Source organism: Acinetobacter sp. LUNF3, from assembly GCF_022699605.1.
GTDB classification, from domain to species: domain Bacteria; phylum Pseudomonadota; class Gammaproteobacteria; order Pseudomonadales; family Moraxellaceae; genus Acinetobacter; species Acinetobacter johnsonii.
Window position 1 is genome coordinate 115,344 of sequence record NZ_CP093968.1, and the last position, 57,139, is coordinate 172,482.

Genomic DNA, 57,139 nt, shown 5'->3' on the forward strand with positions numbered 1-57,139 from the left:
TCAAGCTCAGTTCAGCAGACCTTGAGCTTCGCAAGCAACGTACTCAAAAGGTGATTAAGCACAGTTTTAAAGGTTTCACCGAAATGATGGTGAAACTGGGCATTATGACCTATACGGTTGAAGGTTTAGACAAACTACAGCACAGTCGGCAGGAGTTGGTGATTGCCAATCATCCGACACTGATTGACGTAGTGGTTTTAATTGGTTTAATGGAACAAGCAAACTGCGTGGTCAAGCAGGCACTGTGGTCGAATCCATTTACCAAAGGCCCTGTGCAAAGTGCGGGTTATATTTTAAATGCAGGTTCTGAACAGTTTATTCAGGACTGTGTACACAAATTACAGCAGGATCATGCAGCGTCCTTGTTGATCTTTCCTGAAGGGACGCGAACAGCAAAAGGTGAGCAACTGAATGACTTTCAGCGTGGTGCGGCCAATATTGCCCTGCGTGCAGGTGTGCCGATTCGCCCCGTGCTGATTAGCTGCACGCCATCGACCCTGACTAAAAATGAAAAGTGGTATCACATTCCAGAACAGCCTTTTCATATCCATGTGAAAGTGTTGGATGCGATCCGAGTGGAAGACGTATTGGATGATGTAACGGTCAATCCCAAAAATGTGCGTCAGTTAAATCAACAATTACAATGGTTTTTTAACCAAGAGTTATCCGTAAATGAGCAATCTTGCTGATGAATTAAAGCAAATGATTATTGATGTCCTCGCCCTTGAAGACATCCGTATTGAAGACATTGATACAGACGCGCCTTTGTTTGGCGATGGTCTGGGTTTGGACTCGATTGATGCCCTTGAATTAGGCTTAGCATTGAAAAAACGTTATGGCATTCATTTGAATGCAGAGTCTGCAGAAACCAAAGAACATTTTAAATCAATTCAAAGCTTAGTGGCTTTGGTTGAAGCACAGAAAACAGCATAAGAGGTTGCTATGCTTGCACAAGAAACCGTGTTAGAAAAATTACGTGAATGGATGGAAGAGCTGTTTGAAATTGCGCCTGAAGATGTGCAATTAGAGTCAAACCTAGCTTCAGACCTTGATGTTGACAGTATTGATGCCATTGATTTGGTGGTAAAAATTAAAGAGTTGACAGGCAAACAAGTCAACCCTGAAGACTTTAAAAATGTGCGCACCGTAGAAGATGTGGTGGTCGTCATTCAGAATATGTCAGTTGCATGAACAACATCTTAAAAGGGGTAGCAGGGATCGGATTGATCCTCTATCCTTTTTTTGTGGCTTATGCATTGGCGCATGGCCAGTATGTCTGGGTCAGTGCTGTTCTCATTGCACTGGGTCTTCTACGTCTATTGAGTAAGGGTAATGCTTTACTGTGGCCATTGACGGGTTTTGCTATTTTATGTGGCGGGCTGAGTTTGATTTTAAAAGATCATGCGTGGCTTAAACTCTATCCTGTCTTTATGAGCCTCGGGGCATTGTTTATTTTTGCCAGCACCTTGATTCGACCGCCTTCGATGATTGAACGTTTTGCACGTTTGGCAGAGCCTAATTTGCCCGAAGAAGGGGTAGAATGGACCCGTCAAGTCACCAAAGTTTGGTGTGGGTTTTTCTGCATCAATGCGGTCATTGCCCTGATCACCGTTTTTTTCGCACCAATGAAGATTTGGGTGCTGTATAACGGTTTGATCTCTTATGTCTTGATGGGTGGGTTGTTGCTGGGTGAATTTATCTTGCGCAAACGTCAGCAGCGACTGCATCAAGTTCAGAAATAACAGCATCTCCGTCAGGTTAACTTAAAACAGTGGTCTCGAACTATAGCGATTAGAAATACGGTTTTAAAAACAAATTATATGTCTTGTCATTTTCAACACCATCTCCATTCATCGCGTCCCTTGTGTATTCAGGCGGACTCAAGTTTCGTTTCCTTTCACACTTTTTGGTTGGATGTGGCTGAACAGGCTGCGCAAATTCAGCCGTTGGAACAGCCTGTATGGGCGCTTTGGCAAGAAGACAGTTATGAGTTTTTAGTATTGTTGTTTGCGGCCTTGCAAGCAGGTAAGCAAGTGCTGTTGCCGCCGCATCGGGTCAGCGACTTAGAAAAAGAATTGGCTGAACAGCAGATTTATTTTTTAAAACGTTTGCCGTCGTCAACAGTAACGCCAAACTTCGAGCTTCAATTTGATGCAGTCTTTCTCAATCAGGCACAGCTGTATTTTTATACTTCGGGTTCAACTGGGCAGCCGAAAAAGATTCCGCGCACCTTACAGCAGTTGTTCAATGAAGTCTACGGTTTAGAAGCCAGTTTTGATTTGCCTGAGCAGGCCGTTGCGATTGCTACGGTGAGCCATCAGCATATTTATGGTTTATTGTTTAAGTTGTTGTGGCCCTTAGCCAGTGGGCGCAGTTTCTACCAAAAACAACTGGCTTTCCCTGAAGATGTGGTTGATCTTCAAAAGAAAATTGCCCATCTGCAACTGCCCAATTATGTGATTTCTAGTCCTGCATTGCTGAAGCGCTGGACCACAGATGTGGTGTTAAATGACTGCCATCGGGTCTATTCCTCTGGCGGAAAGTTGGATGCCGGCGTGCGTCCCTTGCTGAACCGCCCGATTACCGAAGTGTTTGGCAGTTCTGAAACAGGCGGGATCGCCCACCGTCAGGCGGATGATGCGCTATGGACACCCTTTGCCAATGTCGAAATTAACTGTGCCGATCAGCAAGAGTTAGCCGTCAAAACCAACCATGCCTTTAGCGCGGATTGGATTTTGACCGGAGATAAAGTGCAGGTCGTAGATGCAGACAATCCCAAAAGTTCGTTTCAGTTGTTGGGGCGTTTGGACCGCATTGTCAAACTCGAAGAAAAGCGGTTAAGTCTCGATGCGATTGAAGCAAAAATCGCTGAGTTAGCTGAAATACAGCAGTGCCATGTTCTAATTCATGAAAAAGAACATCGTCAGATTTTGGCGGTGGTAGCGGTGCTGACGGATCAAGCCCGAAACTTGCTCAGCGAAAAGGGCAAAGCTGCCTTTACCGCACAACTGAAAAAACAATTGCAACAGAAGCTGGAAAGTATCGCGATTCCGCGGCAGTGGCGGTTTTTAACGCAAATGCCACAAAATGCACAATCGAAGTTGAATCAACAGTATTTAAAATTACTCTTTCAACCGATGACCTTGCCTGTGGTATTGACGCAGCAATCTCAGGATACGCAGATCAGTTATGCTTTGGAATTTATTCCTGAGCTGGAGTGCTTTAAAGGACATTTCCCGAACTTTCCGATTTATCCAGGCGTAGGGCAAATAGGATTTATTCAGCATTTTGCCAAACAAAACTGGGCGGATTTACTGTGGTGCAATGGTTTTGAGCAGTTAAAATTTCAAGGACTGATCCAGCCTTATCAAACGGTGGAACTGGTGCTTAACCGTAAAGCGCATAAGGTCAGTTTTGAGCTGAAAAATCATGACAAAATATTGGCATCAGGACGTTTGCTGCTTGCTGTCCCTTCAGACGCTTAAGCCGAGAGAGAAAAATGAAACACTGCTTTGTGATTCCTGTGTATAACCATCCGCATTATTTGGCTGCGTTATTGTCACATTTAAGCGCTTTCGAGTTACCGATTATTATGGTGAATGATGGCAGTGATACTGATTGTACCGCACTGTTACATCAGCTCGCGTATGACCATCCATTAGTCGATTTGGTTGAACATACACACAATCAGGGGAAGGGGCAGGCAGTGACCACTGGGCTAAAGCATGCTTATCAATGCGGTTATAGCCATGCCTTGCAATTAGATGCCGATGGACAACATGACTGGCAGGATGTGCAACGCTTTTTAGACACCTCTATCCAACATCCTGAAGCCATGATTATTGGTCAGCCGATTTTTGATGCGACTGTTCCAAAAAAACGTCTCTATGGCCGTTATGCAACGCACATTTGGGTGTGGATTAACAGTCTGTCTTTTGAGATTAAAGACAGCATGTGTGGCTTTCGTGTCTATCCTCTAGCGCAGACAGTGAACATTCTAAACACTGCCAAGTTTCAACCGCGGATGGGTTTTGACTCGGAAATTTTAGTGCGTTTGAAATGGGACAATGTTCCGTTTATCAATCTGCCTACGCATGTGATTTACCCTGAAGATGGTATTTCACACTTTGATGTTTGGCGGGACAATTTGGGCATGGCGCGTGCGCATAGTCGTTTGTTGGGGGGCATGCTGCTGCGGTTCCCCAAACTGATTTATCAGAAAGTGAAAGGCTAATGCGGTCAGAGAAGCATATGCAGAAATGGAGCGCCGTGAAAGAGCGGGGCGGGATGTTACCACTGATGCTGATGCTCGGTTTCTACCGCTTGGGTGGGCGTTGGTTATGCAGAGTTATATTGTACTTTATAATTTTATGGTACTGGCTTTTTTCCAATACCGCGCGTCAGGCTTCGCTGTTGTACTTAAAAAAACTGCATCATTTTGCAGGTGCGCAGTCGCCGTTTCAGGCTGAGCCGCAGCTGTGGTACAGCTATACGCATTTGATGCATTTTGGCGAATGTATTTTAGATAAAATTGAGGGATGGCTTGGGCATATTCCTGAGCAGAACGTAAAGCTGCATGGTCATGCACACTTTCGTTCGCACTATCAAAAAGGTGCGGTGATTGTGGTGTCGCACTTTGGCAATATTGAATTGCTTCGTGCCATCAAATCAGAGCATCCACAAAAAATTAATGTACTGGTCTATCAAAAACATGCGACTAAGTTCAATGAATTTTTAAAAAAATTGAATGAACAGGCAGATGTTAATTTAATTTCGGTAGATGAGTTGGGGATTGAAACAGCACTGATTTTACAGGATAAGTTGGATCAAGGTGAATGGGTGATTGTAGCGGCAGACCGCGTACCCGTGCAGTCGGATCGGGTACAATCAGTTGCTTTTTTAGGCGAGCAAGCGCTGTGGCCCCAAGGTGCGTGGATTTTGGCCAGTTTGCTGAAAGCTCCTGTGCTGGCGGTGTTTTGCTATCGAGTCGATACACATTTTGAAGTGCATATTCACCCCGTGGCGGAGCAGTTAAATTGGCCACGGAAAGAGCGTTTACAGGCCATGCAACAAACCACACGACAGTACGTTGAACTGTTGGAACAGCATTGCATACGTGCGCCTTATCAATGGTTTAATTTTTATAATTTTTGGAATAAAGGATAAGTCTTGTGTTAATTGTTGGGGAAACTCCGCTCAGTATTGAAGATGTTGTGGCTGTAGCGCGTAAAGAAAAACAGGTGGCATTGCCTACCTCTGCTGAATGGACAGCATTAATTCAACGCGGCGCAGATTTCCTTGATCAGCTGTTGCAAGACGAAGGCGTCATTTATGGCGTGACCACGGGCTATGGAGACTCGTGCTTAGTCGAAATTCCAGCCCATCAAGTGCATGAGCTACCATTACATTTGTCGCGTTTTCATGGCTGCGGTATGGGACAAAACTTAGACTTAATTACCGCACGTGCTGTCGTGGTGGTGCGTTTATGTTCTTTGGCGCGTGGTTATTCGGGTGTTTCACATGCCTTGTTACAGCGTTTGGTCTGGATGCTGAATGAAGATGTAATTCCTGTGATTCCCTCAGAAGGTTCGGTGGGCGCCAGTGGTGACTTGACACCTTTGTCTTATATCGCTGGGGCTTTGGTCGGTGAGCGTGATGTGTACTATCAAGGCCAGATTGTACCGATTACACAAGTGTATGCTGAAAAAGGTGTGCAGCCGTTGGTGATGCGTCCTAAAGAAGGTTTGGCCCTGATGAATGGTACAGCGGTTATGACCGCGATTGCCTGCCTGAATTATAAAAAAGCCGAACAGATTTCTTTTGCCAGTACTTTGATTACCGCACTGAATGTATTGGCTTTAGAAGGGAATCCAAGCCATTTTGATGAAGTGCTGTTTGCGCAAAAACCACATCTGGGACAGCAACATATTGCAGCCCAATTACGTGACTGGTTAAACAGTGAAGTACAAACTGAACACCAAAGTTCACGCCTGCAAGACCGTTATTCATTGCGCTGTGCACCGCATGTGATTGGGGTATTTGAGGACTCTAAACTGTGGCTGCGTCAGTTTATTGAAAATGAGCTAAATTCAAGCAATGACAACCCATTGATTGACCCTGTGAACCTGCGGGTACTGCATGGTGGACATTTTTATGGCGGACATATTGCCCAAGCCATGGACAGCCTGAAAATTATGATCGCGAATATTGCTGACTTGATGGATCGTCAGTTGGCACAGTTGGTGGACTATAAAATGAACAATGGTTTACCACGCAATTTAACGGGTTCTAGTCCTGAGCGCTTGCCCTTGAATCATGGCTTTAAAGCGGTGCAAATCGGGGTTTCGGCATGGACGGCAGAAGCCTTAAAACAGACGCTCGCTGCGTCGATTTTCTCACGTTCAACCGAATGTCATAATCAAGACAAAGTCAGCATGGGCACCATTGCTGCGCGTGATGCCAGTCGTGTCATTACTCTGACCGAACAAGTGATTGCGGCACTGAGCTGTGCAGCAGTTCAGGCGGTTAAACTCAAAGGTGTAGATACAGAACTCAGCCCTGTTTTAACAGCATTTCAACACTGGGTGCTTCAGAGCTTCACCTATGTAGAGGAAGATCGTCCTTTGCAACAAGAGCTTCAAGCATTGGTTAATCGCTTTGAGCAGTTAGAACTGTTAGACAGCATTGCTGTTCAATATTCATAGGAAATGAGCATGCATGCTGATGTAATCATTGAAGTGCCCTTTCATGATGTCGACACCATGAATGTGGTGTGGCACGGGCATTATTTAAAATATTTTGAAATTGCGCGCTGCAAACTGCTGGATCAATTTCACTATAACTATAACCAAATGCGCGACTCGGGTTATGCATGGCCGGTGATTGAAAGTCATGTCCGCTATGTACAAGGCATTGAGTTTGAGCAAAAAATTCGCGTGCGCGCCATTTTAAAAGAATGGGAAAATCGCTTAAAAATTGAATATCTGATTTTCGATGCGGTTTCGGGCAGAAAGCTGACCAAGGGCTATACCTCGCAAGTGGCGGTACACATTGAAAAACGTGAAATGTGCTTCCAGTCGCCACAGGAGTTGTTGGACTGTTTAAAGGCATGGCCTGAGTTTAAGGCGGAGTAATGCAAGCATGATTCGATACAAATTTTCTAAGCCGATTGTCGTTGCGTGTGCAGCCATTGTGATGACTTTGCTTGCTCCAGCAGTGAATGCACAAAATACTGAATTGAAGCAGGTGTTTTCCCAGCTCGGTGCAACGCCTGTGGTGCGTGCCCAATTTGAGCAGCAGAAAAAACTGACAGCTTTGAATAAAACCTATGTGTCCAAAGGCACGGTGCTGTTCAGCAAAAACCAAGGTGTGCTGTGGCAAATTCAAAGTCCAGTTAAAGCCGATTTGGTGGTGACACCGCGTAAGTTGGTACAAAAGACGCAGCGAACGTCCAGTCAAATCGAAGTCGATAAGACCCCCTATGGCTCTGTAGCGACGATGTTTTTACAGTTAATGTCGGGCAACGAAGCGGCACTCGCTAAAAACTTTAATGTGGTGTCTGCCAATTACAGTCCGACGCAGTGGAATGTCAGCTTAACGCCTAAAAGCAGTCTATTTAAAAAGCTTTTTGTTCAAGTCGATGCGCAAGGTCAGCGTTATGTGGACCGTATCACGATTTTGGAACAAGCCAATAACCGCACCATCATTCGTTTTAGCCAGCAAACGGCTCAACCTCAAACTTTAACGGCTGCGGAAAATGCACTTTTCCAATTGGCAAAATAAATTTAGCGCCCTTTGGCTGTTAGTGCTGTGTGTCATTGCTTTGGCACTGGGCGTGGCTTGGCTGAATAAAGGTATTAAGATTGAGACCAATATTTTTGCTTTGCTGCCTGAGGCACATCAGGATGTTCATCTGGAACAAGCACAGCAATATGTGAGTCAGCAGTTAAATGACAAAGTTTTTGTGGTATTGGATGCCAAAACGGATCAGCAACTCGAACAGGCAACGCAAGCACTCAAAACCCAGGCCGACCAAAGTCAGCTGTTTTTACCTGTTCGGCCGCAGTTTGATCCTGATCAATTTGCCCAAGCGCTGTATCAACACAAAGCAGGGCTATTATCTAAGACCGATCAGCAGATGGTGCAGGAGCAGGATGATGCCGCACTGACAGAGCAAAGCTTATTACAACTGATGAGTCCCGGCATGCCGATCACGGCTGAAATGCTCAAGCAAGATCCCTTGCTGCTGTTCCCGCGTTATGCAGTGGGTTTAAGCACTTTACAAAGCAATGCCAATATCAATTTAGAGCAGGGCTTTGCTACGATTCGTGATGAGCAAGGTATCTCGCGCCTGATGGTGCTTCAGCTTAATAACAGCCCTTATAATATTGCCTACCAAGAGCAGACCGCTGCGTTTATCCAAAATATCAATCAGCAACTCAACCAGTTGCAGGTCAAGCCGCATTGGACAGGTACGCTGTTGTTTGCACAGTTCGGAACCAACTCTGCCAAAGAGGAAATTTCCACCATTGGCGTGGGTTCGACCATCGGGATTTTGCTTTTGGTCTGGTTTGGCTTCCGTTCAATACGACCGATGTTGACGGAAATGGTTGCAGTCGGCACAGGCAGCTTAGTGGCCTTTGCTGTGACCTATTGGGTTTTCGGCGAAATTCACCTGATGACACTGGTTTTTGGTGCCAGTTTGATTGGGGTCTGTGTCGATTTTTCATTTTACTTCATGGCCATGCAGTCTCAGCACCGACAGATCGATGGATTTACTGTTTTAAAACCATTATTGCCGAGTTTATTTGTGGGGCTAATGACCACGCTGTTGGCCTATGTGGTGCTGAGTTTTACCCCATTTCCGGGCTTTAAACAGATTGCAGTCTTTTCTATGGTTGGACTGAGTGCCGCATGGGTGACCAGTATTTTACTGCTGCCACGTTTGCCTGCGTTGAATGCGGAACCTGCGATACGTGCACTGGGCTTTATTGGCAAAGCACGTAGTTATGTGCAGAGCCACAACACGCTACGTTATGGCATGATTACACTGATTCTACTGGTGACGGGTAGTAGTCTCGTCCTTCTGAAAAGCAATGATGACATCCGCAATTTGCAAAGTATGGATGCCACCTTAAAGCAGGAAGATCAATATATTCGTTCGCGTTTTATGCAACAGCAAAGCAGCGAATATTTTGTGGTACAGGGCAGAACCCCAGCAGAGTTAGAACAGCATGAACAGCAACTGTTGGCAGAGCTTACGCCCTTGCAGCAGGCTGGCAAGTTGGATACTGTGCAGGCTTTAGGGCAGTGGATTCCCTCGCTTGAGCAGCAAAAACACAATATTGCGATGTTACAGGCGATTCCTCAGCCCGCTTTAGTCGAATATGCGCAAGCGTTACAGCTCAATACAGCCGATGTTTTAAACTGGCAAGCACGATTAAAAGACCAACCATTGCTGACCGAAGCAGTCTTTAAAGATCATCCTCTACATTTTCTGCAGATGAGCCCGACACAACGTTTGGTGATGCTGCAAAATGTGCATGATGTACACGCTGTGCAACAGCTTGAGAATGCTGATGTACAGCTGTTACGTCCCGTTCATCAACTGTCTGAATTGTTTAAACAGCACCGTGAGCAGGCACAGTGGCTATTACTCAGCGCTTTGGTGATTTTAGCTATTGGCTTAGGGGCACTTTATGGCAAAAAATCAATTCTGCCTTTGGTGTTGCCTGTCAGTATGGCTCTAATGACCACGTTTGCGATTCAAACCTGGCTCGGTGTCGAGATTAATTTATTCAGCATTATGGGCACCTTCCTGATTATTGGGATTGGGGTGGATTATGCGATTTTCTACCGCCACGGACATGATCACCCGCAGGTGGTGGGTATGGCTTTGTTCCTGTGCATGATGTCGACGTTTTTTAGTTTTGGTTTGCTGTCTTTTAGTCATACTTATGCCATTCACAGTTTTGGCTTAACAGTGTTGCTGGGCGTTATTTTTTCATTTATTTATGCCACACTTTTTACATCCTCCGATGCAAAACATGTGGTGGTTCAACAATATCAGCCAAAGAGCTGAGACAAAGGGTACAGTGCAATGAGCACCATGCAACAGACAGATGTTTTAATTATTGGGGCGGGGCCATCAGGTAGCTCGGCCGCAGCTTTGCTGCGCCAAAAAGGCCATCAAGTCACGGTGATTGAAAAGCAGTTTTTTCCGCGTTTTTCCATCGGTGAGTCTTTATTGCCGCAGTGTATGGTGTTTTTAGAAGAAGCGGGTTTATTGGAAACGGTGCGTGCGCATGCTGATGCATCTGCCTTTCAGTTTAAAAATGGCGCAGCTTTTTTAAGAGGCACACAGCGCAGTTTTTATGACTTTACCCAAAAGTTTAGTGAAGGCCCAGGCACCACGTGGCAGGTACGACGTGCCAACTTTGACCAGCTTTTGGCACAGCAAGCTGAAAAAATGGGCGCAGATATCCGTTTTGGTCATGAAGTCTTGGCGGTCGATGTCGCATCCACACAGCCGATTTTGACGGTGAAAGATGCGCAAGGCAACAACTACCAAATTCAAGGCAAATTCCTCTTAGATGCCAGTGGTTTTGGTCGAATTTTGCCAAAGTTTCTCGACTTAGAAAGCCCGTCGGACTTTCCAGTGCGCCGTGCAGTCTTTACCCATATTGAAGATGGGTTGTTGGATGATCCTGAGTTTGACCGTGAGAAAATCTTAATTACCGTACATGAAAAAGACCATCGTGCGTGGTATTGGTTGATTCCCTTTGCTGATGGACGCTCTTCATTTGGTATCGTGGCGGAGCAAGATTTCTTTGAAAAATACGGTTATGACGGCAGTGCGGATTATGACTTAGAAGCTTTGCAGAAACGTATTTTGGCGGATGATGCCAGCTTGTCGTATGTGTTACGTCATGCCAAACATGATACTCCTGTACGTACTTTGGTGGGCTACTCTGCCGATGTGAAACACTTGGCATCTGAAAACTATGCACTACTGGGCAATGCGGGTGAGTTCCTCGATCCTGTCTTTTCTTCAGGGGTCACCATTGCCTTAAAATCTTCCAGTCTAGCAGTGCCATTGGTCGAGCAAGTGTTGCAAGGTCAGACGGTAGACTGGATGGAGCAATATGAAAAGCCGCTACGTAAAGGCATTCAAGTGTTCCGTGCCTATGTCGAATCATGGTATTCAGGTGAGTTTCAGGATGTGGTATTTTCGACTCAGCAGGATGAAAAAATTCGCCGTATGATTGCATCTTTACTGGCAGGTTATGCATGGGATACGAGCAACCCGATTCATCGTAATGCCAAGCAACGTTTGAGCACTTTGGCCGAATATTGCCGAGAAGAACAACCTAAAAAAGAGTCGCTGACCGATGAAACTTAAGCTGCGTTTAAAGACCGCCAGTTGGGTTTTAGCCAGTGCTCTGCTTTGTAGTGCCTGCCAAAGTTGGATCCCCAAGGCGCAGGGACTCGCGACTCCGCAGTGGGCTGCGCAAAATTATCAACGTCAAGACCAAATCGAAGTACAGTGGAAAACCCAGAGTTTCAGCTTTTTACTGTACCAACAGCAGAGGGGACAGTCGCTTGACATGTTGGCACTGAGCCTCACCGGACAGCAGTTGTTTAAGCTGAGTTTTGATGGTCAAAAGGTTAAAGTCGAACAGCGTATTGAGTCCATGAAGTTGTTACCATTTGATTATGTGGTGCGCGATATTTTGTATGCGACCTATCCAAATTTTGCTAGGTTACATGCTGCTCAAAATGCGGTCGTACAGAAAGACGATACCATTTATATGCAGCAGCAACCCGTGTTGAAAATTCAGCAAAATGAGGGGGCAATTGAGCTAGATAATCTGCAAGTGCCTTATCAGATGGTGATCAGCGCGGTGAGCAATACGTTGGAAGATGATCAAGGTGACCATCATGACTAAAAATCTACAGCATGTTTCAGCCGTGGGTATTCAGTTCAGTGCTGCGCTGTCGGCTTTGGGACACAATGCCGCTGAGCTTCAACATGCCTTAACAAGCACTGAAAATACCTTATCGCAACGAGAGGATCTGATCGCGGGGCGTACAGTATGGGTAGGTGCATCTGATCAAGCCTTGATTCAAGCAGTCCCTGAAAACTTGAGCGGTGCAGACTCACGAAATCTACGTTTTGCCCTGACGGCTTTGGCACACATTGAAACTGAAATTCATGCTTATACTGCACAGTTTCCTAAACAGCGTCTTGCTGTGATTATTGGTACTTCAACCTCAGGCATCGCGGATACTGAACCTACTTTAAAAGTGCAGTTTCAACAGCCAGCACCGCAGTCTGTACAGCACCAAAAACAAGAAATGGGCAGTTTAGCGAAAGCCTTACAACAGTATTTGGGCTGGGAAGGGCCTGCCTATACCATTTCTACCGCTTGCTCCTCGGCAGCTAAAGCGCTGGCGGCGGGGCAACGTCTGCTGAATGCCGATTTGGCTGATGCAGTCTTAGTGGGTGGAGTCGACACCCTATGCAAGCTGACCTTAAATGGTTTTGATAGTTTAGAAAGCTTATCGAACGGAATTTGTCAGCCCTGTGGTGCCAAGCGTGATGGCATTAATATTGGTGAAGCTGCAGGACTGTTTTTACTCTCCAAAGCGCCTGCAGCTGTGATGCTACTGTCGAGTGGCGAGTCAATGGATGCATGGCATATTTCAGCACCGCATCCAGAAGGACGGGGGGCTGCGGAGGCGATGCAAAAAGCATTAGACGCTGCACAGCTTCAAGCAAGCGATATTGATTATTTAAATTTGCATGGCACTTCCACACCGCAAAATGATGCGATGGAAATTAGGGCGGTACAGACCGTTTTCTCAGATGCGGCTGTGGCCTTGAGCAGCACCAAACATAAAACGGGACATTGTCTAGGGGCAGCGGGTGCAATTGAAGCCTTTATTTGCCAGCAGGTTTTATTGAATCAATCTTGGTTGCCGCTGCATCATGCAGATGAATTGGATGATGCTTTGGCTGGGCAAAATTATGTGCTTACACCGCATTTGAATACACCGATTCGCTATGCGATGAGTAATTCTTTTGCTTTTGGCGGCAGCAATATTAGTTTAATTTTCGGGACGGCTTTGCCATGATGGATGCAGTACAGTTTATTCCGCATGAAAAACCTATGGTTTTCGTGAGTCATCTGATTGAAGCCAATGATACGTTTGCGATTGCAGAACTTCACATCACACCTGATTTGATGTTTTGTGAGCCAGAAGGCTTGCCGACATGGAGTAGTATTGAGCTGATGGCGCAGACCATTAGTGTTTATGCCGGTTATAAAGGGCAAACCAAGAGTTTGCCACCGAAAATTGGCTTTTTATTGGGAACGCGTAAAATGCAGTTGCCTTGCGCCTATTTTAGTTTGGGCACAACCGTGCAGATTCGGGTCGAACAAAGTTATCTGCACGAAGGTTTGGGGCAGTTTAATTGTGAAATTGAATATCAAGAACATCGGTTCAGCGCCATGTTGAGCGTATTTGAGCCTGAAAATATGAATGAAATCATTGGAAAATTAGTGTGAGCAGAAGAATTTTAGTTACGGGTTCGAGTCGTGGAATAGGTAAAGCGATTGCTTTGGAGTTGGCAAAGGCAGGCTTTGATGTCACGGTACATGCCCGTTCAAGACAGTCTGAGGCTGAAGCAGTAGCGAAGGAGATTCAAGCGCTTGGGCAGGCGAGCCATGTATTGATGTTCGATGTGAATGAGCGTGAAAAGATTGCCGCCATTTTAGAGCAAGATATGGCACAGCATGGCGCTTTTTATGGTGCGGTGTTGAATGCAGGGCTGACCCGTGATGGTGCTTTCCCCGCACTGACTGATGAAGATTGGGATGAAGTGGTTTCAACCTCTCTGAACGGTTTTTATAATGTGCTGAAACCCTTGATGATGCCGATGATCCGCTTAAAAAAGGGCGGACGTATTGTGACCTTGTCTTCAGTGTCAGGAATCATGGGGAATCGTGGTCAGGTGAACTATAGTGCTGCCAAAGCAGGCTTAATTGGTGCGACCAAAGCATTGGCACTGGAGTTGGCCAAACGCAAAATTACGGTGAACTGTGTGGCTCCGGGTTTGATTGAAACTGAAATGGTCAGCGAAGAAGTTAAAGAACATGCTTTGAAAATGATCCCAATGCAGCGCATGGGACAGGTAGAAGAAGTCGCAAAAGCCGTGAAGTTTTTATGTAGTGATGATGCCAGTTATATCACCCGCCAAGTGATTTCAGTCAATGGAGGCTTGATCTAATGAAACGTGTTGTTGTGACAGGCATGTCTGGGATTACCTCTTTGGGTGAAACTGCAGAACAAATTTTTGAGCAATTCGCACAAGGTAAAAGCGGCATTCGCTATATGCCGGACTGGGAAATTTATTCTGATTTACGCAGTAAATTGGCGGGCCCTGTGGAATCCTTTACTGTACCGAAGCATTTTAACCGTAAGGTGACCCGTGGCATGGGCCGCGTTGCTTTAATGTCTGCCGTATGTGCTGAAAAAGCATTGGAAGATGCAGGTTTACTGCATGCGGATATCTTAAAAAGTGGCGATGCAGGCGTGGCTTTTGGTTCCTCTGCGGGCAGTGTGGATGCGGTGCGTGAGTTTGGTGCCATGTTGATTGAGCACAATATGAGTCAACTCAATGCCACGACCTACATTCGTATGATGTCGCATACCAGTGCGGTCAATATGACGGTGTATTTCGGTCTAAAAGGTTTAACGCTGCCGACCTCAAGTGCCTGTACTTCAGGTTCCATGGCCATTGGTCAGGCTTATGAAGCGATCAAATATGGCAAGCAAACTGTGATGATTGCAGGTGGGGCAGAAGAACTCAGTGCCGCGGGTTCAGCCGTGTTCGATGTGTTGTTAGCGACCAGTGTGCAAAATGATCGACCTGAGACAACGCCACGCCCGTTTGATGCAAAGCGTGATGGTTTAGTGGTGGGTGAAGGGGCAGGCTGTTTAATTTTAGAAGAATATGAACATGCGCAAGCGCGTGGTGCCACCATTTATGCCGAGATTGTCGGTTATGGCAGCAATACTGATGGTCAGCATGTGACTCGACCTGATTCCGAAATGATGGGACGTTGTATGCAGTTGGCATTGAAAGATGCACAGCTTACTGCCGCGGATATTGATTATGTTAATGCGCATGGTACTTCGACCGATCAGGGGGATATTGCTGAATCACAAGCGACTGCACGTATCTTGGGTAAAAAACCGATCAGCTCATTAAAAAGTTATTTTGGGCATACGCTGGGGGCGTGCGGCGCCATTGAGGCATGGCTGAGTATTGAAATGATGCGACGTAATCAGTTGGTACCTACGCTGAATTTAGATCAGATTGACAGCGCTTGTGGTGATCTGGATTATATTGTTTCAGACATGCGTTCAGCAGAAACGCAAATGATGATGAGCAACAATTTTGCTTTTGGGGGGATTAATACCTCCCTGATTTTTAAACGTGTCTAATAAAATAAGGGTAGAACTATGTTATTCAAAAAAATCTGTGCAGTCGCTGTGTTGTCTTTAGGTGCGATTGCATCGGCTCAAGCGGCTGACAAAATGTATGATTTTAAATTTCAAGAAGCTGTAAACCGTGCTGTTGCAGATGGAGCACTGGATGGTTCAGTGAAGTTTTATTTGGCGGGCACTAAGTCGGGTGGCAAGGTGATTGAAAAGGGTTTGGTGACCAATAAAAAGACCAATGGTTTTGCCAAATCTGCGGAAAGTTCATGTGACCATGTACTTCGTTCAGCACTGATTCAATTTCAAAATACAGCTAAAGCCAATGGCGCAAATGCTGTGACCAATCTAGTGAGTTTCTATAAGTCGAACGAAACACGTAGTACGACGACTTACCAATGCGCCAAAGGTACCGCTATGGCGGGTGTGGCACTGAAAGGGGATTTGGTGAAGTTTTAATGTGTTTGAATGCGTGAGATGAGTTCCCAAATAAGAACAATCTAATTCCAAGTTCGTTGCACAGCAATAGTATTAGGATGGATGCTTACAACGAGGGATGCTCTATTTTTAGACACCCCTTGTTGGTTTGATGTCTCCATTTGGTATTTTTGATTGTCGGAGTTAGTATTGGTAATTTGAGTAATATTCAGAAATGTATAAAAAAGCCCCCATCTTTCGATGAGGGCTTTTTTGAATTTGGAGCGGGAAACGAGACTCGAACTCGCGACCCCAACCTTGGCAAGGTTGTGCTCTACCAACTGAGCTATTCCCGCGTATTGAGCAGTTTTTGCTAAAACTTACACTGAAAAAAATTTGGAGCGGGAAACGAGACTCGAACTCGCGACCCCAACCTTGGCAAGGTTGTGCTCTACCAACTGAGCTATTCCCGCGTATTGAGCAGTTTTTGCTAAAACTTACACTGAAAAAAATTTGGAGCGGGAAACGAGACTCGAACTCGCGACCCCAACCTTGGCAAGGTTGTGCTCTACCAACTGAGCTATTCCCGCATAGCGCTGTATGATACAGCAAGCAAGTTCAGGGTCAATAGCTTTATGAAAAAGCTGAGTTTAATTGCATAAAATAAAGCCAGTTTTAGACGATGCCTTGAGATTTTTTTAACTTTTACTCGCGAAAAGTTGTACCTCATGCTGTCTGAAAGGGTTTTACCCATTCAACATCCTGAAGGAACAGGTATACTCTGAACGAATCATCATTTTTTGGAGACAGGTATGAGCTTGGAGCAGCAACTGATTGAACGCTTACAACAGCTTTCCCCATCGCATTTAGAAGTCGTGAATGAATCTTCTGGTCATGGCGGCTATTTCCCGGGTAAAGAATCACATTTTAAAGTGATCGTGGTGAGTGATATTTTTGCGGGATTACGTTTAGTTCAGCGTCATCAAAAAATTTATGCAGTAGCAGGAGACTTACTCAGTCCTGGTAAAATTCATGCTTTAGCTATACATGCCTTGTTACCCGCAGAATGGCAAGGACAAGACACTTCTAGTCCAAATTGCGCACATGCCCCGAAAAGCTAAGCAGAGATTCAGTCATGGAAACGCAATTATTGATTAAGATCGTGCATATGAGTGCGGTCAGCTTGGCATGTGTCGTGATTTTGGCGCGTGCCATGACGCTATTTAAAGGCATCCAAGGCAATCAGCCCAATCCAGCGGGTCGAACGGCTTTTGTTGCTCTTCAGCACTTAAGTATGCTGGTGATTGTACTGACCGGGATTGCCCTTTTAGTGATGAAAAACTTTGATGTGCAAACATGGTTTTATGCCAAAGTGGTTTTATTTTTAGTGATGTTGTCCTCTTTATCGAAAGCGTATAAAAAAGAAGACAGCATTTTACTTGCACAGCGCCGAGCGGGTTTATTCTTGGCCGTGGTTGCGATGATATCCATTTTAGGTTTAGTCATGATTAAACCAAACTTTGGCTAATTGTTAGACATAATCATCGGCACAGCGATTGTTCTGCGCTACACTGCTATCTATAGCGGAAAAATAACAAGAGGGAGGGGATTTCATGCATACACGTGTGGTATTTAATCAAAAAGGTGGTGTCGGTAAATCCAGTATTGCAGTGAATTTGGCGGCAATTAGTGCACATCAAGGCTTAAAAACCTTACTGATTGATCTCGATCCGCAAGCGAATTCGAGTCAGTATGTGCTGGGCGATGACGCAACGTATTCGGCAGACAAACCAGCTTTAGAACCCAATATTGAAAACTATTTTGAAGAAGTGCTTGGAACGACTCAAAATAAAAGTCTATTGGGCAGTGCCATTGGTTCGATCCTCAAAGGACGAGCTAAAGGCTTAGAAAGTTATGTACACCAATCCCCTTTTAAAAATTTGGATGTGATTCCAGCCAGCCCAAGCCTCGGGGCATTGGCTTATGCTTTAGAGTCAAAACATAAAATTTATAAACTGCGTGATGCGTTACAACAGCTTGCCGGAAAATATGATCGTGTCTATATCGATACACCGCCAGCCTTTAACTTCTTTACTTTGTCGGCACTGATTGCAGCCAATAAAGTCCTGATTCCGTTTGATTGCGATGTCTTTTCTAAACGTGCACTGCAAACTTTGATCGAAAATGTACTCGAAACTCAAGACGATCATAATGATCATTTGGAAATTGAAGGCATTGTGGTGAATCAGTTCCAAGCGCAAGCCAAACTTCCGCGTGAAGTGGTGCAACAGCTGAAGGATGAAGGTCTTCCTGTATTAGAGAGTATGTTGCCTCCATCAGTGCTGATGAAAGAATCGCACCACAAAAATTTACCCTTGATTCATTTGGCACACGATCATAAATTGACGCAGGCCTATCAATCATTGTTCAATGAAATTGAGAATAATAAATTGCGAGATTCAGCATGAAAAACATCACAGTTGCTTTTTTAGTGGGCAGTACGCTGTTATTGAGCGCCTGCGCCACAACGGTTAAACCGACTTATGTCTCTCCTACACAGTATCAAGCTTTGAACTGCCAACAGTTACAAGCAGAATATAATCGGATTCAGCAACATTTAGATGAAGGTGTACCTACTGCGAAACGCACGGGTGTTGGCGTAGGTCTAGGTCTGGGTGGTGGATGGAGTCATGGTGGCGGTTGGGGCTTTGGTCCAAGCGTTTCAGTGAATATGGGACAATCATCGAATACCCAAAAAACTGAAATTTCACGACTTTTGGGTCAGCAAGAGGCGATTGTACAGGCTGCAAAATTTAAAGGCTGTGCGATTACCGTGCAAAATAAGACGAATTAATGCCGCATTTATTCATCCTGCTGAAGGGTTCATCCTTTCAGCAGCCATTAAAATTTTAGCAAAATGTTTCGAAAATAATTTTAATAAAACAATGGACTATCGTTTTACCATGCACTTTTCTACCCTATGGGTTCAGTGTTTTTTTCGGCTTTGACTTGAGGAAACTGCTCTTTTTCGGCTAAATTGCGCATCTTTAATGCTGTTGTTGGATGTCTATGATTGAGAGTTGGCTGTTTGTATTGGCAATGATTGCTGTCTTGATGATTCCGGGACCAACCAATGCTTTACTCGCAAGCTCTGCACATCAGCAAGGTCTGGCGAAGACCAGCTTACTTGTACCCGCAGAACTGTTTGGGTATTTCTATGCCATCAATTTATGGGCACTCCTGATTCATCTTAGCACCCCGACTTGGCCTTATCTGATAGACCTTTTACATGCACTCAGTGCAGTCTATGTGTTCTGGCTGGCTTTTCATTTGTGGAAAAGCTCACACTTAGAAAAACATAATCAACGTTTTACCTCGATTCGACCTAAACAATTATTTTTTTCTACTTTGAAAAATCCGAAAGCCGTCTTATTTGCTGCGGGTATTTTTCCCTATGAAGCCTGGGATAATCCAACCAATTTCTTTTTGGTCTTTGCGGTGTTTAGTCTGGTGTTATTGCCAACGGCACTGTTCTGGATGTCTTTTGGCCGTGCCATTTTATCGGGTGAGTCCAAACAAATAAAAGCCGATCTCTTATATAAAGGATCGGCCATGTTGTTGGTGGTGTGTATGTTTCCCGTGATTCTACGCTTTTTTGCTTAAGCTTCAGTGGTTGATTTTTTCTTTAATTTGGCACGAATAAAACCAATAATCCCCGGCAAGACACTAATAATAATAATGCCGAAAATCAGATGCGTGAAATTGTCTTTGACCACAGGCACATTACCAAAAATATAGCCTAAAGTAATGAATGATCCAATCCAGCAGAATGCTCCAATCAAGTTATAAGACAGGAAAAATTTGTAGTCCATTTTTCCTGCACCTGCTACAAAAGGTGCAAAAGTCCGCGCAAAAGGAATAAAACGCGCAAAAATAATAGTTTTACCACCATGTTTTTCAAAGAATTTTTGTGTATTTATCAGGTGTTGTTTATTAATAAAACGTGACTCGATTTCAAAAACGCGCGGTCCAATATAACGACCAATGTGATAATTCAGCGTATCGCCCAGTACGGCCGCGATAAAAAGTAAAACACCAAGAGTCCACGGATTCATTGCACCTGTGGATGCTGCTAAGGCACCTGCGGCAAACAATAAGCTGTCGCCGGGTAGGAACGGCATGACCACCAAACCTGTTTCCACAAAGATGATGAGAAACAAAATTGCATAAATCCAAACCCCATAGTTGGTGATAAACTCAAGCAGATGGTCATCGACATGTAATATAAAATCAATCAGTTCCATGGGGCACAAATAAGCAAAAGAGTGCGGAAATCCTAGCAGTCTCGTTATCAGAAGTCAGTATTAAAACGTAAATAAATTTAGCTATCAGTGTTCTTATCTTAAAACGATGTGTGATGAAAATTGATATTTATTCTAAAAATAGAGAACATTAAGATAGCTACAACTTCAAATAAAACGTATTTAAAGGTGTAAAAATATTTAATCGAAATGTTGTGGCCAAAAATATTGTCAATCAACCCAATACAGATGTAGTTTTAGCTTTAATTCCCCGTGTACTGATGGCTTATATTCTCTTGTTGCAAGCTAGGGAAAAATTTCAGCTTATAGCGTAACTTTAGGGTATATGGGGGCTTGGAGCGCTATTACCTTTAACCATTTTAGTTGAGTTTGGTAGTGGCTTAGCGCTGTTATTTGGTTTTCAAGCCCACTTTCCTGCGTTTGGCTTAGACCTATTTAGTGTTATTACCGCGTTTATTTTTCACGATGGCGCACAAGCCAGCATTAATTTTATGAAAAATTTTGCCATGGCAGGTGGTCTATTGTTTCTAATGCTGCATGGTGCAGGAAAAATGAGTCTAGATCATTTGATTGAAAAATAATTCAAAATGAAAAGCAGCATGCAGGATGCTGCTTTTTTATTTACAAAAAAGTACGGTGTGGACGTTATTTTTTTTGATCAAGATCAATAAAACATGAGGAAAATAAGATGAAAAAATCTTTTTAAAATAGGGTTATGTATTACAAGTTTAAGTCTTGCCGCTGGCGCATGGGCCAAAGATGATCATATCATTTTACAAGAAGCTGCAAAGAACCATGTCTCTGTGTCAGCCATTGCAAAGCTCAAAGATGAAACTGCGGTCACCTTAAAAGGCACGCTGCTGAAACATCTCAATGAAGACCACTACGAGTTCAGCGATGGTACAGGGGTTATTTTGCTGGATATTGATGACCATTTATGGAAAGCATCCAATATTAAAGCAGGCGATAAAGTACAGGTGGTCGGTGAGGTGGATACACATCGTTATAAACCGACTGATATTGAAGTCGTTAAAATAGAAAAAGTTTTGAAATAAACATCAGGCACGCGAAAGCGTGCTTTTTGATATAAAAACCATTGGGTTTTAAGCGTTGTATAAAGCTTGTCCGAATTATGTGCGTTATGCGCGGAAAAATGCTAGAATACGGCGCTTATATTCGTTTGCCTTTCATAGTTGTTTGTCATGACTACCAATACTCAAATTACTGAAGATCGTATCCTTATTTTGGATTTCGGTTCTCAATATAGCCAGCTTATTGCACGCCGCGTACGTGAAGCTGGTGTATATTCTGAAATGTATGCCTATGACATGTCTGAAGAAGACATTCGTGCATTTAATCCAAACGGTATCATCTTATCAGGTGGTCCTGAGAGCGTACACGAAGAAGGCAGCCCACGTGCGCCAGAAGTTGTGTTCAACTTAGGTGTACCAGTTTTGGGTATTTGCTATGGCTTACAAACCATGTCTGCACAGCTTGGCGGTAAAGTTGAGCCGGGTACTGTACATGAGTTCGGTTATGCCGAAGTAAACATCCAAGTTCGTGACAAGTTGATTGGTGATCTTGAAGACACCAAAGACCAACTTAAAGTCTGGATGAGCCATGGTGACAAAGTGACAGCGATTCCTGAAGGTTTCCAAATCACTGCAAGCACACCAAGCTGTCCAGTGGCGATGGTTTCTGATGAAACACGTCGCTTCTACGGTATTCAGTTCCACCCAGAAGTAACACACACTGCAAAAGGTGCAGAGTTATTATCGAACTTTGTACACAGCATTTGTGGCTGTCGTAGCTTGTGGAACTCTGAAAACATTATCGACCTGCGTGTTGAACAATTACGTCAACAAATTGGCGATCAAAAAGTTCTGTTAGGTCTTTCTGGTGGTGTGGATTCTTCGGTTGTTGCTGCGCTTTTACACCGTGCGATTGGTGATCAATTGACTTGTGTATTTGTAGACAACGGTCTGCTTCGTTTGAACGAAGGTGAGCAAGTGATGGACATGTTTGCGAAAAACATGGGTATCCGTGTGATTCGTGCCGATGCGGAAGAGCGTTTCTTGACTGCACTTGCGGGTGAAGTTGATCCTGAGAAAAAACGTAAAATCATTGGTCGTGAGTTCATTGAAGTTTTTGCTGAAGAAGCGCGTAAGCTTGATGGCGTAAACTTCCTTGCTCAAGGGACGATTTACCCAGACGTGATCGAATCTGCGGCAACTAAAAATGGTAAAGCACATGTGATTAAATCTCACCACAATGTGGGCGGTTTACCAGATGACTTGGCTTTTGAATTGGTTGAGCCAATCCGTGATTTGTTTAAAGATGAAGTACGTCGTTTAGGTACAACTTTAGGCTTACCGCATGAAATGCTATATCGTCATCCATTCCCAGGCCCAGGTTTGGGCGTGCGTATTTTGGGTGAAGTGAAGAAAGAGTATGCAGACATTTTACGTCTTGCAGATGACATCTTTATGCAAGAGCTTCGTGCAAGCGGTTGGTATGATAAAACTGCGCAAGCATTTGCGGTATTCCAACCGGTGAAATCTGTTGGTGTCGTCGGTGATGGTCGTCGTTATGCATGGGTGATTGCACTTCGTGCTGTTGAAACGGTTGACTTTATGACAGCGCGTTTCGCACATCTTCCTTATGATCTTGTAGATAAAATTTCGACTCGTATCATGAATGAAATTAAAGATGTTTCTCGTGTTGTGTATGATGTGTCATCTAAGCCACCAGCAACGATTGAGTGGGAATAAAGCAAGTGCAACAGTTGCAGTTTTTCGATCAAATGCAACAAATTCGCTTTATTGACTTGTTCGCAGGGATAGGTGGTTTCCATCTAGCCCTTGCGCGACAAGGTGCACAATGTGTTTTTGCGTCTGAAATTAATGAAAAGGCTAAGAAAACATATTTAGCCAATCATAGTTTGGATAAAGATGCTTGGCATGGTGATATTACATTAATTGAACCACAACAGATTCCTGATCATGAGATCTTGTGTGCGGGCTTTCCATGTCAGCCGTTTAGTCAAGCAGGACAAAAAAAAGGTTTCGATGATGTCAGAGGAACTTTATTTTTTAATATTTTGCAAATTTTAGAAGAAAAAAGACCAGAAGCCTATTTTTTGGAAAATGTACGCGGATTGCTTAAGCACGATAATGGGCGTACTTTTTCAGTTATTCAAGAAAAACTTGAGGCACTTGGTTATAGCTTTCAAAGTTTTGTTGTAAAATCAAGCGACTATGGTTTACCACAGCATCGGCCTCGTCTTTTTATGATTGGTTTTCGAGATGGTGTAACAAAAATAGAGCTACCAGAAAAGCTTCCATTGAAATATACAATGAGTGATATTTTTTCAGGCAATTGTGAAAAAGAAGTTGGCTTTACACTACGAGTTGGTGGGCGTGGATCAGTTTATGGTGATCGACGAAATTGGGAATTTTATAAAGTTGATGGTGAGATTCGACGTTTAACTTCTAAACAAGGTCTTTTGATGCAAGGGTTTCCTTCGGATTTCATTTTTCCTGTATCTGAAATAGAGGCAATGAAACAGTTAGGAAATTCTGTATCAGTTGATGCCATAGAAGCATTCTATAAAAAAATTAAGGAAAAACTAAGTGCAGAACAATTCACACTTATTAAATAAATATAACATTGTAAAGAAAGGGGCTGTATATGAGGCTTTTAAACTGGTTCTTGAAAAGAGTTTAGATATTCAAAATTTAAAACCGCATGAACAACTACAAGTTCTATGGAAAGCATATAAAGACAATTGTCCAAACAATAACAATATTAATGGTAAAGTATTTGAGGTAATTATTGCGACAGTAATGCTTGAGAGCGGAATCGGGCCAATTTTTTCTCAAGCAAATGTTGTTTTTGTACCAAATGTTAACTTTGATCTGATTGTTTATAGTAAAGAATTTGGTCCAATATCAATTTCGGCTAAGACATCCTTAAGAGAGAGATATAAGCAGGCCGATTTAGAAGCTGTATCATTAAAATATGTACACCGTAAGGCTAGGTGTTACTTAGTTACTATGGATAAACCTGAAGCCATGAGATTAGAAAAAAAGTTAAAAGAGGGAGACCTTTTAGGAATTGATGACATTGTATTAGGGGATGAAATCTCATTTGATGAAATGATAGAGTTCCTCTCATCTATCAATTTGGAAAAACCTAAAGCGGTAGAAATTATTACGTCTTCTCAGATTTATGAAATAGTCAAAAATTAGTAAATAATAAGCTTACATTGTTTCGATAAAGAAAACTTTTGATTCTTCCTAAGCGATGGCTTTCCATCACTTCTAAAATACTTTTGCAGAGCAAAAACACACCTTATAAAGATGTAACAACATTTTTACATCCACTCATTGCCTTGAACTTAGGTTTTGAAAACACAAGGTATTGTCCCATGTTTAAGAATCAGCATTCTATTTTTAGGGATGTGCAGTTGGGAATCTGCTTGTTATGATCTGGGATATATGGATCTGTAATGAGTAAGCACATGACGAATAATAACTATACTGAACTATCACATTCGGATGACTGTGAAAAATACGTAAATCAATTCATTCAAGAGTTTCCACTGAGAAGTGCGGAAATAGGCCAAGGGACGGTCATCAAACGCGCGCTGCCAAGTCGCCATAAACGAATGATTGGCGCATGGTGTTTCTTAGATCATGCAGGCCCTGTAACTTTCCCACAAGGGGACGGTTTAGATGTTGGCCCACATCCACATATCGGTTTGCAAACCTTTACATGGATGATAGAAGGCACCATGATGCATACCGACAGTTTGGGTAGCAAACAGTTGATTCGTCCAAAACAGGTCAATTTAATGACCGCAGGACACGGGATTTCCCATACGGAAGTCGCACCAGATACAGAAACCAAAATGCATGCAGCACAATTGTGGATTGCATTACCCGATGCAAAAATTGCTGTTGAACCCCGTTTCGATCACTATCCAGAACTGCCAGTGGTGGAAAAAGATGGGGTAGCATTTACCATTTTGGTCGGAGAGTTTTTAAATACTACCTCACCTGTGAGTGTTTATACCGAGCTGTTAGGAGTGGACTTAAGCGCAACAGAAAGCACCAAAACCCGTTTAACACTCAATCCAAACTTTGAATATGGCTTTATGGCTTTAGAAGGAACGGCCACGGTTAATGGGCACGAACTGACAGAAGACAATATGGTGGTACTCGAGCAGGGTGTAAGTGCGATTGAAATTGAAATCCATGCTGGTAGCCGCTTGTTACTGTTAGGTGGTGAGCCATTTGAAAGTCCAATTTTACTGTGGTGGAACTTTGTTGGTCGTACTCAAGAAGAATTGAAAATTGCGCGTGATCAGTGGATTGCACAAGATGAACGTTTTGGTTCCATTCCTGACTATGAAGGTCCACGTTTGGAAGCTCCAGCATTTCCAGACCAAATGCGTGCTTCAAAATAAAGGGAATACTGCGACAAGTCGTTCAACAACAGAATAGGTGGACAGTTTCAATACTTGAAACCTATTCAAAATAATATCAATGAAAAATAGGATAATAAAAAAATGGGAATCATTGCGAATGCGGAAGTCAAAACATGCGTCGAAGCATGGTCTGGTAAAGTAAGCAGTGGGTGACATCAATTCATTACCGATAAACCAGCGTCTTTTGGCGGTCATGACAAAGGCCCTGCACCTTATGACTTTATTTGTAGAGGTTTGATTTCCTGCACCATGATTACTCTACGGATGTATGTACAGCACAAAGGTATTGGGTGGGGGCTTTTAGTGTCGAAGCAGATTTTAATGCCAATAAAGAAGGTCGAGAATGGATCAGCCGTCGTTTGTCGTTTGAGCAAACATTGACAGAAGAAGCACGCCAAAAAATCTTAGACATCTGTCAAAAAACACCAGTCACTAAAATTTTATTACGTTCCGTCGAGATTGAAACCTCAATTGTTTAACTCGCTTGACGGTTTTTTATAGGCGGTAAAGGATTTTGTGCGACTGGATATTCATGTGTATCGAGAGGTGCAAAATCCAAATTTTAGAGTAAAGTGGGTGCTAGATTTCAATTAAAAAAGGTAAAACAATGATCACCCTGCACCATTTGGAACATTCACGGTCTTTACGCATTTTATGGGCTTTGGAAGAGTTAGGGCTGGAGTATGAAGTGAAGTTTTATAAACGCCTACCGACCTATGCTGCACCACCTGAGTTAAAAAACATTCATCCCTTAGGCAAAGCCCCTGTTTTGACCGATGGTGATTTGGTCATAGCAGAATCTGCGGTGATTTTAGAATACTTGCAAGCCACCTACGATACAGAACACAAGTTTAAACCGAAAAATTCAAAGGACTTAATGCAATACAACTACTGGATGCATTATGCCGAAGGCTCGTTGATGCCATATTTGGTTATGACCTTGGTGATGACCAATGTACCGAAGCATGTTCCCTTTCTAATTAAACCGCTTGCCAATAAAATTTGTGATGGGGTGAAAGGCGGTTTTATTAATCCACGCTTGAAAGAGCACAGTGCATATTTGGAAAATTATTTGTCTCAACATGACTATTTTGCAGGTGATTTTTCCTTTGCTGATATTCAAATGAGCTTTCCTGTGGTGGCGATGCAAGAGCGGGTAAAAGCCCATAACCCTCAAATGGTTGCTTATGCACAGCGCATTCAGCAGCGCCCAGCATTTAAAAAAGCCAAAGAGCTCAGTGGGTTCTAGTGGGTGGTGATGATTTGAACCTGATTTTTTTGCCCGGTGCATCGGGAAATACGACATTCTGGCAACCTGTCATACAGCGCCTTCTTCAGGATGATTCAAGCATGGTCGTCGCTTATCCGAGCTTTGGTGACTATCCTGATGATGTGGATGTGCAGAATTTTGAGGACTTACAAGATTATGTATTGAATCAAATTCAACAGTCTTCTGTGGTCGTTGCACAATCGATGGGCGGCATTTTTGCAGTACAAGCTGCCTTACAAAAAGCTGAGCAGGTGCAGGCCTTGGTGCTCGTGGCAACCTCAGGCGGCATTGATTTAAGTCCTTTTCAGGTGGCGGATTGGAGAGAGGATTATCAACAGAGCTTTACTGTTCCTGATTGGTTTGTTCAGCATCAGTCTGATTTGACGGACAGTTTGGAGCATATTCGTTGTCCTGTTCTGCTGATTTGGGGCGATGCAGATCCGATTAGTCCTGTTGCGGTGGGGCAGGCCTTACACCGTCAAATACCACATGCTGAATTGCACATCGTGTCACAGGGTCAACATGATTTGGCGTATGCGCATGCGGCGCACGTTGCGCGATTGATTCAAAATTTTCTCGCCAAACTCAGAGTATAAAAAAGGATGCCGAGGCATCCTTTTTTTTGTTTTAGCGTTTGACCACAATCGAATCAATCCCGCTATGTTGTAGGGTTTGCTGTGCAATCACCGCGGCTTCTTGCGAGTCATATGGCCCTGAAATCACGCGATACCATGTTTGGCCGCCTTCAACGGTTTTGACGACATCGGCAGAGAGACCATTTAAGATAATTTCTGCACGACGTGCATCGGCACTGTCAGGGTCGGGGTAACTGCGGACTTGTAATATAAAGCTTGGCGCTTGCGGTGTCGGTGCTGCTTCGGTTAAACCCGGTTCAGCAGGAGTACTTTCTTCGGCAGCAGGTGCTTCAACAATCACGACGGTGCTTGGATTGTCTTTGGTTTCAGGAATGGCTTGATCAGGAATTGGCGTCACTTGCTGTTGTGGCAGCAGGTCATAGAAACGGTAGTCTTTATTGGTTTCTTCTTGATAATGTTCCGAAGTGATTTGACCTTTCGGCTTCACTGGTGCCCAAGGCTTCCACAGTAATAGTGCTACAGCAAAACAGAGCACGATTAAAATGACCACAAGTGTACCGAGCCAAGCTGGAATCAGTGGCTTTTTGGGTTTGTTCGGTCTTTCAGATACACCGCGCTGCGTTTTTCCAAACACGTGGAAACCTCTTTTCTTCTAATCAATATGAGGGACTGGCCCATTCTTTGCTTTATTTTAGTACTTGGCCTCAAGCAATTATAAAAGAGGCGTCATTGTAAAATAAAGAATCGCTTTGCAAAATTCAAGTTTCACAAAGCGAGCAATACATCAGGGTTGATATGGTTACTTCGGGCATAGCCCTGTGTCTTGCGACGATGTGCAAAGCGTTGCTTTTTACATCATTACCTCAAGCATAGCTTTCGGTCTTGCAGCCATACTTGAAGCTTTGCTTTGCTGGTTACATCGTCTCAGGTGCAGACACACCTAGTAACTCTAAACCATTACGCAAAACTTGTTGTACGTTTATTGAAAGTAATAAACGGGCTTGCGAAAGGGCAATATTCTGTTCGTCGATAATTCTTGTATTATCCAAGTTATACCAACCATGGAATAACGCTGCGAGTTCTTTCAAATAGTTACCCACTTGGTGTGGTTCATAGCTATTTGCAGCACGAAGCACAATTTCAGGATAGGCCGCAAGTTTGGCAAGAATTTCAGTTTCAGCATCAAGAGTTAATAAGGTCGCATCGTAATCATCTGCTTTGCTACGATCAAAAGGAATGCCTTTTTCAGGTGCTTTCACATCGACCATACGATTGACACGTGCATGCGCATATTGGATGTAGTACACCGCATTGTCTTTGCTTTGTGAAACTGCAAGGTCTAAGTCAAAGTCAATGTGTTGTTCAGACTTACGCATCACGTAGTAGAAACGCGCAGCATCATTGCCCACTTCTTTACGCAGGTCACGTAAAGTCACGAACTGACCAGAACGAGATGACATTTGTACCATCTCACCACCACGCCATAGGCTGACGAACTGAACCAATAGAACGGTGAGTTTTTTCGAGTCATACCCCAAGGCATCAATGGCTGCTTTGACCCGTGAAATATAGCCATGGTGGTCTGAGCCCCAGATATCAATGATATCGGTATAGCCACGTTGTAATTTGTTCAGGTGATAAGCAATGTCAGAAGCAAAGTAAGTGGTTTGTCCATTACGACGCTTCACAACACGGTCTTTTTCATCGCCAAATTCAGTCGATTTGAACCAAATGTTGCCGTCTTTTTCATATAAGAAACCACGTTGTTCTAAAGTTTCTAAAGCTTCATCAATTTTGTCTGTCAATGAAGCTTCACTGAACCATTGGTTAAAGGTTACACCAAACTCGCCCAAGTCATCTTTGATGTCATCTAAGATCACATTCAGCGCTGCTTGGTGGAATACGCGGTAAGCTTCACCGATTAAGCTTTGTGAATTATGGATTAAACCATCGATGTGCTTTTCTTTGTCGCCTAAAAGGACAACTTTATTGCCTTCAGCATCGAGTTCTTCTGCATATTGTACATCTTCAGGAACATCTTTATAGACGTCTGCTACAGGGCGAACGTAAGCATCGCTATCAGCATCGATAATACTTTGCGCGATTTCTTTAACATAATCGCCTTGATAGGCATTTTTAGGGAAAACCAGTTCTTGGCCTGTTAATTCGAGGTAGCGCAAATAGGTAGATGTTGCAAGGATGTCCATTTGACGGCCTGCATCATTCACATAATATTCACGGTCTACTGTTGCACCTGTTGCTTCAAGCAAGGTTGCAACCGTCATCCCATAGGCAGCGCCACGACCATGACCAACGTGCAAGCTAGACGTTGGATTGGCAGAAACGAATTCTACTTGTATTTTTTTCGCAGCATTGGCTTGAGTGCGGCCAAATTGCTTGCCTTGCGCTTGAATTTGATCGAGCACGGCAAAACGTTGGTCGGCATTTAAGAAGAAGTTAATAAAGCCAGGACCTGCGATTTCTGCTTTGCTAATGTCCGCCACTTCTGGCAGCGCAGCAAGAATTTTTTCGGCTAAATCACGAGGCTTCATACCCGCAGCTTTAGAGGCAATCATCGCGATATTGGACGCGAAATCCCCGTGGCTTCGGTCTTTGGTACGCGTCAAAGTACTGCTGTTGTTCCAGTCTGCTGGAAGGATACCTTCAGCTTGAAGGTTTTGTACTGCGTGCTCGAGAGCTGCTTGGATTGCCGTGTTCATATTCAGTCGAAAATTTAATGTCGCAGAAAAACGCTAAATATAGCAAATTTCCGCGTCTTTAGGTGAATCCATTTTTATAGAATAAAAAATGTTCAAAAACTGCTAACGATTGCGCTGCAATAAATATGAAAAGCGCAGTATGATGAAAACCAAAACGCATACTTTTAAGGATAAAACGTGTCTGAACAGCGGCCGATGATCATTGGGAATATTCCCAAGTTACCAGCAAAATATGCCATGTTTATTTTGCCGTTTTTTATCTCATTTTTTATGAGTGGCATTATTTCGATGATCAATCTTTGGCGCAATTTGGGCTGGGTGGACAATTTCCTACAGGTTTGGCTGTCCGCATGGATGATGTCTTGGGTGGTGGCCTATCCTGTAGTGCTCATTGTGCTACCGATTGTGCGCCGTTTGACCGGTGTGTTTGTTGATATGTCACATTTGAACCCACCCAAATAAGCCCCATTTTAGCTATTTTCACGGCATGAGACAGGTTTACTGAGGAGTTCTGCATTTTGGTTTTGAAAACGATACAGTTTGCTGGCATGAAAGAGCTTAATTACTTTGGCACTGGCAAGCTGTTGTTGAAAACGACTCAGGCTTTGGCGTTGAAATGGATCAAAGGGATTGCCATAGTTTTTGTTGTCGAGTAAAAACTGAATCTGTCCTGCTTCTTTATCATAGCCGTATAAGATACGTTTGCCTTGCACATCTTGAAGCTCAAAGGTAGGCGGATGACTGCTGATTTTACAATTCAGACGTAGCGAGAGCACAAAGCCTTCAGTTGATTTGTTTTGTAGCTGATAAATCCCTTGTTTTTCATTCTCCAAATAGACCCATTGATTCAAGGGTAAATTTGCACTGAGTTGTTCATATTGCTCGATGGTGGCTTTACTGATATCGACAATGCCTGTGGGATCGATTTCAGGCAGTTTTTCGTTATGACCAAATAGTCCTGTAATTTTATCACTCACTGTAGTTTGCGCCGTAGAAATAGATTGGCATGCTGTCATTTGCGTGATGTAAAGACACGTGAGGCTTAACAACATCAATTTTTTGATGATCATTTTTAATATAAAGAAGAAATAAAAGCGCTAGCTTAGCTTGAGCTTTATTCAAGTTCAAATTTTATCCATGCGCTATTTGACCGAAAAGACTGCCGTAAACGTCATTTTTACGTTGAGTCGGTTTGATTTTTATTTTCAGACTAAATCGCTTTGATAATTGCATCACGCTTATAAATATCAAAAGATGCGCAAATGGCGCTAAGCTAGTAGCCGAATTAGATGCATAGATTCTCCCCATAGGTTCATCTAAATCTATGTATAACGAGATAGGTAATGACGACAGAATATTTAAAGACAAAACAACCCTTATACATCCCTTATGCGGGCAATACCTTACTTGAGTTGCCGCTGTTAAATAAAGGATCGGCGTTTACGGAAGAAGAGCGCACTCGCTTCAACTTGCATGGTTTAATTCCGCATGTTGAAGAAAGCATTGAAGAACAAAGTCAGCGTTCTTATCAACAGTACTGTGCTTTTAATGATGCGATCAATAAGCACATTTACTTGCGTAATATTCAAGACACCAACGAAACCTTGTTCTATCACCTCATTGAAAACCATTTAAGTGAGATGATGCCAATTATCTATACTCCAACGGTGGGTGAGGCCTGTCAGCGTTTTTCGGATATTTATCGTCGCCATCGTGGTACATTTATTTCCTATCCAGACCGTGCGCATATTGATGATATCTTGCATAACATCAACAAGAAAAATGTCAAAGTTATTGTGATTACCGACGGCGAGCGTATTTTAGGCTTGGGCGACCAAGGTATTGGCGGGATGGGTATTCCGATTGGAAAATTGTCGCTGTATACCGCGTGTGGGGGTATTAGCCCAGCTTACACCTTACCAATTACCCTCGATGTCGGGACCAATAATCAGCAGTTACTGAATGACCCAATTTATATGGGCTGGAATCAACCGCGTATCAGTGGTGATGAGTACTATGCTTTTGTCGATGAAGTGATTGCTGCAATCAAGCGTCGTTGGCCGAAAGCGTTGATTCAATTTGAAGACTTCGCGCAAAATAATGCAATGCCGTTATTGAATAAGTACCGTGATGAAATCTGTTGTTTTAATGATGATATTCAAGGTACCGCAGCCGTTTCTGTGGGCAGTTTGATTGCTGCATCACGTGCGGCAGCTAAACAGCTCAAAGATCAAACCGTTGCCTTCTTAGGTGCGGGTTCAGCAGGCTGTGGGATTGCTGAGCAAATTGTTGCGCAGATGAAGGTTGAAGGTTTAACTGATGCCGAAGCGCGTGCACGCGTGTATATGGTCGATCGTTTTGGTTTAATCACTGAAAATCAGCCGAATCTACTCGATTTCCAACGTAAATTGGCGCAAAAACCAGACGTGATAGCGCAATGGGGCAATGCTGAAGAAGTGATTTCACTGCTCGATGTCGTGAAAAATGCCAAACCTACTGTGTTGATTGGAGTATCGGGTCAGCCGGGTTTATTCACTGAAGAAGTGATTCGTACTTTGGCTTCGAACTGTGATCGTCCGATTGTGCTGCCACTGTCTAATCCAACGTCGCGTGTTGAAGCCGTGCCAGCAGATATTATTCACTGGACGGATGGCAAAGCTTTGATTGCGACAGGCAGTCCTTTTGCCCCTGTCAATTATCAAGGCAAAATTTATAATATTTCGCAGTGCAATAACTCATATATCTTCCCAGGGATAGGGTTGGGCGTGATTGCGGCCAATGCAACTCGTGTGACCGATTCGATGTTAATTGCATCGAGCAATGCTTTGGCAGATTGTTCCCCGATGTTGACCAACCCTACAGCAGATTTATTGCCTGAGATTGATGAAATTCAGAAAGTCTCTAAGCTGATAGCCTTTAAAGTGGCCAAAGCAGCAATGGATGCAGGTGTAGCCCCGATTATTAGTGATGAGCAATTGCAACACGCGATTGAGAAAAACTTCTGGAAGCCAGAGTATCGTCACTATAAACGTGTTGCCTTCTAAAGCTGAAAATGAGATTGAACAAAAAGGAGCGTAATGCTCCTTTTTGTTTTTTGAGAGCTGCGTCTTCATTAACATTATTTTACTAGATTAAAAAAAAGACATTTTGTACACTCCGCGCACAAGTATAAAAACCAATAACTTAACAATGATCATGTTCAATTCTATTTATAAAATGCTGGAATCCTTTGGATTCGGCTCACAAAAACGTGCTTTGCATATTCATTTTTCCAATTCGGCTTTGAACACACAGGTGTTTATTCAGCGCATTGAGGGCGAGCACAGAATCAATCAAGGCTTAAAAGCTGAAATTCTATGTCTATCGACCAATGCTTATCTGCCTTTAAAACAGTTTATTGGTGGACGTGTCGCGGTTGATCAGGTCACGGATGTGGGGCAGCTTTCTCGTCTGACGGGGGTGATTACCAGTGCCAGTCAGGGGCAAAGTGATGGTGCGCTAACTGTTTATAAACTTACCGTTGAAGATGCAACAGCACTGTGGCATAAGCGCAGAAACAGTCGCGTGTTTATGAGTAAAAGTGTTCGTGAAATCACTGAAACTCTGTTTAGCGAATGGCAAAGTCACAGTACGTTATTTGCAGCCAGCTTAAGTCTGAACTTAGACGGTTTGAGCCGTGATTATGATGTACGACCCTTTGTCATGCAGTCTAATGAAACCGACGCTGAGTTTCTCACTCGACTATGGCGGAGTGAAGGGATTAATTGGTTGATCGATGAACAAGCTCCGACGGTGCTCAGTTCGTCGGAACTGATTCAGGCACAGCAACTTCGTTTGATGGATGATAATCAAGCTTTTACAGCACTGGGCCGCCGAAAGATTCGTTTCCACCGCAGCCATGCCACTGAGCCTTTTGATAGCATCACCAGTTTTATTGCTGAACGTCACTTACAATCCACCACGGTACAGACGCAGCGTTGGCAAGCGCAACATTTAGCTCAAGATCAGAGTCAGGCTGTATTGAGTGCACATCAGCATAGTGATCAACAAGACAATGAAAGTTTGGGTCTGGAACAAGTCTGGTGTGTCAGTCCAGCATGGACGGCTGATCTACAAGGTGAGGATCAGGCCACGTCTGCTAATAGCAGTCAACTAGATCGTCTCAACCAACAACTGAGCCAATATCATGAGCTTCAGGCCAAATATTTCACAGCAAAAAGTAGCGTTCGAGATGCGCAAGTGGGCTATTGGTTTGAAATGGTGGATCATCCTGAAATAGACCAACATGTGTCCGCAGAGCGTGAATTTCTCATTTTAGGCAAAGTTTTTTATAACCAAAATAATTTACCCAAAGAGTTGCTACAGCAAATCAATTTATTACTAAAAGAAAGTCGCTGGCAAGGTCTAAGTGAGGAACGACAAGCCAATGAACTCTTTGTCGTACGCCGTGAGGTCAAAATTGTTCCTGAATATCAAGCGTGGATACACCGTCCAGCAGCCCATCCTTTACGCGCCAAAGTCGTCGGGCCTGAAGGGGAAGAAATTTATGTGGATGCATGGGGACGGATTAAAGTTCGCTTCATGTTTACACGTAGTGATGACCATGCTCATGATGGTGGCGCGGGTGCAAATGACAATGACACGGACTCGGCTTGGGTCGATGTATTGACCCCATGGGCGGGTGAGGGGTATGGCGCACGTTTTCATCCGCGTGTTGGAGAAATTGTGGTCATCGACTTCTTTGAGGGGGATGTCGATCGACCCTTTGTAGTAGGACGCATTCATGAGGCCGAGCGCCACCAAACCATGTTTGATGTGAAAGGGACATTGCCTGCGACGAAAAAACTCAGCGGGATTCGTTCACAAGAGGTTGCAGGGCAAGGCTTTAACCAACTGCGTTTTGATGATACGACAGGGCAAATTAGTGTGCAGCTACACAGCAGTCATGGAGCGAGTCAGCTCAATCTCGGTAACCTCAGTCATCCAAAAGAAACTGAGAACAGTGATGGGCGTGGTGAGGGGTTTGAGCTAAGAACGGATCAATGGGGAGCCATGCGTGCAGGCAAAGGCCTCTTGATTAGTACCTATGCACAGGATCAAGCGGTCGCAGATCATTTGGCTGCATCCGAAGCCCAGTCCATCTTGCAGCAAGGTCATGACAGTATGCACATGCTGAGTACTTTGGCTGTTAAACAACAGACTGATGCACTGAATGTGATCAATCGTCTGCCTAAATTGATTCAGTCTGTAGAGCTAAAAGGGGCCAATCAAGCCCTCCAAGCAACTGTTGGTTTATTTAAAACTGCAGTCAGTCAGGATCCGATTTCGGCATTAAAAACGTGTGGTGGTTTTATTGAGGATATTCAAAAATTTGGTCAAGACACAGACAATTTGATCAATGAATTTAAAGATTATTTTCAGGATGCAGAGGCTTCAATAGAAAATTTAAAAGCCTTTATTGATAACCTCGAAGAACATGGTACAGATGCTTTAAAAAGTCAGTTGCAAGGCGTGAAAGACAAATTGAATGCGGATCCATTCACCGCTTTAAAAGATGTTGGTAAAGTGATTGCGAATGTTGATATGAGAGACTTTGACCTGACCAGTGCTTGCGGAAGCTTTAATAAAGGCAGCAAATTGGATGTTAATCCCATGCAGGCATTGGGCTCCATGCAAGGTTTTATGGAGACATATGCTCAAGAGGCAGAGCAAACGCAGGATACTCAGAATCAAGCTCAAGCGAAGATCTTTCGTCAGGCTTTAATGCTGCTGGCTTCCCCCAATGGTATTGCTTTAACGACGCCTGAAGATATTGTTTTACAAGCTTCTCAAGACATTGCTGAAAGCGCACAGGGGTCCATTAACTTAAGTGCCCAGAAGAATATTATTGCGCATGCGCAGGATAAAGTGAGCTTATTTGCTGCACAAAAAGGGCTAAAAGCATTTGCAGCAAAAGGAAAAGTCGAATTACAGGCACAAGATGATGCGATAGAGGCGATTGCGCGTAAGGTGATTAAGCTAATTTCAACAGAAGATAAAATAGAAATAACCAGTCCGAAAGAAATTGTACTGACTGCTGGTGGTTCACAGCTCAAAATTAATGGGGATGGGATTTTTACGACAACAGGTGGAAAGTTTGAAAGTAAGGCGGGTCAGCATAGTTTTGTGGGTGGTGCAAAAGTATCTTATGAGGTTCCTGAATTACCTTGCTCTTCTACTTTTAGCAATCGGCTAGATATTTATAATTTATTTTGGGCAAGTGATTTTAATCAGCTCAGTTACAAAGCTTTTATTCCTGAGACAAATGCATTTATTGCAGGGGTAATAGATGAACATGGCCGTACAGGAAAAATTAACACATCAGACCCAACAAAAGTCCAAGTACTTGTTGGGTCTGATGGTGAATGGGGTTTACGAGTCGAAAGTTTTGATGAAGATGATTTTAGTATTGATAAAAATGTAAATGGTGAGAATTTAGAAATAAATCATAATGAAAATAATAAGGATTAGAAATGAATAAAAAATCATTGGTTACTATACAAATTTTAGATTTATTTGGAAGCCCAATTCCTAAAGTTCAATATAAAGTGACGAACCAAAGGACTGGACAGGTTATTGCAGCTGGTGCAACAAATTCTAAAGGGTGCATTGTTGAAATTAGCCGAGATAAAGGTACAGCATTAGATGTTCATGTCAAAAGTATGTTTGATGGTTTAATGCTAAAAGTCCAAAGCTTTGTTATGTCGAGAGATAGGATGATTGTAAAGATTACGAGCCCTAAAGTTCTTTTAAACTTAACGACATTTACTAATCAGGGAAGTAATGGAGAATATAAAAGAAAAACACATGTTGTGAAAAAAGGAGAAACTTTATTTGATATCGCTCAGAAAAATAATACGACAGTTCGTGCATTAGAACGCCTAAATAAGATAGATGATCCAAATAAGATTTATATTGGTCAAGTGATTAAGTTGGAAGTAAATATTCCAGCTGCAGGAAATCATGTGCATCAACAAAAAGCAAAATCAGCCACACAACCCAAAAATCAATCGTCCCCTAGTACAACATCAAAAATATCTCAGAGGCAAAAAGCAAAAAAGCCTTCTCAGGCGAGCCCGCAAAAAAAGCAAGGTGATGGGCTTTTTTCAGGAAATTTAGGTAATGAAATCTTAAATAAGGTGAATGAGCTTTATGAAGAGGGTAAGAATATACTCAATGAAACTGTCAATTTAGGCTCTAAAATCCCGACAGTTGAAGACCGTAGCCAAGAGAGTGGAACACCCAAAACGAATACTGAAAATTTATGTAAAACCAATCCTCAATGTATTTCATCAGGTAAAAGTGAATTAATTAGAGAAATTAATATTCGTTTAGCTGGGTTTGGTGGTGCATTACCCACAGATGAGTTTACTAACTTAACAGCTGCTTGTATTAGGCAATTTCAGAGAGATTATATGGGGGTGATTGAAACTGGAAAAATTTGTGGAAGTGTTTTATCCGCTTTGGATAAGTTTTACTATGAGTATCCAATAGCAAGTTTTATGGCGAAGGCTTCTTGTCCGTGTGGTGAGTGTTTAGGGTATGGTAATAATATTAGAGGGGTGAAATCAGGATTAAATACTGCAAATGAGTATCCAGGTTTACATAGGTCTTTAATATGGGTGTTGAAGGCATTAAGTTTTTATCTAAAAAATGATTTTAAATCTGAAAATATTGAAGTAGCATATATAGAGTCCGGGTATAGGTGTATCGAGAGTAATAAACAAAAGAAAAGAACTAGTGTTAACCATATGGGACTAGCTTTAGATATACATTTTAATAAAAATGGAGTTAGAACTACAGCTCCTCAAGATATGAATAAAATACGTAAAAGAATATTAGTAGCTAAGATGAATGCTTCAGAACAAAGACAAGATGATAAAATTTATATGGAGCCAGAAAAGTTTAATGATGGTTCTTCGGGAGCAAGTACATGGGTACATTACGATGTGACAAAATTTTCAATGGTTGCTAGAAATGAAATTTATTTTAAAAAAACAGTTAAAGATCTAAATGGAGAATTATTCTCTGTTCTACTAAAAGAAATAAATAAGCAATCTTTACTCAGTTGTTCTGGTATTATCTTTAAAAATGAAGCTCCTAAATCTAATATTTTAGAAAGTGAGTTGATTTTATCGAATCAAGATATTATTGATATTATGAAGGTAACGGAGACTGAAGTAATTAAATTTAAAAATGAAAATAATTTTAAACAACAAGCTGCTGGAGTTGTAGATACTATATTAAATAGGACGAAATCTGGTGTATGGGGAGGTACTGTGAGAAATGTTGTCAATGCACATCGTCAGTTCTCTAAAATAACAGGACCTAAAAGTTTAGAGCCATATGGTTCTGTTCAAAATATGCCAATGTCTGCTGTTAGCTCAAGGATAAAAAATTTCGTGAATAGTTATTTGATTGAAAGAGCAAATGGTCGCCCATCCATTGTGGGGGGGCATTTGAATTATGCAAATAAATATTATTCTGATGAATATAATCGAAAAGCATGGGTCAATGTTTTTCATGATAAAGCTGTTAGAGATGGTCTAATTTTTGGTCATGGAAAAGCAATTCATGCACATGGTACAGTTTCTGAATTAGAAGATAGTATTCCAAAACCATTTAAATTAAGACTTCCAGATAATTTTAAAGGAATTTAACACCATGTTTAATTTTAATTTTCTTTATTTAATTTTTTTTATAGGATTAGGTTTTCTGAATGTGGCATGTGCAAAAACTAGCAAAAATGGCTGCAATTCAAATAATGTTGAGGAAAAATTTCAATGTATTAGAAAAGAAAATTTTCTTCTTGAAAAAGAGTTGAAGAAATTAAAAAACAATGAAAGAAAAGATTTTACCCTATGGAAAAAAGGTATTGAGAATAGATGTGAGAGTAAAAAATCTTATACTCTAGGGGAGGGTGTTGGATTGGTAAAGGAAGAGTGTTATAGGGGGGAATACATAAACAGGTTAAATGAAATTGGAAGAGATAATGGTAGAGTTTTAAAAGCAATTAATAAAAAAAATGATGATGGATTTTCTGTAACTTTATTACCTTATAATAGTGATGATCACATCAACTGTATTTTGAAAAATAGTAAGGCTGGTTGTGATAAAGTAAATTTAATTGATGTTTCTGCTTTATTGAAAGTTTATAACGAACTTGATGAAAATTATGGTAGTTCAGTTATCTTTCCTGAATCAAAAAATGGTGTGATCTTAATAGCATCTCCATCGTCTTCTGACTCTGGTCGCGCTGTAATTAATCTTACCTCAGTAAATGCATTGGGACTATTTAAAAAAATTACTATAGATGCTTCCAACAATATAACAATTAATGAAAACTATGAAATCTTTTATACAAAGAATGGGAAGTTGTTGAAAATTACTCTGAATAATAATGGAGAGTTTGTTGTTAATTGATTAAATTAGGAGTAACTAAAAATGATAGTTACTCCTAATTTAAACTCACCCTTCCAACACTGCTTCCAACAACTCTTCGCTCGGCGCAAAATAATAAGCACCGTCAACAGGAGTCACAAAATGAAGCATACGGTCATGAATTCCATCACCACTGGTGCCGAACATACGCAGTAACATCGCATCAATAATGTTTAAATCTTTCGTATAGGCAATAAAAAATAAACCTTGCTCACCTTTACCATCGCCATAAGGAAGCGAGTGACGTAGGATTTCCATTTCTTCGCCTTCATCATCTTCAACCACGACACGTGCAACGTGAGAATTTTCAGGCTTAACGTCATCATCTAGTTCAATACTTTCAAGTTTTGTCCGTCCAAAGACTTGCTCTTGAGCATCAACTTTTAATTTTTTCCACTTTTCCAAATCATGGCAATAGCGCTGCGCAAAGATAAAAGAACCATCGGCGAATACTCCTGCATCTTCACTTAATAAGGTCGTTGCAGCACGATCATCGGGGAACTGCGGGTTTTCAGTACCATCAATAAAACCAGTCAAATCTCGACCATCAAAATTGCGGAAACAGACTCGTTCATCTAAAACATCAACTTTCTCTTGGATGCCTTCAAAGAAGGATTGGCTAAGGGCAAAACAAATATCGGTACGCTGAGACGCAATATGAATTAAAACATCCGCAGGTGAAACAGGCATATTGAAAGAGCCATAAATGGGCTCTAGCTGTTTAAACCCTGCAGGCGCTGTAGGATGAAGTTGTGCCCAAAGTTCAGGGCCAAAAGCAACAGCTGTTTTAATCTGCGCATGTGGATGTTGGGTAATAAGGCGATCACGAGTTGAAAATAAATCTTCTAATTTTTCTTTAAGTTCTTCAATACTTAAATCTTTTAAACGTAAAACAATAAAACGGGCATGATCTGAAGGTAATGGTAGAATTACAGATTGGGCGGTCATTCATGGCTCCTAAAAAAATTGTTATTTCTATTGGCTGTACTTATTGTGCCTTATGCAGTTTCAGCTTCATAGCCTTAAGTGATAAATTCATTGATGAATAATAAACCCTAAAAGCATGAAAGATCATATAATCTAAAGGTCATTTTTTTCTCAATACCACTATGTCATTTCAAATTTGGCTTGGCTTTGTACTCGCATGTTGGATCATTAGTATTTCTCCAGGGGCAGGGGCCATTGCGTCAATGTCGAGTGGCCTTAACTATGGTTTTCGGCATGGTTATTGGAATGCGCTGGGTTTACAACTCGCCTTGTTGGTACAAATCGGTATTGTGGCGGCTGGGGTAGGGGTGCTCTTTGCCACAACGCCTTGGGCATTTGGGGCTGTGAAGTGGTTTGGTGTGGCTTATTTATTGTATTTGGCTTATTTACAATGGATGGCACCCATCCAATCGATTGAAATTCAACAAGAACAACCGACTAAATCGCGCTCTAAATTGGTGATGTATGGCTTTTTGATCAATATGAGCAATCCCAAAGCAATCGTATTTTTATTGGCTGTTTTACCACAATTTTTGGATTTGTCTAAACCACAGTGGAGTCAATATGCGATGATGGCCGTCACGATGGTCACGATTGATTTGATTGTGATGGCGGGATATACGGGGTTAGCAGCGAAAGTTTTAAAACTCTTAAAATCTCCGCGACAGCAAAAATATCTCAATCGTACTTTCGCAGTGTTGTTCAGTTGTGCGGCGGGACTGCTTAGTTTGGTTCATCAGTAAGTTTAGTCTGCGTCAATTCTGCTAAAAATTGTTGTTCGGTAACCACATGTATACCGTGCTGACGAAATAGGGCGGCAGTGATTCCTTCCCCTGCAATTTTTTGTCCAGTAAATGAGCCATCATAAATACCATCGCTGCCACAGGATGGGCTATTGGCTTTGAGCACGGCATGCGTGACATGATTGGCTCGCGCTAATGCTAAAGCTTTGTAAGCACCTTGAATAAAGACATCGCTAAGCTGATGACTATCTGAGGAAAAAACCTGTGCGTGGCCTAATAAAACATCAGCACCTGACCCGTGGCGAATTTCTGCTGCGGGACGCGGGGTTGGAAGTCCTGCACTGACTTCAGGACATAAGCTGACATAATCTTTATCGAGCAAAGCTTGAACTAACTGAGAGACTAAGCAGTCTTTGCCGTCATAACGGACTTTTTGTCCGAGTAGACATGCGCTGATAAAATAACGTTTATGGCTCATTTATTTATGTCAGTTTTTTGAACTTCTGCGCGATAAAAATCAACGCAAACAAAATCGACATGGTTAAAACAATGCTGAGTCCTGTAGAGGTATTCAGCCCTGCACTGGACCATAAACCAACCGTCACCCCAATTTGCGCAATCACAAAGGCCCAAATCACCATTTGTTTTGGAGAGTGGGCAAGCAGTCGAGCGGTAAGTGCTGGAATGACAAGCAAGGCACCCATCAGTAAAGAACCTACTGCACGAAGCGCTAAAATGGTAAATAAAGCCAGTAGCAACATAAAAATCAAGCGTTGCCATTTCGCACTGACGCCTTCACTGACGGCCATATCAGGATCGATTGCGATTTGAATTTGAGCTTGCCAACTTTTATAAAGCACTGCCAACGCAACAACAATAACAGTGGCAAAAACGGGCAGGTCTGCCCATGTGATCGTGAGCAAATCACCAAATAAATAGCTGAGTAACTCAGGTCTTAAACTTGGAATATGTTGAATAAACATCAGACCCGAGCAGAGCAAGGTCGCAGAACAGAGTGCGAGTAAGGCGTCATTCGGTAACCGTGGATCATGCAACACCCAAAGGATCGCCACCAACAAGCCCGCAATAAAAGCCACACCCATCCACAGGGGCAACGCCATTGCTCCTGCAATCGCGACACCCAGTAATGTGCCATGTGCCATGGTGTCGGCAAAGAAAGACATGCGGCGCCATAGCATCAAACAGCCTAGTGGCGCAGTTAAAAAGACCAGAAGCGTGCCCATAATCCATGCAGGCAACAGCAGTTGTAACCATTCCATCATGACTTAAGCTTCCGGTTCAGGGTGAATGTGTGGGCGAGCGTCATGCTGACAAGGCGTTGCACTATCACCATGTGCGCAGTGATCATGATGATGTTGATAGAACACGCGGTTAGTACCAAAAATGGCTTGATACTCAGGGTGTTGTTGCACACTTTCAGGCAGGCCACTACAACAAATGTGTTTATTCAAACACACCACACGATGAGTTCCTTGCATGACCCACTGTAAATCATGTGAAACCATGAGCACAGCACAACCATATTTGGCGGGTAAACTGCGCACATAGTCGTACAGCTCAGCCTCAGACTGAATGTCTAAGCCCTGCATCGGTTCGTCGAGAACCAAAATATCGGGTTGACGTAACAGTGCACGTGCCAGTAAAACGCGCTGGCGCTCTCCACCTGAAAGCTGCTGTACTTTAGAATTTTCAAGTTTGCTGATCCCAGTATCGTGGATAATTTCTTGCTTGATTATAGGATCGCATTTTTCCAAAGCCAAAAGGTCTTTCACCCTAAGCGGTAGGCTATGTGAGGGATTAAATTTTTGTGGTACATAAGAAAACTTGAGTGGCTTTGTTGTTTTAATGTCGCCAGCATTAGGGTGCACAATACCCAACAGCACTTTAATGAGCGTGGATTTTCCCGCACCATTTGGGCCAATCAGGGTCACAATTTCCCGTTCATGTAAGACAAAATCGACATGCTTTAAAATGTCGCGTTCATCGATACGAACACTAATTTGGGAGAGTTCGACCAGAACAGGATCGAGGCTTATTTGTGGCGACACTGCTGACAAATTCCTGAAATTTCGATAATGCTATGTTGTGCCGTAAAACCATCGGCTGCGGAAAGTGCATCGAGTTGTTGTAATAATCCTTGTGCAGAGGCCTCTGTCACTGATTTGCAATCAGTGCAAATGAGAAAGGCTGCTTGATGGCCTTCACGGGGATGGCAACACGGAATATAGGCATTAATCGAGGTGAGTCGGTGAATGAGGCCCTTTTCTAATAAAAAGTCTAAGGTGCGGTACACCGTTGGTGGGGCAGCAGGGCGGTCGGCATTGCTTTTAATTTTAGCCAATAAGTCATACGCACCCATTGGGCCTGTCGCATTCAGGATCAATGCCAAGACTTCTTTTCTTAAGGGGGTTAGGCGCGCACCAGTTGCTGCGCATAAGACTTCTGCTTCAGCCAAACGCGTCTCAACGTTGTGATGACCATGCACATCATGTAAAGCATGGTGGTGTTCGTGAGAACAAGCGCTCATAACAAACCTCAAGTGCAAAATTTATAAAAGAAAAACGACATTAAATCTTAACATGAAGCGCAGAGAGTTTCGATTAGGCATAGGTATTTTTGTCGATTTGTTATATTATAACACTAATTGTATTTCTAGTGATTGCTCCCCATGTCCCGTTTCTTGGCTTTTTTTGCGTTTGCGCTGTTTAGTAGTGTTGCTTGGACGCAAGACTTGGTTGTTTCTACACAGCCGATTTACTTGATTGCACAGGAAGTGACAAAAGGCATTGAAAAACCAACCTTATTGTTGGCCGATCAATCTGGACATGATGTGAGTTTGACCCCAATGCATCGTAAAATCATTCAGGATGCAGGTTTGGTTATTTGGTTGGGACGAGCACATGAAGCACCGCTGGATAAACTCCTGACCCCCAATGATAAAGCAGTTTCTATTTTAGATTCAGGCATTATCAATGCCTTACCACTACGAAATACCCGTGGTGATGCCTTAAAAAATACCATCGATACCCATGTTTGGCTTGACCCAAACAATGCGGTACGTATTGGTTTCTTTATTGCAGGCCTGCGTTCACAGCAGATGCCTGAGTATAAGGAGCGCTACTGGAACAATGCCAGAATCTTTGCTCAGAAAATGTTGCAAGCTTCAGCTATATATAGTCAAAGTACCCAAGCGCGCTCATATTGGTCTTTTCATGATGCCTATCAATACTTGGAGCGACCTTTAAACTTACGCTTTGCAGGTGCTTTGACAGATGACCCACATATTGCACCTACGGTTGCGCAAATCAAATACTTAAATGACAGCCGCCCTTATTCAAAGATGTGCCTTTTGGCCGAAGTGCATGCGAGTCAAGCGCAATATCAAAAGTTGAACCCATTGGTTTTCCAAGCCGTTGACGAAAGCATGACTGGGGCAGGGGATTTTGTCAGCGCATGGAAGCAATTGGCCGATCATGTGCATAAATGTGTGCTAAATGCGCGAAAGTAACGCAAAAAATAAACAATAATTGATTAGTTTAAAAGCAATTTAAACATAGAAAAAAACTCGACTTAGGTCGGGAAAAGATTGCATGTTCAGGGGTGTAACTCTATAATGCCTGCGATTAAAAATAATCATCAGCTAAACTTGTCAAGCATGATTGTTGTGAGTGAATAAATAATGAGCCGAACTAGTCGCTTGATTGACCGACGATTAGCGAAAGCTTTAGTCCTCTTACAAGCATGTATGATTCCTGTTTCAGCCTTGATCGGCTGGGTCGTGAAAGACTCAACCGCAGCCCTGAGTGCAGCATTAGGTGCGCTCGTGTGTTGGCTTGCGACTTGCTATTTTTCATGGCAGTCGTTTCGAGCAGCAGGAGCTCGCGCTTCTAAACAAGTTCTTGCGAACATGTATAAAGGCATGATGGGTAAGTTTGCAATTGTGATTGTTGGTTTCATTTTAATTTTAAGCAATGTCAAACCGTTGTCAGCGGTGGCGTTGTTTTGTGGTTTTATGCTCGTTCAAACCATGACGTGGGTTGCTCCATTTTGGGTGTCGCGTCAACAAAAACGAGTTTAATAAGCACTACAAAAAATTGAAAAGTTTTTTAGGAGATGGACGAGATATCAAGCAGCACGCGATGTTCGTTCTCTCTATTTGTATTTGACATTGACCAGGTGTGATTTATGGCTGCTGAAGAACATGCCCTTACTTCGACCGAGTATATCAAGCATCACTTGACGAATATGACTTATGGCAAAATGCCAGACGGTTCATGGAAGTTGGCTGAGACTGCTGAAGAAGCTCAACAGATGGGGTTCACTGCTATTCACTTGGATTCAATGGGTTGGTCTATCACTCTTGGTGTGATTTTCTGTTTGTTGTTCTGGTGCGTAGCGAAAGCTGCAAACTCTGGTGTTCCAACCAAGTTCCAGTCTGCAATTGAAATGATCATTGAGTTTGTGGACTCAAGTGTTCGCGACACTTTCCATGGCAAATCACGCTTAATTGCGCCACTTGCATTGACCATTTTCGTGTGGATTTTCCTCATGAACGCAATGGACTTAATCCCAGTTGACTTTATTCCGTATACAGCTCAACTGATTGGTGCAAGTGTATTTGGTATGGATCCTCATCACGTTTACTTCAAGGTTGTACCTTCTACAGATCCAAACATTACCCTAGGTATGTCTTTATCTGTATTTGTATTGATCTTGTTCTACAGTATTCGCGAAAAGGGAATTGGTGGTTTCGTTGGCGAATTAGCACTTAACCCATTTAACCCAAGTAACCCAGTTGCAAAAGCGTTATTGATTCCAGTGAACTTAATTCTTGAATTAGTAACATTCCTTGCACGTCCAGTTTCATTGGCTCTGCGACTTTTCGGTAACATGTATGCAGGTGAGTTAATCTTCATCCTTATCGCATTATTACCGTTCTGGATCCAATGGGCGTTGTCTGTGCCTTGGGCGATCTTCCACATTCTTGTTATCACGCTACAAGCATTCATCTTTATGATGCTGACTATCGTATACTTGAGCATGGCAAGCGAAAAGCATTAATGGTAATGCCCAACTATCACTGGATGGTTGGGCGCACAATTTTTTAATTTAATTTGGTATAAACCTAACCTCTGAGGAATTATCATGGAACTCACTTTAGGTCTAGTTGCAATTGCATCTGCTATCTTGATCGCTTTTGGTGCTTTAGGTACTGCGATTGGTTTTGGTCTTTTAGGCGGTCGCTTCCTTGAAGCTGTTGCACGTCAACCAGAATTGGCTCCACAACTTCAAACTCGTATGTTCTTAATCGCGGGTCTTCTTGATGCTGTGCCTATGATCGGTGTTGGTATTGGCTTGTTCTTCATCTTTGCTAATCCATTTGTAGGTTAATCAGCTTAATTCCTAAATTAAACTATTGAGGAATAGCAATGAATATCAACCTCACATTGATTGGCCAAGCGATTGCATTTGCGATGTTTGTCGCATTCTGCATGAAATTTGTATGGCCACCACTAATCAATGCGATTAGTGAGCGTCAGCGTAAAATCGCTGATGGCTTAAACGCTGCTGAAAAAGCAAAAGCTGATCTTGCGGATGCGCAAGCTCAAGTGAAAGCTGAATTAGATGCAGCGAAAGCGCAAGCGGCTCAATTGATCGAACAAGCGAACCGTCGCGGTGCACAATTGGTAGAAGAAGCTCGTACTCAAGCGTCAGCTGAAGGTGAGCGTATTCGTCAACAAGCAAAAGAAGCTGTTGATACAGAAATCAATTCTGCTCGTGAAGAATTACGTCAACAAGTTGCTGATCTTGCAGTAACAGGCGCTGAGAAAATTCTTAGCCAAAAAGTTGATGCTGAAGCTCACAATGCCATGCTGACTCAGCTGGCTGCTAAACTTTAAGAGAGGCGGATTATGGCTGAACTCTTGACGTTGGCACGCCCGTACGCTAAAGCAGCATTTGCTTACGCTTCTGAGCAAAATGCAACTGACTCTTGGTCATCTGCATTGAACTTGCTCAGTGCTGCGGTGCAAGACGAAGCATTTTCAGCTTTCTTAACTCGCCCTGAGCTTACTCCTGCTGAGCAGGTAAGTCTTTTTGCAAAAGTATTAGGCGAAGACCAAACTGCAGCAGTGTCAAACTTTTTGACATTGCTTGCTGAAAACAACCGTTTGGCGCTTCTTCCTGAAATTTCTGCTGAATACGAGCAGCTCAAATCACAGAATAACAATACTGTGGATGTAGTGATTGAATCTGCATTCCCATTGACTTCTGTACAAGAACAATTACTTGCACATGCTTTAGAGAAAAAATTCGAAGCTGCGGTAAATGTTTCTGTAGAAGTTAAACCAGAGCTTATTGCTGGTGTTGTTATTCGTGCAGGCGACCAAGTGATAGATGATTCTGCGCTTAACAAGCTAGAAAAAATGCGGACTCGTCTTCTTGCTTAATTGCATATGAAGACTGAACTTTAAAAAGATTGAGGTATAGCGCAATGCAACAACTGAATCCATCCGAGATCAGTGCGCTCATTAAACAGCGTATCGGCGATCTGGACACCAGCGCGACCGCTAAAAACGAAGGGACCATTGTTATGGTTTCCGACGGTATTGTGCGTATTCACGGCCTTGCTGATGCAATGTACGGTGAAATGATCGAATTCGACGGCGGCTTATACGGTATGGCACTGAACCTAGAACAGGATTCAGTGGGCGTCGTTGTTTTAGGTAACTACTTAAGCCTTCAAGAAGGTCAAAAAGCGCGTTGCACAGGTCGTGTATTAGAAGTTCCGGTTGGTCCAGAACTTTTAGGCCGTGTAGTAGATGCTTTGGGTAACCCAATTGATGGTAAAGGCCCAATTGATGCAAAATTAACTGATGCTGTTGAAAAAGTAGCACCAGGTGTAATTTGGCGTCAATCAGTGGATCAACCTGTACAAACTGGTTATAAATCAGTAGATACAATGATCCCTGTAGGCCGTGGTCAGCGTGAGTTGATCATTGGTGACCGTCAAACTGGTAAAACAGCGATGGCGATCGATGCGATCATCGCTCAGAAAAACTCTGGCATTAAATGTGTATACGTAGCTATTGGTCAAAAACAATCGACTATTGCTAACGTTGTGCGCAAGCTAGAAGAAACTGGCGCTATGGCGTATACCACTGTTGTAGCAGCAGCTGCAGCCGATCCAGCAGCAATGTTGTACTTGGCTCCATACTCTGGCTGTACAATGGGCGAATACTTCCGTGACCGCGGTGAAGACGCACTAATCATTTATGATGATTTGTCTAAGCAAGCTGTTGCTTACCGTCAAATTTCATTGTTATTACGTCGTCCACCAGGTCGTGAAGCGTATCCAGGTGACGTATTCTATCTTCACTCTCGTCTTCTTGAGCGTGCTTCGCGCGTTTCTGCTGACTATGTTGAGAAATTCACGAATGGTGAAGTTAAAGGCCAAACTGGTTCATTAACAGCATTGCCGATTATTGAAACTCAAGCGGGTGACGTATCTGCATTCGTACCAACGAACGTAATTTCGATCACTGACGGTCAGATCTTCCTTGAAACATCATTATTCAACGCAGGTATTCGTCCTGCTGTGAACGCGGGTATCTCTGTATCTCGTGTTGGTGGTTCAGCGCAGACTAAGATCATCAAAAAATTGTCTGGTGGTATCCGTACTGCTTTGGCGCAATACCGTGAATTGGCAGCGTTTGCTCAGTTTGCTTCTGACCTTGATGAAGCAACTCGTAAGCAACTTGAACATGGTCAACGTGTAACTGAATTAATGAAGCAAAAACAATATGCTCCATATTCAATTGCTGACCAAGCTGTTTCAATTTATGCATCTAACGAAGGCTATATGGCTGACGTTGAAGTGAAGAAAATCGTAGACTTTGATGCTGCGTTAATCTCTTACTTCCGTTCAGAAAATGCTGCGTTAATGCAAAACATCGATGAAACTGGTGATTACAACAAAGACATCGAAGCTGCAATCAAAGCAGGTATTGAAAGCTTTAAAGCGACTCAAACTTACTAATTTCAACTTCAGTTGGATTTAGTTTTGGTTTGGTTCACGGATCAACCTTCGAGGGCTCGAAAGGGCCTTCGAATACTAGGTTAAGCGTATGGCAAATTTAAAAGAAATTCGCGCCAAAGTAGCTAGTATCAAAAGCACGCAGAAAATTACTCGCGCGATGCAGATGGTAGCAGCTTCTAAGATGCGTCGTGCGCAAGAGCGCATGGCTCAAGGCCGTCCGTATGCCGAAAATATGCACCGTGTAATTGCTCACTTGGTTCAAGCGAATCCTGAATATAAACACCGTTATATGGTTGAACGCCCTGTGAAGCGCGTTGGCTATATCATTGTGTCTTCAGATCGTGGCCTTGCTGGTGGTTTGAACATTAACTTGTTCAAAAAAGTGGTTAAACACGTACAACAGCAACAAGAGCAGTCAATTGAAGTTCAATTTGCTTTAATTGGTCAAAAAGCGGTTTCGTTTTTTAAAAACTACGGCGGTAAAGTGCTGGGTGCTACGACAAATGTCGGTGATACACCAAGCCTTGAACAGTTATCTGGTTCTGTACAGGTGATGTTAGACGCATTTGATAAAGGCGAGTTAGATCGTATTTATCTTGTGTCAAACGGCTTTGTCAATGCCATGACTCAAAATCAAAAAATCGAACAACTTGTTCCTTTAGCAACTGCTGAAGAAAACAAGACTCTTAACCGTCAATACGGTTGGGATTATATCTATGAGCCTGAAGCTGAAGAGCTTTTAAATGGCTTATTGGTTCGTTATATCGAGTCTGTGGTATATCAAGGCGTGATCGAAAACATCGCGTGTGAGCAGTCAGCTCGTATGGTTGCAATGAAAGCTGCAACGGACAACGCAGGTGATTTGATCAAGAGCCTACAACTTATTTATAACAAGCTGCGTCAAGCCGCGATTACTCAGGAAATTTCTGAGATCGTTGGTGGTGCCGCTGCCGTTTAACATTATTTTGAATTGAGGAGACAGCAATGAGTAGCGGTCGTATCATTCAGATCATCGGCGCGGTTATCGACGTCGAGTTTGAACGTAACAGCGTTCCTAAGATCTATGACGCTCTCCACGTTGATGGCACTGAAACTACATTAGAAGTTCAGCAACAACTTGGTGATGGCGTAGTTCGTACTATTGCAATGGGTTCTACTGAAGGCCTTAAGCGTGGTTTGAACGTAACGAATACTAACGCTCCAATCTCTGTACCAGTGGGTACAGCGACTTTGGGTCGTATCATGGACGTTCTTGGTCGCCCAATCGACGAAGCTGGTCCAGTTGCGACGGAAGCGCGTTTGCCGATTCACCGTCAAGCACCTTCTTATGCTGAACAAGCAGCTTCTACTGACCTTTTAGAAACTGGTATTAAAGTCATCGACTTACTATGCCCGTTCGCTAAAGGTGGTAAAGTTGGTCTGTTCGGTGGTGCCGGTGTTGGTAAAACTGTAAACATGATGGAGTTGATCAACAACATCGCGAAAGCTCACTCAGGTTTATCTGTGTTTGCTGGTGTTGGTGAGCGTACTCGTGAAGGTAATGACTTCTATCACGAGATGAAAGACTCAAACGTTCTTGACAAGGTAGCAATGGTTTACGGTCAGATGAACGAGCCACCAGGTAACCGTTTACGCGTAGCGTTGACTGGTTTGACTATGGCTGAGTACTTCCGTGACGAGAAAGACGAAAACGGTAAAGGCCGTGACGTATTATTGTTCGTCGACAACATCTACCGTTATACACTAGCAGGTACTGAAGTATCAGCACTTCTAGGTCGTATGCCATCTGCAGTAGGTTACCAACCGACACTTGCAGAAGAGATGGGTGTTCTTCAAGAACGTATTACATCGACTAAGTCTGGTTCGATTACGTCAATCCAAGCGGTATACGTACCTGCCGATGACTTAACAGATCCATCGCCTGCAACTACGTTTGCTCACTTAGATGCAACTGTAGTATTGAGCCGTGACATCGCATCTTCTGGTATTTACCCAGCGATCGATCCACTTGACTCAACTTCACGTCAGTTAGATCCACTAGTAGTGGGTGCTGAGCATTACGAGATTGCTCGTTCAGTTCAAAACGTTCTTCAACGTTATAAAGAATTGAAAGACATCATCGCGATTCTTGGTATGGACGAGCTTGCAGAAGAAGATAAGTTGACTGTTTACCGTGCGCGTAAAATCCAACGTTTCTTCTCTCAACCGTTCCACGTAGCTGAAGTGTTTACTGGTGCTCCTGGTAAACTTGTACCGCTTAAAGAAACGATTCGTGGCTTTAAAGGTCTTTTAGCTGGTGAATATGACCACATTCCAGAACAAGCGTTCTATATGGTTGGTGGTATTGACGAAGTAATTGCTAAAGCTGAGAAACTTTAATTAGTTACCTAATTTAGGAGATTCTCATGTCGACTATGCAGTGTGATGTTGTAAGTGTCCAAGAGTCTTTGTACTCTGGCACTGTAACGATGCTAATTGCTAAAGGTGCTGGTGGTGAATTGGGTATTATGCCTGGTCACGCGCCACTAGTAACTTTACTCAAGCCGGGTACAATCCGTGTTCTGCTTGAAAACGGTACAGAAGAGTTAATCTATGTATCTGGTGGTGTTTTAGAAGTTCAACCGCATGTTGTTACGGTTCTTGCAGATACTGCAGTCCGTGCAGAAAACTTAGATGAAGCAGCAATTCTTGAAGCGCGTAAACACGCTGAACAATTGCTTGCAAATCAAAAGAGCGACTTGGACTCTGCTGCTGCTTTGGCTGCTCTTGCAGAAACTGCTGCTCAGTTGGAAACCATCCGCAAAATCAAAAACCGCGCTCAATAAGAGACGGTTTGAGATTAAAAAAAGCCACCGAAAGGTGGCTTTTTTTATGTCTGTTGATAAAAATGCGTCAATTGTTTATTTCATGATGAGTTTGTTGGTTTCTTAGCTGTCATTGTTCAAATGGACTGGATTGGTCTGCTGCATACATGCAATCTTTGTTTTGCATGATAGTGCTTCGTCCTTTAACTGTACGCTGGCTTGTAGAATACTTTGAATACTCAATTTTTGAAACTCAGCTGAACCAGCGCTCCTATGCTTGATATATTTCGTTTAGCAGGGGCACGACTATCTAAAGTTGCATATCTTTTATTCAACAGAAGTTATATTTTAAACACTTCTCTGTAAGCGAAGATGAAGATGAACCTGATTGCGCATGAATCCCACTTTTGGGAACTTTACCAAGATTTTGAGCATTATTATCTGAGTATTGCAGTCGACATGAGCTCAGTGGTGTCATGTTGGGACTTGGTACTGACTTCAGAAGAAATATTACAATATGAACATCGGGGTCGCGCGAGCATTCAGGAGCTGACCAAAGCCATGATTGAAGCAGCTTACAAAGGTGATTTCTCAATGATGGAAGCACGTTTAGCCAAGCCATATGAGCGTCACGCTATGCAAAAGGCCTTTAGAGATTGGTTAGCGCAGAGCAAAACTCAGGAATAGTCTTCATTTTGATGAGGTATGAGCTTAAGGCATTGTTTTAAATTTATTTCAAAAAGCTTTGACGCAATTGGCTGAACATCATGCGGCTAACGGTATCGTGCTGCGTCGCGATCAATTTTTTAATTTGTTCAACCTGAGGCTCATCTTCAGGAATCACAATCTCTGGGTCGATTTCGATATCCGAATTGGACATGGTATTGGATGGTTGTGCAAGCAAATTTGAAGATGGATGTTCGGCATGCCAAAGCTGTGTTTCGAGTGACATGATGTACTTATATTCATCAGTGTTTGGGTTAAACCGTTTATAAATTCTTAAGTCTTGCATTGCATCTTGACGGCTTCGTCGAGGCATATCTGTTTCGACTTCCAACCATTCAGAGATAACTGAACGAATTTCATGTTGCATCAGTTGGTAATAAAGCCAATCGCTGAGTAGGCTATGATCGATGTCAGACAGATATGGGCTGTTGTGTTGCAGCAATTGTTGTAAGTGTTCGAGAACCAAAACTTCTTGCTTTTGTAAGGCATAGCGCGCTTCAGCATCAAATTGTTGGTATTCTTCGGCTGGAATTTCAGTGAAATGTTGCTGTTCAATGAAGGCATCTACAATATGCGTTTGGAATAAGGTATTCCATTGTTCTAGCGCATGAATTTCGAGCTGTTGTAGCTCTTTAAACGCTTTGCTTTGATAGCGGCTGAGCTGCAGGCGCTGAATATTTTGCCGGTTGAACTCAATTTTTTGTTTGATGTATTCAGCATAAGCGCCTTGTTGTTTGGGGCTGACAGGGCTTACAACATCGACCAAAAGTAACTGCTGCTGTTGTTTGTATTTGAGCCAGTCCTGAATACGTTGAACTTCTTTATGCTCTTTAGAAAAAAACTGGGTTAAGTGTGGCGTGGTTTTTTCAGGCATTAAAAAGTGCATCCCGCCAAAGACGATGATTGCTAAACAGGCGATCACAAGAATGACTTTTTTCATTATAAAAATGTTTTTCTGTGTTTCTTATTTGTACATGGTAGCTTAAAAATGAGAAATAGTTAATGTTTTTTCATTAAAGCTTCAAATCTGTATGGGTGAAATTGAAAATTCACCTTGCCCGAGAATACGAACTTTATACAGTGTATCAAAGCCTTCAGCATAGTGTGGAGGTTCAAACTTTTGAGCGGTGGCTCTGATTCCGACTTCAGGAATGCGGGCTTTGCCTTCACGTAGGCGGTTGCGTTCCAGTGCACCTTTAAGCTCAGTCTCAAAGAAATAGCCAACAATTTCAAAGCCTGCGGCCTGAGCACTGGCAATATAACGCGCACGATCGGCTGGCGTAGGGTTGGTATTATCAACCACCATTTTGGTTTTTGAGGCCAGTCCTGCTTCAAAAATGATTTTTTCACGATGCCGTGTTTTCAGCATATCGAGGTTGATGCGCAAATGGCTATGTGCCAAATTCAACAGATAATAGCTCGATTTTCCCGAAGCTTGGATGCCCATAAAAATAATCAGCTGCATGTGTGAAATCGTGCCTCAATCAAAGTAGGAGAAAACGGTTGTAGTCATTTTCTCCTACTCTATTGCTGAAAGCACCACTATTTAAATGTTTTAAGATTGGTTTGTGTTTGAGCTATCATTCTCAGCTTGCTGAGGAATCATCATTGAAGCGAGTTTCAACATTTCAGATTGAATAGCGCCCATTTGCTGTTGCATCTTTTTAAAGTCGACTTGGCTGAAATCCACTTGTCCATTTAAAAAAGGCGAAGCTAAAACTTGTTGGTTGGCAGACAGTAGTTTTTCACGGATATCATTGATTTCTTGTGTTTTAAGATTCAGGCCATTCAAGGCATTATTAAAACCTGTGAGCTGTTGTTGTAAAGCTGTCGCAGCGTGTTGCAACTGTTGCTGATCATGCTGTTCAATTGCAGCTTGCAAGTCACTTTGGGTTTCTTGTAGCTGAGTGACGTATTCGCCTGCTTTTAATTGCATATCTGCCACATCACGCACGATATAGAGCATGTTGCCACTTTTCAGTTCAGCTTTGTCAGGACTTTGTGTATTCGCTGATTGGTGTTGCTCAGATGACTCAGTCTGGATGTCTTGCTGATTCGGCTCTGTTGCTTGCTCACAGCCAATGAGTAGGATGCCTGAACTAAACAGTGCAAAAGGAAGAACCAAGTTTTGTAAAAGCTTTTTCATCATCAAATCAATATTAGGCTATGTGTTTTTTAATATAAGGGCAAAATGTGTAGATAAAATGCTGGGTTTCAAAGTCATAACAAAACTTTTTAAAATAAAAAGAGTGCCTGAGCACTCTTCATTTACAGCAGTTTAGCCAGCAATGATTTTAATAATGGAATGATTGCGAATGTCTGTCAGTACATAGTCGCCATTCACTTTAATCCACTGTTGGTTTTTACCTGGTTTACTGAGTTTTTTGTATTTTTGGTGATCTACTTTATAGGCATTGCTATGGTAAGCGCTTGGGAGTTTTTGACCTGCTTTCCAGTCTTGAGATGGACGCTTGGCTTTTTTGACAGTGGCTTGGGTTGGTTGTTGATGGCCATTTGAAGTATGCTTTTGCGCTTGTCCATGTGACTGAGCGGTTTGATGTTGCTGATGTTGTTCTTGTGGTGCTGCTAGTGCAGGCAGGGCAATCAATGCGGTTGAGATAGATAAAATAGCTGCTTTTATAAAGGTATTCATGAGCTTCACTTTTGGTTGTCTTGAGCGGATAGATGCATCATAGAGTGAAGTATTTGATTGATCGTGAATGAAGTGTTGTAAAATCATCAAAATAACGAAGGAATCATGAAGATCGAACCGATTCGAGTGCCATTATTCATTTAAAAAATAAAATATAAGCAGCCGTTAAATTTGACTGCTTATAAACAGCTTCAGGCTTATTTGGCCAATTCAGCATTGATAGCATCGAGAATACGCGGATCATTGGCTGTAATGTCCGGTGCAAAACGCGCAACCACTTCGCCATTTTTATTGATTAAGAATTTCTCGAAGTTCCACAGCACTTCAGGTAGTTCATTCGGTGTTAAACCATAGTCCACCAAGTCTTTCCACCAAGGGCCTTCACCAATGCGTTCAGGCACCGATTGGGTGAGCGTTTCATATAACGGATGCTTATCATCCCCAGCAACCGAGATTTTTGAAAAAAGCGGGAAATCCACTTGATAGTTTAAAGAGCAGAATTCTTGAATTTCAGCATCTGAACCCGGTTCTTGTGCCAAGAAATTGTTGGCAGGAAAACCTAGAATCTCTAAACCCTGTGATTTTTTGTCTTGATAGAGTTTTTCTAAACCTTCGTACTGCGGTGTGAGGCCACATTTAGATGCCACATTCACCACCAAGAGAACTTTACCTTGGTATTGGTTTAAGTTGATGTCTTCGCCCTGAATGGATTTGACTGGAATATTATAAATCGAAGTGCTCATTTGCGTGTCCTTATACGATGTGCATTTTATTGTGTTGGAAGCGTTCGACAAAGTCACGCCCATTTGCGGATTGATCGCAACAAAAAAGCAAGCCAAGGCTTGCTTTAAAGGGTAGGGAGGTCATTAAGACGCTGGCGCTGCTTTGACTTTTGCTTCCAAAGCTGTTACGTCAGCAATGATCGATTTCTGCAATTCAGTTGCTTTGTTTTGTAGTTCGGTGATTTTGGCGCTATCTGGCGTTGTTTTTGTACTTTCTTTGGTGAGCTCGACACCCAGATCATTGGCGTCCTGCATTTTTTCACGTAAAGCATCTACTTCAGCACTTTTTAAGGTTAAGGCATCTAATTCATCATTAAATTGCTTCACATAGGTTTCTGTTTTTTCAACCATGGCTTTAATTTGAGCAGGATCCTTTTTCTCTAAGGTTGCACTCACTTCTTTTTGAAACGCGGCGGCTTCTTGAGCTTTGGCATTCGATAGCGTTTGTACGGCTAACAAATCGGCTTGAATATCGGCAATATTGTTATTGCTGTGATTAGCAACGATAGTGGTTGCTTCGGTTGAGGTCGCTTCAGATGCAGACGTCGTTTGTTCAACGGCTGGCTCAGTTCCTTTTTTTTC

The 57,139-nt window shown here is 42.7% G+C and carries 62 protein-coding genes, 3 tRNA genes and 2 pseudogenes (2 of these 67 only partly in view); 49 read left to right on the forward strand and 18 right to left on the reverse strand.

The window, feature by feature from the left end; all coding sequences use genetic code 11:
- The 18 genes from MN200_RS00535 to MN200_RS00620 all read left to right on the forward strand — a co-directional run.
- On the forward strand, positions 1-689 hold the 3' portion of the coding sequence (locus MN200_RS00535; RefSeq protein ID WP_058868644.1) for a lysophospholipid acyltransferase family protein. Its footprint begins 124 nt before the window's first position; only the last 689 of its 813 coding nucleotides appear in the window; its start codon lies beyond the left edge, outside the window; it ends in the stop codon at positions 687-689.
- Positions 673-933, forward strand: a complete 261-nt coding sequence (locus MN200_RS00540) for a phosphopantetheine-binding protein (RefSeq protein WP_005012584.1) — start codon at positions 673-675, stop codon at positions 931-933. Before MN200_RS00535 ends, MN200_RS00540 begins: the two co-directional genes overlap by 17 nt.
- 9 nt (positions 934-942) lie before the next feature.
- Positions 943-1,191, forward strand: coding sequence for an acyl carrier protein (locus tag MN200_RS00545; protein WP_058868645.1), 249 nt, complete (start codon positions 943-945; stop codon positions 1,189-1,191).
- Positions 1,188-1,742 carry a septation protein IspZ gene (locus MN200_RS00550; RefSeq protein ID WP_058868646.1) on the forward strand — a complete coding sequence of 185 codons (555 nt, stop codon included), beginning with the start codon at positions 1,188-1,190 and terminating at the stop codon, positions 1,740-1,742. The genes MN200_RS00545 and MN200_RS00550 overlap by 4 nt, the downstream gene beginning before the upstream one ends.
- A 78-nt stretch (positions 1,743-1,820) precedes the next feature.
- Positions 1,821-3,485: an AMP-binding protein gene (locus tag MN200_RS00555; protein WP_242759916.1), complete on the forward strand. Its 1,665-nt coding sequence runs from the start codon at positions 1,821-1,823 to the stop codon at positions 3,483-3,485.
- 14 nt (positions 3,486-3,499) lie between these two features.
- Positions 3,500-4,234 carry a glycosyltransferase family 2 protein gene (locus MN200_RS00560; protein ID WP_058868648.1) on the forward strand — a complete coding sequence of 245 codons (735 nt, stop codon included), beginning with the start codon at positions 3,500-3,502 and terminating at the stop codon, positions 4,232-4,234.
- Positions 4,235-4,251: 17 nt separating this feature from the next.
- Positions 4,252-5,166, forward strand: coding sequence for an acyltransferase (locus MN200_RS00565; RefSeq protein WP_058868649.1), 915 nt, complete (start codon positions 4,252-4,254; stop codon positions 5,164-5,166).
- 5 nt (positions 5,167-5,171) lie between these two features.
- Positions 5,172-6,704: an aromatic amino acid ammonia-lyase gene (locus MN200_RS00570; protein ID WP_058868650.1), complete on the forward strand. Its 1,533-nt coding sequence runs from the start codon at positions 5,172-5,174 to the stop codon at positions 6,702-6,704.
- 9 nt (positions 6,705-6,713) lie between these two features.
- Positions 6,714-7,133, forward strand: coding sequence for a thioesterase family protein (locus MN200_RS00575; RefSeq protein WP_058868651.1), 420 nt, complete (start codon positions 6,714-6,716; stop codon positions 7,131-7,133).
- A 7-nt stretch (positions 7,134-7,140) separates the two neighbouring features.
- Complete coding sequence (locus MN200_RS00580) at positions 7,141-7,782, forward strand: outer membrane lipoprotein carrier protein LolA (protein ID WP_058868652.1); 642 nt, start codon at positions 7,141-7,143, stop codon at positions 7,780-7,782.
- Complete coding sequence (locus tag MN200_RS00585) at positions 7,757-10,081, forward strand: hypothetical protein (protein ID WP_058868653.1); 2,325 nt, start codon at positions 7,757-7,759, stop codon at positions 10,079-10,081. Before MN200_RS00580 ends, MN200_RS00585 begins: the two co-directional genes overlap by 26 nt.
- An 18-nt stretch (positions 10,082-10,099) precedes the next feature.
- Entirely contained in the window at positions 10,100-11,401 is a 1,302-nt protein-coding gene (locus MN200_RS00590) for an NAD(P)/FAD-dependent oxidoreductase (protein ID WP_058868654.1), read from the forward strand.
- Positions 11,391-11,948: a DUF3261 domain-containing protein gene (locus MN200_RS00595; RefSeq protein ID WP_058868655.1), complete on the forward strand. Its 558-nt coding sequence runs from the start codon at positions 11,391-11,393 to the stop codon at positions 11,946-11,948. The genes MN200_RS00590 and MN200_RS00595 overlap by 11 nt, the downstream gene beginning before the upstream one ends.
- Positions 11,941-13,137 carry a beta-ketoacyl-[acyl-carrier-protein] synthase family protein gene (locus MN200_RS00600; RefSeq protein ID WP_058868656.1) on the forward strand — a complete coding sequence of 399 codons (1,197 nt, stop codon included), beginning with the start codon at positions 11,941-11,943 and terminating at the stop codon, positions 13,135-13,137. The genes MN200_RS00595 and MN200_RS00600 overlap by 8 nt, the downstream gene beginning before the upstream one ends.
- A complete protein-coding gene (locus tag MN200_RS00605) occupies positions 13,134-13,571 on the forward strand; it encodes a hypothetical protein (protein ID WP_058868657.1) in 438 nt (145 codons plus the stop codon). Before MN200_RS00600 ends, MN200_RS00605 begins: the two co-directional genes overlap by 4 nt.
- The gene (locus tag MN200_RS00610) at positions 13,568-14,293 is read left to right on the forward strand and encodes a 3-ketoacyl-ACP reductase FabG2 (RefSeq protein ID WP_058868658.1); all 726 of its coding nucleotides are present in this window, start codon (positions 13,568-13,570) and stop codon (positions 14,291-14,293) included. Before MN200_RS00605 ends, MN200_RS00610 begins: the two co-directional genes overlap by 4 nt.
- Positions 14,293-15,513, forward strand: coding sequence for a beta-ketoacyl-ACP synthase (locus MN200_RS00615; RefSeq protein WP_058868659.1), 1,221 nt, complete (start codon positions 14,293-14,295; stop codon positions 15,511-15,513). Before MN200_RS00610 ends, MN200_RS00615 begins: the two co-directional genes overlap by 1 nt.
- An 18-nt stretch (positions 15,514-15,531) precedes the next feature.
- On the forward strand, positions 15,532-15,966 hold the full coding sequence (locus tag MN200_RS00620) for a hypothetical protein (protein ID WP_058868660.1): 435 nt from the start codon (positions 15,532-15,534) through the stop codon (positions 15,964-15,966).
- 238 nt (positions 15,967-16,204) lie between these two features.
- Here MN200_RS00620 and MN200_RS00625 read toward each other — a convergent pair.
- The 3 genes from MN200_RS00625 to MN200_RS00635 all read right to left on the reverse strand — a co-directional run bounded on the left by MN200_RS00625 (position 16,205) and on the right by MN200_RS00635 (position 16,514).
- A tRNA-Gly gene (locus MN200_RS00625) sits at positions 16,205-16,280 on the reverse strand.
- A 41-nt stretch (positions 16,281-16,321) separates the two neighbouring features.
- Positions 16,322-16,397, reverse strand: a tRNA-Gly gene (locus MN200_RS00630).
- 41 nt (positions 16,398-16,438) lie between these two features.
- A tRNA-Gly gene (locus tag MN200_RS00635) sits at positions 16,439-16,514 on the reverse strand.
- A gap of 222 nt (positions 16,515-16,736) precedes the next feature.
- Here MN200_RS00635 and MN200_RS00640 point away from each other — a divergent pair.
- From MN200_RS00640 to MN200_RS00660, 5 genes are all read left to right on the forward strand, one after another.
- Positions 16,737-17,045, forward strand: coding sequence for a BolA family protein (locus MN200_RS00640; protein ID WP_058868661.1), 309 nt, complete (start codon positions 16,737-16,739; stop codon positions 17,043-17,045).
- Between the two features lie 14 nt (positions 17,046-17,059).
- The gene (locus tag MN200_RS00645; RefSeq protein ID WP_058868662.1) at positions 17,060-17,452 is read left to right on the forward strand and encodes a SirB2 family protein; all 393 of its coding nucleotides are present in this window, start codon (positions 17,060-17,062) and stop codon (positions 17,450-17,452) included.
- Positions 17,453-17,537: 85 nt separating this feature from the next.
- Complete coding sequence (locus MN200_RS00650) at positions 17,538-18,392, forward strand: ParA family protein (RefSeq protein ID WP_004684373.1); 855 nt, start codon at positions 17,538-17,540, stop codon at positions 18,390-18,392.
- Positions 18,389-18,778: a hypothetical protein gene (locus MN200_RS00655; RefSeq protein WP_058868663.1), complete on the forward strand. Its 390-nt coding sequence runs from the start codon at positions 18,389-18,391 to the stop codon at positions 18,776-18,778. Before MN200_RS00650 ends, MN200_RS00655 begins: the two co-directional genes overlap by 4 nt.
- 215 nt (positions 18,779-18,993) lie before the next feature.
- Positions 18,994-19,587 (forward strand): LysE family transporter, encoded by a 594-nt coding sequence (locus tag MN200_RS00660; protein ID WP_005401909.1) that lies wholly within the window; start codon positions 18,994-18,996, stop codon positions 19,585-19,587.
- Here the strand turns inward: MN200_RS00660 and MN200_RS00665 are convergent.
- Positions 19,584-20,228 (reverse strand): DedA family protein, encoded by a 645-nt coding sequence (locus MN200_RS00665; protein ID WP_004684377.1) that lies wholly within the window; start codon positions 20,226-20,228, stop codon positions 19,584-19,586. The genes MN200_RS00660 and MN200_RS00665 overlap by 4 nt on opposite strands.
- Positions 20,229-20,422: 194 nt before the next feature.
- On the opposite strand from MN200_RS00665, the pseudogene MN200_RS00670 reads away from it, so the two are divergent.
- The 9 genes and pseudogenes from MN200_RS00670 (at position 20,423) to MN200_RS00710 (ending at position 27,603) form a co-directional block, all read left to right on the forward strand.
- Positions 20,423-20,827, forward strand: a pseudogene (locus MN200_RS00670) (DoxX family protein).
- Positions 20,828-20,953: 126 nt separating this feature from the next.
- Positions 20,954-21,301, forward strand: a complete 348-nt coding sequence (locus MN200_RS00675; protein ID WP_078426284.1) for a NirD/YgiW/YdeI family stress tolerance protein — start codon at positions 20,954-20,956, stop codon at positions 21,299-21,301.
- Between the two features lie 147 nt (positions 21,302-21,448).
- Complete coding sequence (gene guaA, locus MN200_RS00680) at positions 21,449-23,017, forward strand: glutamine-hydrolyzing GMP synthase (RefSeq protein ID WP_058868664.1); 1,569 nt, start codon at positions 21,449-21,451, stop codon at positions 23,015-23,017.
- A 5-nt stretch (positions 23,018-23,022) separates the two neighbouring features.
- Positions 23,023-23,907 carry a DNA cytosine methyltransferase gene (locus tag MN200_RS00685; RefSeq protein ID WP_201702121.1) on the forward strand — a complete coding sequence of 295 codons (885 nt, stop codon included), beginning with the start codon at positions 23,023-23,025 and terminating at the stop codon, positions 23,905-23,907.
- The gene (locus tag MN200_RS00690) at positions 23,879-24,496 is read left to right on the forward strand and encodes a hypothetical protein (protein ID WP_058868665.1); all 618 of its coding nucleotides are present in this window, start codon (positions 23,879-23,881) and stop codon (positions 24,494-24,496) included. Before MN200_RS00685 ends, MN200_RS00690 begins: the two co-directional genes overlap by 29 nt.
- 272 nt (positions 24,497-24,768) lie before the next feature.
- Positions 24,769-25,716 carry a pirin family protein gene (locus MN200_RS00695; RefSeq protein ID WP_058868666.1) on the forward strand — a complete coding sequence of 316 codons (948 nt, stop codon included), beginning with the start codon at positions 24,769-24,771 and terminating at the stop codon, positions 25,714-25,716.
- 102 nt (positions 25,717-25,818) lie between these two features.
- A pseudogene (locus MN200_RS00700) lies at positions 25,819-26,216 on the forward strand (OsmC family protein).
- Positions 26,217-26,344: 128 nt separating this feature from the next.
- On the forward strand, positions 26,345-26,986 hold the full coding sequence (locus MN200_RS00705; protein WP_058868667.1) for a glutathione S-transferase: 642 nt from the start codon (positions 26,345-26,347) through the stop codon (positions 26,984-26,986).
- Positions 26,987-27,000: 14 nt separating this feature from the next.
- A complete protein-coding gene (locus tag MN200_RS00710; RefSeq protein ID WP_058868698.1) occupies positions 27,001-27,603 on the forward strand; it encodes an alpha/beta hydrolase in 603 nt (200 codons plus the stop codon).
- Between the two features lie 31 nt (positions 27,604-27,634).
- Here the strand turns inward: MN200_RS00710 and MN200_RS00715 are convergent, their stop codons facing one another.
- Positions 27,635-28,237 (reverse strand): SPOR domain-containing protein, encoded by a 603-nt coding sequence (locus tag MN200_RS00715; RefSeq protein WP_004684390.1) that lies wholly within the window; start codon positions 28,235-28,237, stop codon positions 27,635-27,637.
- 280 nt (positions 28,238-28,517) lie between these two features.
- Positions 28,518-30,323, reverse strand: a complete 1,806-nt coding sequence (gene argS, locus MN200_RS00720; RefSeq protein ID WP_242759918.1) for an arginine--tRNA ligase — start codon at positions 30,321-30,323, stop codon at positions 28,518-28,520.
- A 177-nt stretch (positions 30,324-30,500) separates the two neighbouring features.
- Between argS and MN200_RS00725 the strand changes: the two genes are divergently transcribed.
- Entirely contained in the window at positions 30,501-30,785 is a 285-nt protein-coding gene (locus MN200_RS00725) for a DUF2798 domain-containing protein (protein ID WP_004684392.1), read from the forward strand.
- A gap of 8 nt (positions 30,786-30,793) precedes the next feature.
- Here MN200_RS00725 and MN200_RS00730 read toward each other — a convergent pair whose 3' ends face one another.
- On the reverse strand, positions 30,794-31,393 hold the full coding sequence (locus MN200_RS00730; protein ID WP_242759920.1) for a hypothetical protein: 600 nt from the start codon (positions 31,391-31,393) through the stop codon (positions 30,794-30,796).
- A 273-nt stretch (positions 31,394-31,666) separates the two neighbouring features.
- Here MN200_RS00730 and MN200_RS00735 point away from each other — a divergent pair, with 273 nt between their 5' ends.
- The 4 genes from MN200_RS00735 (at position 31,667) to MN200_RS00750 (ending at position 39,785) form a co-directional block, all read left to right on the forward strand.
- On the forward strand, positions 31,667-33,367 hold the full coding sequence (locus MN200_RS00735) for an NAD-dependent malic enzyme (protein WP_058868670.1): 1,701 nt from the start codon (positions 31,667-31,669) through the stop codon (positions 33,365-33,367).
- A gap of 151 nt (positions 33,368-33,518) precedes the next feature.
- Positions 33,519-36,833 carry a type VI secretion system Vgr family protein gene (locus MN200_RS00740; RefSeq protein WP_201784303.1) on the forward strand — a complete coding sequence of 1,105 codons (3,315 nt, stop codon included), beginning with the start codon at positions 33,519-33,521 and terminating at the stop codon, positions 36,831-36,833.
- A 2-nt stretch (positions 36,834-36,835) separates the two neighbouring features.
- Positions 36,836-39,022, forward strand: a complete 2,187-nt coding sequence (locus tag MN200_RS00745; protein ID WP_058868671.1) for a LysM peptidoglycan-binding domain-containing protein — start codon at positions 36,836-36,838, stop codon at positions 39,020-39,022.
- 4 nt (positions 39,023-39,026) lie between these two features.
- A complete protein-coding gene (locus MN200_RS00750) occupies positions 39,027-39,785 on the forward strand; it encodes a hypothetical protein (RefSeq protein ID WP_058868672.1) in 759 nt (252 codons plus the stop codon).
- A 45-nt stretch (positions 39,786-39,830) separates the two neighbouring features.
- On the opposite strand, the gene MN200_RS00755 is transcribed toward MN200_RS00750, so the two are convergent.
- Entirely contained in the window at positions 39,831-40,751 is a 921-nt protein-coding gene (locus tag MN200_RS00755; protein ID WP_058868673.1) for a Dyp-type peroxidase, read from the reverse strand.
- A gap of 161 nt (positions 40,752-40,912) precedes the next feature.
- Here MN200_RS00755 and MN200_RS00760 point away from each other — a divergent pair, with 161 nt between their 5' ends.
- Positions 40,913-41,533, forward strand: a complete 621-nt coding sequence (locus MN200_RS00760; RefSeq protein WP_058868674.1) for a LysE family transporter — start codon at positions 40,913-40,915, stop codon at positions 41,531-41,533.
- Here MN200_RS00760 and MN200_RS00765 read toward each other — a convergent pair.
- Genes MN200_RS00765 through MN200_RS00780 form a run of 4 tightly spaced genes read right to left on the reverse strand, consistent with a single transcriptional unit; the run spans position 41,514 to position 44,081 of the window.
- Positions 41,514-42,011, reverse strand: a complete 498-nt coding sequence (locus tag MN200_RS00765) for a DUF523 domain-containing protein (protein WP_058868675.1) — start codon at positions 42,009-42,011, stop codon at positions 41,514-41,516. The genes MN200_RS00760 and MN200_RS00765 overlap by 20 nt on opposite strands.
- Positions 42,012-42,015: 4 nt before the next feature.
- Complete coding sequence (gene znuB / locus MN200_RS00770; RefSeq protein ID WP_004984031.1) at positions 42,016-42,816, reverse strand: zinc ABC transporter permease subunit ZnuB; 801 nt, start codon at positions 42,814-42,816, stop codon at positions 42,016-42,018.
- A 3-nt stretch (positions 42,817-42,819) separates the two neighbouring features.
- The gene (gene znuC / locus MN200_RS00775) at positions 42,820-43,602 is read right to left on the reverse strand and encodes a zinc ABC transporter ATP-binding protein ZnuC (protein WP_058868676.1); all 783 of its coding nucleotides are present in this window, start codon (positions 43,600-43,602) and stop codon (positions 42,820-42,822) included.
- Positions 43,587-44,081, reverse strand: a complete 495-nt coding sequence (locus MN200_RS00780; protein WP_058868677.1) for a transcriptional repressor — start codon at positions 44,079-44,081, stop codon at positions 43,587-43,589. Before MN200_RS00780 ends, znuC begins: the two co-directional genes overlap by 16 nt.
- A gap of 141 nt (positions 44,082-44,222) precedes the next feature.
- Between MN200_RS00780 and MN200_RS00785 the strand changes: the two genes are divergently transcribed.
- The 11 genes from MN200_RS00785 (at position 44,223) to MN200_RS00835 (ending at position 53,083) form a co-directional block, all read left to right on the forward strand.
- Positions 44,223-45,062, forward strand: a complete 840-nt coding sequence (locus MN200_RS00785; protein ID WP_058868678.1) for a zinc ABC transporter substrate-binding protein — start codon at positions 44,223-44,225, stop codon at positions 45,060-45,062.
- A gap of 171 nt (positions 45,063-45,233) precedes the next feature.
- The gene (locus MN200_RS00790) at positions 45,234-45,632 is read left to right on the forward strand and encodes an ATP synthase subunit I (RefSeq protein ID WP_004684416.1); all 399 of its coding nucleotides are present in this window, start codon (positions 45,234-45,236) and stop codon (positions 45,630-45,632) included.
- A gap of 107 nt (positions 45,633-45,739) precedes the next feature.
- Positions 45,740-46,615 (forward strand): F0F1 ATP synthase subunit A, encoded by an 876-nt coding sequence (gene atpB / locus MN200_RS00795; protein ID WP_004684418.1) that lies wholly within the window; start codon positions 45,740-45,742, stop codon positions 46,613-46,615.
- Positions 46,616-46,699: 84 nt separating this feature from the next.
- Positions 46,700-46,945 carry a F0F1 ATP synthase subunit C gene (atpE, locus tag MN200_RS00800; RefSeq protein WP_000424060.1) on the forward strand — a complete coding sequence of 82 codons (246 nt, stop codon included), beginning with the start codon at positions 46,700-46,702 and terminating at the stop codon, positions 46,943-46,945.
- A 38-nt stretch (positions 46,946-46,983) separates the two neighbouring features.
- Positions 46,984-47,454 (forward strand): F0F1 ATP synthase subunit B, encoded by a 471-nt coding sequence (locus MN200_RS00805; RefSeq protein ID WP_004684420.1) that lies wholly within the window; start codon positions 46,984-46,986, stop codon positions 47,452-47,454.
- A 12-nt stretch (positions 47,455-47,466) separates the two neighbouring features.
- Positions 47,467-48,003 (forward strand): F0F1 ATP synthase subunit delta, encoded by a 537-nt coding sequence (locus tag MN200_RS00810; protein ID WP_004984037.1) that lies wholly within the window; start codon positions 47,467-47,469, stop codon positions 48,001-48,003.
- 44 nt (positions 48,004-48,047) lie between these two features.
- Entirely contained in the window at positions 48,048-49,592 is a 1,545-nt protein-coding gene (gene atpA / locus MN200_RS00815; protein WP_004684423.1) for a F0F1 ATP synthase subunit alpha, read from the forward strand.
- Positions 49,593-49,680: 88 nt separating this feature from the next.
- Positions 49,681-50,550, forward strand: coding sequence for a F0F1 ATP synthase subunit gamma (gene atpG / locus MN200_RS00820; RefSeq protein WP_004984038.1), 870 nt, complete (start codon positions 49,681-49,683; stop codon positions 50,548-50,550).
- Positions 50,551-50,576: 26 nt separating this feature from the next.
- Positions 50,577-51,971, forward strand: a complete 1,395-nt coding sequence (atpD, locus tag MN200_RS00825) for a F0F1 ATP synthase subunit beta (RefSeq protein WP_004684425.1) — start codon at positions 50,577-50,579, stop codon at positions 51,969-51,971.
- A 26-nt stretch (positions 51,972-51,997) separates the two neighbouring features.
- A complete protein-coding gene (locus MN200_RS00830) occupies positions 51,998-52,417 on the forward strand; it encodes a F0F1 ATP synthase subunit epsilon (protein WP_058868679.1) in 420 nt (139 codons plus the stop codon).
- Positions 52,418-52,774: 357 nt separating this feature from the next.
- A complete protein-coding gene (locus MN200_RS00835) occupies positions 52,775-53,083 on the forward strand; it encodes a hypothetical protein (RefSeq protein ID WP_058868680.1) in 309 nt (102 codons plus the stop codon).
- 43 nt (positions 53,084-53,126) lie between these two features.
- Here the strand turns inward: MN200_RS00835 and MN200_RS00840 are convergent, their stop codons facing one another.
- The 6 genes from MN200_RS00840 to MN200_RS00865 all read right to left on the reverse strand — a co-directional run.
- The gene (locus MN200_RS00840; RefSeq protein ID WP_058868681.1) at positions 53,127-54,062 is read right to left on the reverse strand and encodes a hypothetical protein; all 936 of its coding nucleotides are present in this window, start codon (positions 54,060-54,062) and stop codon (positions 53,127-53,129) included.
- Between the two features lie 81 nt (positions 54,063-54,143).
- A complete protein-coding gene (locus tag MN200_RS00845) occupies positions 54,144-54,587 on the reverse strand; it encodes an AAA family ATPase (protein WP_184118735.1) in 444 nt (147 codons plus the stop codon).
- Between the two features lie 90 nt (positions 54,588-54,677).
- Positions 54,678-55,268: a hypothetical protein gene (locus MN200_RS00850; RefSeq protein ID WP_058868683.1), complete on the reverse strand. Its 591-nt coding sequence runs from the start codon at positions 55,266-55,268 to the stop codon at positions 54,678-54,680.
- 132 nt (positions 55,269-55,400) lie between these two features.
- The gene (locus tag MN200_RS00855; protein WP_125281518.1) at positions 55,401-55,775 is read right to left on the reverse strand and encodes an RcnB family protein; all 375 of its coding nucleotides are present in this window, start codon (positions 55,773-55,775) and stop codon (positions 55,401-55,403) included.
- Between the two features lie 197 nt (positions 55,776-55,972).
- Entirely contained in the window at positions 55,973-56,518 is a 546-nt protein-coding gene (locus tag MN200_RS00860; RefSeq protein WP_242759923.1) for a glutathione peroxidase, read from the reverse strand.
- Between the two features lie 123 nt (positions 56,519-56,641).
- Positions 56,642-57,139, reverse strand: the 3' portion of a protein-coding gene (locus MN200_RS00865) for a hypothetical protein (RefSeq protein ID WP_005401885.1). It continues 57 nt past the right edge of the window; 498 of the gene's 555 nt are visible here — the last part of the coding sequence; the start codon falls outside the window, past its right edge; its stop codon occupies positions 56,642-56,644.

Bases quoted from the DNA above. Each gene is read 5' to 3' on its own strand.
- MN200_RS00545 (WP_058868645.1), top strand. From the start codon at position 943: ATGCTTGCACAAGAAACCGTGTTAGAAAAATTACGTGAATGGATGGAA.
- MN200_RS00780 (WP_058868677.1), bottom strand. From the start codon at position 44,081: ATGAGCGCTTGTTCTCACGAACACCACCATGCTTTACATGATGTGCAT.
- MN200_RS00835 (WP_058868680.1), top strand. From the start codon at position 52,775: ATGAACCTGATTGCGCATGAATCCCACTTTTGGGAACTTTACCAAGAT.
- MN200_RS00850 (WP_058868683.1), bottom strand. From the start codon at position 55,268: ATGAAAAAGCTTTTACAAAACTTGGTTCTTCCTTTTGCACTGTTTAGT.
- MN200_RS00595 (WP_058868655.1), top strand. From the start codon at position 11,391: ATGAAACTTAAGCTGCGTTTAAAGACCGCCAGTTGGGTTTTAGCCAGT.
- atpB (WP_004684418.1), top strand. From the start codon at position 45,740: ATGGCTGCTGAAGAACATGCCCTTACTTCGACCGAGTATATCAAGCAT.
- MN200_RS00730 (WP_242759920.1), bottom strand. From the start codon at position 31,393: ATGATCATCAAAAAATTGATGTTGTTAAGCCTCACGTGTCTTTACATC.
- MN200_RS00785 (WP_058868678.1), top strand. From the start codon at position 44,223: ATGTCCCGTTTCTTGGCTTTTTTTGCGTTTGCGCTGTTTAGTAGTGTT.
- MN200_RS00840 (WP_058868681.1), bottom strand. From the start codon at position 54,062: ATGAAAAAAGTCATTCTTGTGATCGCCTGTTTAGCAATCATCGTCTTT.
- MN200_RS00845 (WP_184118735.1), bottom strand. From the start codon at position 54,587: ATGCAGCTGATTATTTTTATGGGCATCCAAGCTTCGGGAAAATCGAGC.
- MN200_RS00695 (WP_058868666.1), top strand. From the start codon at position 24,769: ATGACGAATAATAACTATACTGAACTATCACATTCGGATGACTGTGAA.
- atpA (WP_004684423.1), top strand. From the start codon at position 48,048: ATGCAACAACTGAATCCATCCGAGATCAGTGCGCTCATTAAACAGCGT.
- MN200_RS00550 (WP_058868646.1), top strand. From the start codon at position 1,188: ATGAACAACATCTTAAAAGGGGTAGCAGGGATCGGATTGATCCTCTAT.
- MN200_RS00605 (WP_058868657.1), top strand. From the start codon at position 13,134: ATGATGGATGCAGTACAGTTTATTCCGCATGAAAAACCTATGGTTTTC.
- MN200_RS00580 (WP_058868652.1), top strand. From the start codon at position 7,141: ATGATTCGATACAAATTTTCTAAGCCGATTGTCGTTGCGTGTGCAGCC.
- atpD (WP_004684425.1), top strand. From the start codon at position 50,577: ATGAGTAGCGGTCGTATCATTCAGATCATCGGCGCGGTTATCGACGTC.
- MN200_RS00555 (WP_242759916.1), top strand. From the start codon at position 1,821: ATGTCTTGTCATTTTCAACACCATCTCCATTCATCGCGTCCCTTGTGT.
- MN200_RS00565 (WP_058868649.1), top strand. From the start codon at position 4,252: ATGCAGAAATGGAGCGCCGTGAAAGAGCGGGGCGGGATGTTACCACTG.
- MN200_RS00740 (WP_201784303.1), top strand. From the start codon at position 33,519: ATGTTCAATTCTATTTATAAAATGCTGGAATCCTTTGGATTCGGCTCA.
- MN200_RS00855 (WP_125281518.1), bottom strand. From the start codon at position 55,775: ATGAATACCTTTATAAAAGCAGCTATTTTATCTATCTCAACCGCATTG.
- MN200_RS00760 (WP_058868674.1), top strand. From the start codon at position 40,913: ATGTCATTTCAAATTTGGCTTGGCTTTGTACTCGCATGTTGGATCATT.
- MN200_RS00810 (WP_004984037.1), top strand. From the start codon at position 47,467: ATGGCTGAACTCTTGACGTTGGCACGCCCGTACGCTAAAGCAGCATTT.
- MN200_RS00860 (WP_242759923.1), bottom strand. From the start codon at position 56,518: ATGAGCACTTCGATTTATAATATTCCAGTCAAATCCATTCAGGGCGAA.
- MN200_RS00575 (WP_058868651.1), top strand. From the start codon at position 6,714: ATGCATGCTGATGTAATCATTGAAGTGCCCTTTCATGATGTCGACACC.
- MN200_RS00705 (WP_058868667.1), top strand. From the start codon at position 26,345: ATGATCACCCTGCACCATTTGGAACATTCACGGTCTTTACGCATTTTA.
- MN200_RS00745 (WP_058868671.1), top strand. From the start codon at position 36,836: ATGAATAAAAAATCATTGGTTACTATACAAATTTTAGATTTATTTGGA.
- MN200_RS00620 (WP_058868660.1), top strand. From the start codon at position 15,532: ATGTTATTCAAAAAAATCTGTGCAGTCGCTGTGTTGTCTTTAGGTGCG.
- MN200_RS00805 (WP_004684420.1), top strand. From the start codon at position 46,984: ATGAATATCAACCTCACATTGATTGGCCAAGCGATTGCATTTGCGATG.
- MN200_RS00765 (WP_058868675.1), bottom strand. From the start codon at position 42,011: ATGAGCCATAAACGTTATTTTATCAGCGCATGTCTACTCGGACAAAAA.
- MN200_RS00655 (WP_058868663.1), top strand. From the start codon at position 18,389: ATGAAAAACATCACAGTTGCTTTTTTAGTGGGCAGTACGCTGTTATTG.
- MN200_RS00650 (WP_004684373.1), top strand. From the start codon at position 17,538: ATGCATACACGTGTGGTATTTAATCAAAAAGGTGGTGTCGGTAAATCC.
- guaA (WP_058868664.1), top strand. From the start codon at position 21,449: ATGACTACCAATACTCAAATTACTGAAGATCGTATCCTTATTTTGGAT.
- MN200_RS00540 (WP_005012584.1), top strand. From the start codon at position 673: ATGAGCAATCTTGCTGATGAATTAAAGCAAATGATTATTGATGTCCTC.
- argS (WP_242759918.1), bottom strand. From the start codon at position 30,323: ATGAACACGGCAATCCAAGCAGCTCTCGAGCACGCAGTACAAAACCTT.
- MN200_RS00645 (WP_058868662.1), top strand. From the start codon at position 17,060: ATGGAAACGCAATTATTGATTAAGATCGTGCATATGAGTGCGGTCAGC.
- atpG (WP_004984038.1), top strand. From the start codon at position 49,681: ATGGCAAATTTAAAAGAAATTCGCGCCAAAGTAGCTAGTATCAAAAGC.
- MN200_RS00750 (WP_058868672.1), top strand. From the start codon at position 39,027: ATGTTTAATTTTAATTTTCTTTATTTAATTTTTTTTATAGGATTAGGT.
- MN200_RS00590 (WP_058868654.1), top strand. From the start codon at position 10,100: ATGAGCACCATGCAACAGACAGATGTTTTAATTATTGGGGCGGGGCCA.
- MN200_RS00615 (WP_058868659.1), top strand. From the start codon at position 14,293: ATGAAACGTGTTGTTGTGACAGGCATGTCTGGGATTACCTCTTTGGGT.
- MN200_RS00660 (WP_005401909.1), top strand. From the start codon at position 18,994: ATGATTGAGAGTTGGCTGTTTGTATTGGCAATGATTGCTGTCTTGATG.
- MN200_RS00585 (WP_058868653.1), top strand. From the start codon at position 7,757: ATGCACTTTTCCAATTGGCAAAATAAATTTAGCGCCCTTTGGCTGTTA.
- MN200_RS00830 (WP_058868679.1), top strand. From the start codon at position 51,998: ATGTCGACTATGCAGTGTGATGTTGTAAGTGTCCAAGAGTCTTTGTAC.
- MN200_RS00665 (WP_004684377.1), bottom strand. From the start codon at position 20,228: ATGGAACTGATTGATTTTATATTACATGTCGATGACCATCTGCTTGAG.
- MN200_RS00640 (WP_058868661.1), top strand. From the start codon at position 16,737: ATGAGCTTGGAGCAGCAACTGATTGAACGCTTACAACAGCTTTCCCCA.
- znuB (WP_004984031.1), bottom strand. From the start codon at position 42,816: ATGATGGAATGGTTACAACTGCTGTTGCCTGCATGGATTATGGGCACG.
- MN200_RS00735 (WP_058868670.1), top strand. From the start codon at position 31,667: ATGACGACAGAATATTTAAAGACAAAACAACCCTTATACATCCCTTAT.
- MN200_RS00600 (WP_058868656.1), top strand. From the start codon at position 11,941: ATGACTAAAAATCTACAGCATGTTTCAGCCGTGGGTATTCAGTTCAGT.
- MN200_RS00560 (WP_058868648.1), top strand. From the start codon at position 3,500: ATGAAACACTGCTTTGTGATTCCTGTGTATAACCATCCGCATTATTTG.
- MN200_RS00790 (WP_004684416.1), top strand. From the start codon at position 45,234: ATGAGCCGAACTAGTCGCTTGATTGACCGACGATTAGCGAAAGCTTTA.
- atpE (WP_000424060.1), top strand. From the start codon at position 46,700: ATGGAACTCACTTTAGGTCTAGTTGCAATTGCATCTGCTATCTTGATC.
- MN200_RS00755 (WP_058868673.1), bottom strand. From the start codon at position 40,751: ATGACCGCCCAATCTGTAATTCTACCATTACCTTCAGATCATGCCCGT.